Source organism: Lederbergia citrea, from assembly GCF_018343525.1.
Lineage (GTDB): Bacteria > Bacillota > Bacilli > Bacillales > Bacillaceae_C > Lederbergia > Lederbergia citrea.
The window spans coordinates 57,672-115,342 of the sequence record NZ_JAGYPH010000004.1 but is presented as its reverse complement, the minus strand read 5'-3'; the positions used below and the strand labels follow the sequence as shown (position 1 = coordinate 115,342).

At 37.0% G+C, this 57,671-nt stretch carries 53 protein-coding genes and 1 pseudogene (2 of these 54 cut by a window edge); 42 read left to right on the top strand and 12 right to left on the bottom strand.

Annotated elements, in window-relative coordinates:
* Positions 1-496, top strand: the 3' portion of a protein-coding gene (locus tag KHA88_RS17745; RefSeq protein ID WP_213099717.1) for a YihY/virulence factor BrkB family protein. The gene continues 365 nt to the left of window position 1, outside the view; only the last 496 of its 861 coding nucleotides appear in the window; its start codon lies off the left edge, out of view; the stop codon is at positions 494-496.
* 47 nt (positions 497-543) lie between these two features.
* Here the strand turns inward: KHA88_RS17745 and KHA88_RS17740 are convergent, their stop codons facing one another.
* A complete protein-coding gene (locus KHA88_RS17740; RefSeq protein ID WP_213099718.1) occupies positions 544-1,719 on the bottom strand; it encodes an MFS transporter in 1,176 nt (391 codons plus the stop codon).
* Between the two features lie 146 nt (positions 1,720-1,865).
* Between KHA88_RS17740 and KHA88_RS17735 the strand changes: the two genes are divergently transcribed.
* The 10 genes from KHA88_RS17735 (at position 1,866) to KHA88_RS17690 (ending at position 12,204) form a co-directional block, all read left to right on the top strand.
* Complete coding sequence (locus KHA88_RS17735; protein WP_213099719.1) at positions 1,866-2,258, top strand: OsmC family protein; 393 nt, start codon at positions 1,866-1,868, stop codon at positions 2,256-2,258.
* 26 nt (positions 2,259-2,284) lie between these two features.
* A complete protein-coding gene (cax, locus tag KHA88_RS17730; protein ID WP_249306216.1) occupies positions 2,285-3,343 on the top strand; it encodes a calcium/proton exchanger in 1,059 nt (352 codons plus the stop codon).
* An 81-nt stretch (positions 3,344-3,424) separates the two neighbouring features.
* Positions 3,425-4,234, top strand: a complete 810-nt coding sequence (locus KHA88_RS17725; protein WP_213099720.1) for a YfkD famly protein — start codon at positions 3,425-3,427, stop codon at positions 4,232-4,234.
* Positions 4,235-4,336: 102 nt separating this feature from the next.
* Complete coding sequence (gene pdaA, locus KHA88_RS17720) at positions 4,337-5,134, top strand: delta-lactam-biosynthetic de-N-acetylase (protein ID WP_213099721.1); 798 nt, start codon at positions 4,337-4,339, stop codon at positions 5,132-5,134.
* 110 nt (positions 5,135-5,244) lie between these two features.
* Positions 5,245-6,108, top strand: a complete 864-nt coding sequence (locus KHA88_RS17715; RefSeq protein ID WP_213099722.1) for a DNA-3-methyladenine glycosylase family protein — start codon at positions 5,245-5,247, stop codon at positions 6,106-6,108.
* A gap of 128 nt (positions 6,109-6,236) precedes the next feature.
* Entirely contained in the window at positions 6,237-6,770 is a 534-nt protein-coding gene (locus tag KHA88_RS17710) for an SRPBCC domain-containing protein (protein ID WP_213099723.1), read from the top strand.
* Positions 6,771-6,807: 37 nt separating this feature from the next.
* Positions 6,808-7,404: an AAA family ATPase gene (locus KHA88_RS17705; protein WP_249308748.1), complete on the top strand. Its 597-nt coding sequence runs from the start codon at positions 6,808-6,810 to the stop codon at positions 7,402-7,404.
* 16 nt (positions 7,405-7,420) lie between these two features.
* On the top strand, positions 7,421-8,812 hold the full coding sequence (gene rlmD, locus KHA88_RS17700) for a 23S rRNA (uracil(1939)-C(5))-methyltransferase RlmD (RefSeq protein ID WP_249313312.1): 1,392 nt from the start codon (positions 7,421-7,423) through the stop codon (positions 8,810-8,812).
* 619 nt (positions 8,813-9,431) lie between these two features.
* Positions 9,432-9,764 carry a hypothetical protein gene (locus KHA88_RS17695; RefSeq protein ID WP_213099725.1) on the top strand — a complete coding sequence of 111 codons (333 nt, stop codon included), beginning with the start codon at positions 9,432-9,434 and terminating at the stop codon, positions 9,762-9,764.
* A gap of 160 nt (positions 9,765-9,924) precedes the next feature.
* Positions 9,925-12,204: an ATP-binding cassette domain-containing protein gene (locus tag KHA88_RS17690; protein WP_213122617.1), complete on the top strand. Its 2,280-nt coding sequence runs from the start codon at positions 9,925-9,927 to the stop codon at positions 12,202-12,204.
* Between the two features lie 458 nt (positions 12,205-12,662).
* Here KHA88_RS17690 and KHA88_RS17685 read toward each other — a convergent pair whose 3' ends face one another.
* Positions 12,663-14,360: a M3 family oligoendopeptidase gene (locus tag KHA88_RS17685; protein ID WP_213099728.1), complete on the bottom strand. Its 1,698-nt coding sequence runs from the start codon at positions 14,358-14,360 to the stop codon at positions 12,663-12,665.
* A gap of 368 nt (positions 14,361-14,728) precedes the next feature.
* Here KHA88_RS17685 and KHA88_RS17680 point away from each other — a divergent pair, with 368 nt between their 5' ends.
* A complete protein-coding gene (locus tag KHA88_RS17680; RefSeq protein WP_213099729.1) occupies positions 14,729-15,496 on the top strand; it encodes a class I SAM-dependent methyltransferase in 768 nt (255 codons plus the stop codon).
* Positions 15,497-15,546: 50 nt separating this feature from the next.
* On the opposite strand, the gene KHA88_RS17675 is transcribed toward KHA88_RS17680, so the two are convergent.
* The gene (locus KHA88_RS17675; protein ID WP_213122616.1) at positions 15,547-15,765 is read right to left on the bottom strand and encodes a hypothetical protein; all 219 of its coding nucleotides are present in this window, start codon (positions 15,763-15,765) and stop codon (positions 15,547-15,549) included.
* Between the two features lie 89 nt (positions 15,766-15,854).
* Here KHA88_RS17675 and KHA88_RS17670 point away from each other — a divergent pair, with 89 nt between their 5' ends.
* The gene (locus KHA88_RS17670) at positions 15,855-16,310 is read left to right on the top strand and encodes a GNAT family N-acetyltransferase (protein WP_213099731.1); all 456 of its coding nucleotides are present in this window, start codon (positions 15,855-15,857) and stop codon (positions 16,308-16,310) included.
* Positions 16,311-16,998: 688 nt separating this feature from the next.
* On the opposite strand, the gene gerQ is transcribed toward KHA88_RS17670, so the two are convergent.
* Together gerQ and KHA88_RS17660 are read right to left on the bottom strand one after the other, a co-directional pair.
* The gene (gene gerQ, locus KHA88_RS17665; protein WP_430413677.1) at positions 16,999-17,397 is read right to left on the bottom strand and encodes a spore coat protein GerQ; all 399 of its coding nucleotides are present in this window, start codon (positions 17,395-17,397) and stop codon (positions 16,999-17,001) included.
* A 77-nt stretch (positions 17,398-17,474) separates the two neighbouring features.
* Complete coding sequence (locus KHA88_RS17660; protein WP_283247458.1) at positions 17,475-17,897, bottom strand: cell wall hydrolase; 423 nt, start codon at positions 17,895-17,897, stop codon at positions 17,475-17,477.
* Positions 17,898-18,223: 326 nt separating this feature from the next.
* On the opposite strand from KHA88_RS17660, the gene KHA88_RS17655 reads away from it, so the two are divergent.
* From KHA88_RS17655 to KHA88_RS17645, 3 genes are all read left to right on the top strand, one after another.
* A complete protein-coding gene (locus tag KHA88_RS17655) occupies positions 18,224-18,721 on the top strand; it encodes a YehS family protein (protein ID WP_213099734.1) in 498 nt (165 codons plus the stop codon).
* Between the two features lie 20 nt (positions 18,722-18,741).
* Positions 18,742-19,449, top strand: coding sequence for a M48 family metallopeptidase (locus KHA88_RS17650; protein WP_213099735.1), 708 nt, complete (start codon positions 18,742-18,744; stop codon positions 19,447-19,449).
* Positions 19,450-20,035: 586 nt separating this feature from the next.
* On the top strand, positions 20,036-20,482 hold the full coding sequence (locus KHA88_RS17645) for a GyrI-like domain-containing protein (protein WP_213099736.1): 447 nt from the start codon (positions 20,036-20,038) through the stop codon (positions 20,480-20,482).
* 309 nt (positions 20,483-20,791) lie between these two features.
* On the opposite strand, the gene KHA88_RS17640 is transcribed toward KHA88_RS17645, so the two are convergent.
* Positions 20,792-20,950 (bottom strand): hypothetical protein, encoded by a 159-nt coding sequence (locus KHA88_RS17640; protein ID WP_213099737.1) that lies wholly within the window; start codon positions 20,948-20,950, stop codon positions 20,792-20,794.
* Between the two features lie 150 nt (positions 20,951-21,100).
* Here KHA88_RS17640 and KHA88_RS17635 point away from each other — a divergent pair, with 150 nt between their 5' ends.
* The 14 genes from KHA88_RS17635 (at position 21,101) to KHA88_RS17570 (ending at position 38,231) form a co-directional block, all read left to right on the top strand.
* Positions 21,101-21,994 (top strand): SH3 domain-containing protein, encoded by an 894-nt coding sequence (locus KHA88_RS17635; protein WP_213099738.1) that lies wholly within the window; start codon positions 21,101-21,103, stop codon positions 21,992-21,994.
* A gap of 308 nt (positions 21,995-22,302) precedes the next feature.
* Complete coding sequence (locus KHA88_RS17630) at positions 22,303-22,572, top strand: LacI family DNA-binding transcriptional regulator (protein WP_213099739.1); 270 nt, start codon at positions 22,303-22,305, stop codon at positions 22,570-22,572.
* Positions 22,488-23,336, top strand: a complete 849-nt coding sequence (locus tag KHA88_RS17625) for a substrate-binding domain-containing protein (protein WP_213099837.1) — start codon at positions 22,488-22,490, stop codon at positions 23,334-23,336. Before KHA88_RS17630 ends, KHA88_RS17625 begins: the two co-directional genes overlap by 85 nt.
* A 525-nt stretch (positions 23,337-23,861) precedes the next feature.
* Positions 23,862-24,731 (top strand): ABC transporter permease, encoded by an 870-nt coding sequence (locus KHA88_RS17620; protein ID WP_430413680.1) that lies wholly within the window; start codon positions 23,862-23,864, stop codon positions 24,729-24,731.
* Positions 24,732-24,788: 57 nt separating this feature from the next.
* Positions 24,789-25,649 carry a carbohydrate ABC transporter permease gene (locus KHA88_RS17615; RefSeq protein ID WP_213099838.1) on the top strand — a complete coding sequence of 287 codons (861 nt, stop codon included), beginning with the start codon at positions 24,789-24,791 and terminating at the stop codon, positions 25,647-25,649.
* Positions 25,650-25,708: 59 nt separating this feature from the next.
* Entirely contained in the window at positions 25,709-27,289 is a 1,581-nt protein-coding gene (locus KHA88_RS17610; protein WP_213099741.1) for an ABC transporter substrate-binding protein, read from the top strand.
* 103 nt (positions 27,290-27,392) lie between these two features.
* A complete protein-coding gene (locus KHA88_RS17605; protein ID WP_249306206.1) occupies positions 27,393-29,762 on the top strand; it encodes a glycoside hydrolase family 2 TIM barrel-domain containing protein in 2,370 nt (789 codons plus the stop codon).
* A 404-nt stretch (positions 29,763-30,166) separates the two neighbouring features.
* Positions 30,167-31,120 carry a DMT family transporter gene (locus KHA88_RS17600; protein WP_213099742.1) on the top strand — a complete coding sequence of 318 codons (954 nt, stop codon included), beginning with the start codon at positions 30,167-30,169 and terminating at the stop codon, positions 31,118-31,120.
* 157 nt (positions 31,121-31,277) lie between these two features.
* Complete coding sequence (locus KHA88_RS17595) at positions 31,278-31,895, top strand: acetate uptake transporter (RefSeq protein ID WP_213099743.1); 618 nt, start codon at positions 31,278-31,280, stop codon at positions 31,893-31,895.
* A 298-nt stretch (positions 31,896-32,193) separates the two neighbouring features.
* Positions 32,194-34,359, top strand: coding sequence for a M28 family peptidase (locus tag KHA88_RS17590; RefSeq protein WP_213108542.1), 2,166 nt, complete (start codon positions 32,194-32,196; stop codon positions 34,357-34,359).
* Positions 34,360-34,969: 610 nt separating this feature from the next.
* Positions 34,970-35,752, top strand: a complete 783-nt coding sequence (locus tag KHA88_RS17585) for a hypothetical protein (RefSeq protein ID WP_213099745.1) — start codon at positions 34,970-34,972, stop codon at positions 35,750-35,752.
* Between the two features lie 239 nt (positions 35,753-35,991).
* Positions 35,992-36,774 carry a transporter substrate-binding domain-containing protein gene (locus KHA88_RS17580; protein WP_213099746.1) on the top strand — a complete coding sequence of 261 codons (783 nt, stop codon included), beginning with the start codon at positions 35,992-35,994 and terminating at the stop codon, positions 36,772-36,774.
* Between the two features lie 35 nt (positions 36,775-36,809).
* A complete protein-coding gene (locus KHA88_RS17575) occupies positions 36,810-37,475 on the top strand; it encodes an amino acid ABC transporter permease (RefSeq protein WP_213108541.1) in 666 nt (221 codons plus the stop codon).
* 12 nt (positions 37,476-37,487) lie between these two features.
* Positions 37,488-38,231, top strand: a complete 744-nt coding sequence (locus tag KHA88_RS17570; protein ID WP_346729006.1) for an amino acid ABC transporter ATP-binding protein — start codon at positions 37,488-37,490, stop codon at positions 38,229-38,231.
* 198 nt (positions 38,232-38,429) lie between these two features.
* Here KHA88_RS17570 and KHA88_RS21230 read toward each other — a convergent pair.
* Positions 38,430-38,525, bottom strand: a pseudogene (locus KHA88_RS21230) (YjcZ family sporulation protein); the annotation flags it as partial.
* Between the two features lie 283 nt (positions 38,526-38,808).
* Between KHA88_RS21230 and KHA88_RS17560 the strand changes: the two are divergent.
* The 5 genes from KHA88_RS17560 to KHA88_RS17540 all read left to right on the top strand — a co-directional run bounded on the left by KHA88_RS17560 (position 38,809) and on the right by KHA88_RS17540 (position 44,167).
* The gene (locus KHA88_RS17560) at positions 38,809-40,008 is read left to right on the top strand and encodes a sensor histidine kinase (RefSeq protein WP_213099749.1); all 1,200 of its coding nucleotides are present in this window, start codon (positions 38,809-38,811) and stop codon (positions 40,006-40,008) included.
* The gene (locus tag KHA88_RS17555; protein ID WP_213099750.1) at positions 40,008-40,664 is read left to right on the top strand and encodes a response regulator; all 657 of its coding nucleotides are present in this window, start codon (positions 40,008-40,010) and stop codon (positions 40,662-40,664) included. The genes KHA88_RS17560 and KHA88_RS17555 overlap by 1 nt, the downstream gene beginning before the upstream one ends.
* Positions 40,665-40,837: 173 nt before the next feature.
* Positions 40,838-41,770 carry an ABC transporter ATP-binding protein gene (locus tag KHA88_RS17550; RefSeq protein ID WP_213099751.1) on the top strand — a complete coding sequence of 311 codons (933 nt, stop codon included), beginning with the start codon at positions 40,838-40,840 and terminating at the stop codon, positions 41,768-41,770.
* 12 nt (positions 41,771-41,782) lie between these two features.
* On the top strand, positions 41,783-42,997 hold the full coding sequence (locus tag KHA88_RS17545; RefSeq protein ID WP_213099752.1) for an ABC transporter permease: 1,215 nt from the start codon (positions 41,783-41,785) through the stop codon (positions 42,995-42,997).
* A 12-nt stretch (positions 42,998-43,009) separates the two neighbouring features.
* Positions 43,010-44,167 (top strand): ABC transporter permease, encoded by a 1,158-nt coding sequence (locus KHA88_RS17540; RefSeq protein ID WP_213099753.1) that lies wholly within the window; start codon positions 43,010-43,012, stop codon positions 44,165-44,167.
* Positions 44,168-44,275: 108 nt separating this feature from the next.
* Here the strand turns inward: KHA88_RS17540 and KHA88_RS17535 are convergent, their stop codons facing one another.
* Positions 44,276-44,782: a DUF3189 family protein gene (locus tag KHA88_RS17535; RefSeq protein WP_213099754.1), complete on the bottom strand. Its 507-nt coding sequence runs from the start codon at positions 44,780-44,782 to the stop codon at positions 44,276-44,278.
* A 199-nt stretch (positions 44,783-44,981) separates the two neighbouring features.
* Between KHA88_RS17535 and KHA88_RS17530 the strand changes: the two genes are divergently transcribed.
* The 5 genes from KHA88_RS17530 (at position 44,982) to nagE (ending at position 48,970) form a co-directional block, all read left to right on the top strand.
* Positions 44,982-45,323, top strand: coding sequence for a zinc ribbon domain-containing protein YjdM (locus KHA88_RS17530; RefSeq protein ID WP_213099755.1), 342 nt, complete (start codon positions 44,982-44,984; stop codon positions 45,321-45,323).
* Between the two features lie 96 nt (positions 45,324-45,419).
* A complete protein-coding gene (locus tag KHA88_RS17525) occupies positions 45,420-45,626 on the top strand; it encodes a gamma-type small acid-soluble spore protein (RefSeq protein ID WP_213099756.1) in 207 nt (68 codons plus the stop codon).
* A gap of 365 nt (positions 45,627-45,991) precedes the next feature.
* The gene (locus KHA88_RS17520) at positions 45,992-47,005 is read left to right on the top strand and encodes a VanW family protein (protein WP_213099841.1); all 1,014 of its coding nucleotides are present in this window, start codon (positions 45,992-45,994) and stop codon (positions 47,003-47,005) included.
* 18 nt (positions 47,006-47,023) lie between these two features.
* A complete protein-coding gene (locus tag KHA88_RS17515; RefSeq protein WP_213099757.1) occupies positions 47,024-47,200 on the top strand; it encodes a hypothetical protein in 177 nt (58 codons plus the stop codon).
* Positions 47,201-47,527: 327 nt separating this feature from the next.
* Positions 47,528-48,970, top strand: a complete 1,443-nt coding sequence (nagE, locus tag KHA88_RS17510) for an N-acetylglucosamine-specific PTS transporter subunit IIBC (protein WP_213099758.1) — start codon at positions 47,528-47,530, stop codon at positions 48,968-48,970.
* A 100-nt stretch (positions 48,971-49,070) separates the two neighbouring features.
* Here nagE and KHA88_RS17505 read toward each other — a convergent pair whose 3' ends face one another.
* From KHA88_RS17505 to KHA88_RS17490, 4 genes are all read right to left on the bottom strand, one after another.
* Positions 49,071-50,342, bottom strand: a complete 1,272-nt coding sequence (locus tag KHA88_RS17505; protein ID WP_213099759.1) for a cation:dicarboxylate symporter family transporter — start codon at positions 50,340-50,342, stop codon at positions 49,071-49,073.
* Positions 50,343-50,822: 480 nt separating this feature from the next.
* Positions 50,823-51,716 carry a response regulator gene (locus KHA88_RS17500; RefSeq protein ID WP_213099842.1) on the bottom strand — a complete coding sequence of 298 codons (894 nt, stop codon included), beginning with the start codon at positions 51,714-51,716 and terminating at the stop codon, positions 50,823-50,825.
* 11 nt (positions 51,717-51,727) lie between these two features.
* Positions 51,728-52,999 (bottom strand): sensor histidine kinase, encoded by a 1,272-nt coding sequence (locus KHA88_RS17495; RefSeq protein ID WP_213122614.1) that lies wholly within the window; start codon positions 52,997-52,999, stop codon positions 51,728-51,730.
* Positions 53,000-53,184: 185 nt separating this feature from the next.
* Positions 53,185-54,450 carry an erythromycin esterase family protein gene (locus KHA88_RS17490; protein WP_213099761.1) on the bottom strand — a complete coding sequence of 422 codons (1,266 nt, stop codon included), beginning with the start codon at positions 54,448-54,450 and terminating at the stop codon, positions 53,185-53,187.
* 317 nt (positions 54,451-54,767) lie between these two features.
* Here KHA88_RS17490 and KHA88_RS17485 point away from each other — a divergent pair, with 317 nt between their 5' ends.
* Together KHA88_RS17485 and KHA88_RS17480 are read left to right on the top strand one after the other, a co-directional pair.
* Positions 54,768-57,275 carry an EAL domain-containing protein gene (locus KHA88_RS17485; protein WP_213099762.1) on the top strand — a complete coding sequence of 836 codons (2,508 nt, stop codon included), beginning with the start codon at positions 54,768-54,770 and terminating at the stop codon, positions 57,273-57,275.
* A gap of 104 nt (positions 57,276-57,379) precedes the next feature.
* Positions 57,380-57,671 carry the beginning of a sensor domain-containing diguanylate cyclase gene (locus KHA88_RS17480; protein ID WP_213099763.1) on the top strand. 758 nt of this gene lie beyond the right edge of the window, so only the first 292 of its 1,050 coding nucleotides appear in the window; it begins with the start codon at positions 57,380-57,382; its stop codon lies off the right edge, out of view.

Genomic DNA, 57,671 nt, shown 5'->3' with positions numbered 1-57,671 from the left:
CAGGGCGTACGATGTAACGGAGAGGCGTCCTTTTCTATTAGCGAGAGGATTGGCCATTTTGATGACCATCGCGATGATATTTGTGTTCTTAGTGGCATTACTGCTGCCTGTATTTGGGAAGCAGATTGGATTGTTTATTTTCTCCAACTTAGGGCTATCTCATGAGTTTATGAAAATTTGGGGAATCCTTCGTTGGGTACTCAGTCCGATTATCTTATTTTTAGTTTTTCTGGCAATCTATTATTTATCTCCAAGTCTAAAAATTAAATGTACAACCGCTATACCAGGAGCCATTTTTGCAAGTATCGGATGGGTGATTGTCTCACTTGGATTTTCATTTTATGTTTCTTATTTCGGCAATTACTCCTCGACCTACGGTAATATTGGAGGAATCATCATCTTAATGTTATGGTTTTATATTTCAGCGATCATCATCATTGTTGGCGGAGAAATCAATTCTCTAATTGGTGAGAATAAAGGGGAATGTAAGATCTAATAAGTCATAGCAAAAATCCCGGATTTGACGTCCGGGATTTTTAGCATTCAATGTCCAGTTCTATGCTGCTTTTCTTTAAAACTAAAAAGGAATAATGCAAAGAATATGGCTAGGAGTATCCCAGATATCATGTAGAAGAAACTTGTACCATTCGTTAATTGTAAATTTATACCACCTAAAAGCGGGCCGGCCATACTGCCCGCACTGAATAAAATTCCACACATGATATTACCTGCTGGAAGCAAGTTTTTTGGCAGCAAGTCAGCCATATAACTAATTCCAAGTGAAAAGGAGGAACCCACCGCCATGCCGGCTATGAAGAAACAAATAAACAGTCCCGAGGTAGAGTGTTCAATCATTCCTGCAACGGCAAATGAAGCAAATCCGACAAGCATTGTCCAGGATAAGACTTTATGTCTCCCGTAGTGATCGCTAAGCATTCCTAGAGGAAGCTGAAATACAATGCCGCCAATCGCAAAGGCTGGCAAAATAATAGATACAGCATCAATTGTTATTCCTAAACGCAAAGCATAAACGGGAAAATTCCCGTTTAATGATGCTTCTAGAAAGCCATAGGCAAATGGGGGGAGGAATGCGACCCATGCATATTTGAAAACTTGTCCAAACCGTTGAAAGGTGCCAAGAATTGAAGTTGTTTCAAGGTCTTGTTCAGGATGCTCGTTTTTTACATAAAATACAGTCAGCCAGCCGACCAATGCAATGGCAGATGAAATTTGAAAGGGCCATGCAGCATTTACTTCAACTAGTCTAGTCATAAATGGCCCTGCCGCGAATCCTAGTCCAAAAAACAATCCATATAATGCAATGTTCTTTCCTCTATTCTCGGATTGAGAAAAGGAAGTTATCCACGTTTGCGACGCAAAATGGAGCATATGATCGCCAATGCCTATAAAGAAACGCAGTGCGAACCAAAACCAGAAAGATTGCCAAAGTGGAAACAGAAATAAGGAAATGGCAACAATCAAGCCACCTATTAAAATCATGGGCTTATAACCCAATTTCCGGAGTGGAGCTTCCATCAATGGTGATGCAAGTAAAATACCGATATATAATGCAATCGCATTTAATCCATTCAAGGAAGAAGGCAGGCCAGCTTTTTCAAAAATAACAGCGATCAGCGGAAGTAGCATCCCCTGAGAAAACCCCGAAATAGCAACAATTCCGATTAAAATCCAGAATTGATATTTCTGTTGTTTATTCATCAATAATTCTCCCAATCTCATTTTTCTCTCTTTCAAGGGTAAGGGGTATGTTGCTTAATATCAAGATGAATCAAGCGATTAAAAATACTTTTACAGGGAAAAGTTGATATAATCAATCAAATTTATACATAAGGGAGTAGGTAGAAATGGAATTTAACATGAAAGATGGCGGATTTTATGCAGAGTTTGATTACGGAAGACTCGATATTTCAGGTGATGAAAAATACGGAATTAGGCCTTATCAATTGCTTGTTTCTTCATTGGCTGTATGCAGCGGAGGAGTATTACGCAATATATTAGAGAAAATGAGGATGGATGTGGATGATATCCATATCAGTGCAGAAGCAGAAAGAAATGAGGAGAAGGCCAATCGGATTGAAAAGGTGAATATCCATTTTAAAATAAAGGGAAGCGGGCTTGAGGAAGCACGCATTGAAAAAGCAATGAAATTGACTAAGAAAAACTGCTCGATGGTTCAATCGATTAGCGGAGCCATTACGGTAGAGGAATCATTCGAGATTATTAATGATGAACGTTGAAAATGGAATTGGAGGCATTGTAAAGGATGATGAATAAAATATTTTTAATTCTGATTGCCATTGGCTTTCCATTATCTGTGATTGGCTCGTTACTGCATTTTCCCAGTGTACTCATGTTCGGAGTATATTGCCTAACAATTATTGCCATTGCAAGTATCATGGGCAGAGCCACGGAAAGCCTCACGATTGTTGCTGGCCCTCGGATTGGCGGATTGTTGAACGCAACTTTTGGTAATGCCGTAGAACTAATTATTTCTATTTTTGCGTTAAAAGCTGGGTTAATCGGCGTGGTTCTTGCTTCTTTAACGGGCTCAGTAATTGGAAATTTGCTGCTTGTTGGAGGTCTGTCATTTTTTATCGGCGGCATAAAATTTAAACGTCAACGGTTTAATGTTTTCGATGCTAGGCACAATGTGGGTCTTCTCACCTTCTCGATCATCGTGGCATTTGTGATACCGGAAATATTTACACAAAGTATGAATGACACAAAAACAATTAGCTTAAGCGTGGGAATTTCGGTTATCATGATTATTCTCTATTTGGCCGCTCTCTTTTTTAAGCTTGTCACTCATCGAGGAGTATACCAAACGAAAGAATCTGAGGAAAATATTAAAGAGGAAGTACCTGAATGGAGTAAAGGTAAAGCCATTATTATTTTGGCACTGGCAACGTTAGCCGTCGCTTATACATCGGAACGGCTCGTCCATACATTTCAGGCAGTCGGAGAGAAATTCGGTTGGAGTGAGCTTTTTATCGGAGTTATTATAGTAGCTATTGTAGGAAATGCTGCGGAACATGCGTCAGCAATCTTAATGGCTTACAAAGATAAAATGGATGTTGCCGTGGAAATTGCTATTGGGTCTACGCTTCAAATTGCGATGTTTGTTGCTCCGATACTTGTGATTGTCTCATTGCTTTTTCCAGTTTCCATGCCTCTTGTCTTTTCCCTGCCGGAAATCATAGCAATGGTTACATCCGTTTTCTTGACGATCGTGATTGTAAATGATGGTGAATCAAACTGGTTTGAAGGTGCCACGCTGCTTGCGGCATATTTTATTATGGGAATCGGTTTTTATTTGCTTTAATGGGGATAAACGGTCGTAAATCTGAAAAACATAAAGGCAAAAGACGGTTTTCACCGTTATAGATGAAAGGAGTTTGCCTTTATGAATCGGCATCGTATCGTTCTAAATGTATGTATAATACTTGCTCTTGCACTCGGAGCCAGTTCTACTGCTCTTGCAGAAAAGCAAGGACAAGCGGTAAACACAAAAAAAATAACACTACCTTCATCGGTTGTGAATATTGAAAAAGAAAATACGTTCCCTCATTCAAATGTAAATTTGCCATCTTTACAGCCAAGTGAGTTTACAAAAGAATTGCTTGAAACTTCAAAAGTAAGAATTGATAACCCGAATCTAATCAAAATGTTAAACGAGTCAGCCATAAATAAATCACCATTATCAATCGGTGTAAGAGCGACAATTTATTTAGGGGAGTGGCCGTTAAATTATGAATCAGATCTAACCGAGCCTAATTGGCAGTATCAAAAGGTAAACAGCAATGTTTATGATAATCGCGGCGGAATCGCTAATTATCAAATTAATTATGTGCAAGAAATGCAAAAGACAGTAAAAGGCGGACTTACGGATAAAGTTCCACAAGCTGAAGATGTTCAAAAAATGTTGCTATTAAAAGCAATTGAAAAAACGAAGCTCCCACTCTCATTTGAATCAGTCATCGGTGCGGGGTCGAAGCATCATCATATATACAACGTACCACCAAAACGGCTTGGTTATTTACATGCATATGCACCGGCAATCCACGAAAAAGGGAAGGTCACATATGGTGAGGTGTATATTGTCATAAAAGGGACAAAGCGGAGAATCGTCGTAAAAAACGTTACTTCCCATCCGATTGGAGCGTGGATGCCGATTCGTAATCATCTTTCCTTTGGATTCCAAGGAAGTAACTAGTTCGGGTTCTTTCACCACAGAGACTGTTTGGGATATTCTGTCACACATGAAATGATCGTAATGGAAAAATCTAAAGGAAAAGAATGAAAGGCGGATAGGCCAATGCGCAAATGGCAAATCATTGTACCAATTCTTTTCCTTGTTTTTTTCAATGCAATAGATGTCCACGCTTTCTCTAATCAACCCGTTCATTGGGGGTTCACGAAAGGAAAAAATGAAAAACAGGCTGATGCTGGGGAAAAATACGATGCTCTTCTCGACAAATACGGTGCTTTCTACAAAGGAAGTGCAGATGAGAAGGTATTATATTTAACGTTCGATAATGGATATGAAAATGGGTATACGGGCAAAATTCTCGACGTTTTAAAGAAGGAAAAAGTGCCTGCAACTTTTTTTGTCACCGGACACTATTTGAAAAGTGCACCTGATCTCTCTAAACGGATGGTTAATGAAGGTCATATTATCGGAAATCACTCATGGACCCATCCTGATATGACTCAAATAAGTGATGAGAAAATCAAAATGGAACTGGCAAAGGTGAAAGAAGAGACGAAGAAACTAACAGGGCAAAAAAATATGCAATACTTACGACCACCGAGAGGCATCTTAAGTGAACGTACATTAAAAGTTGCCCGGGATGAAGGATATATTCATGTACTCTGGTCACTCGCATTCAGAGATTGGCAAACCAATCAGCAAAAAGGCTGGAAATATGCGTACGATAATATCATGGCACAAGTCCACCCTGGATCAATCATGCTGCTTCACACTGTCTCCAGTGATAATGCCGAAGCCTTAGAAAAAGTCATCAAAGACCTAAAAAAACGCGGCTACACATTCAAAAGCCTCGACGACTATATCATCAAAGAAAAAATCAAAAACCCAGCAATCGCACACTGAATACTAATCGACAAAAATCGGGGCGTGCCTGTCACTCCCCGAATTTATTTTTTTAGCAGATGCCCATATCAATGGTATAATGAGGTAAATTAGTATTAGGGGCGATGGTTGTGTGGCAGGAGAAGGTTGAAGTTGTGGGTCCTTATAATTTTGACTTGGCATTAAGTAGACTTGCCATGGACCCACTCAATATTGTGGATCAGAAAGAAAGAACGGTAAGAGTCCCTATTTATGATCACGAGCCAGAAGTGGCATTAGTTCAAGCAATCGGGACAACTGAGGATCCTTTATTTCTCGTAACCGGAGATAATCCCTCAACAAAAGTAAATGTCCTTAATAAAATTCATTTTATTTTACAATGGAATACGTCACTTGGTGACATTCACGAGCATTTTACCTTAACATCTTTAAAAGAAATTTTCACCAGTCATCGTGGCACTCCGATCATACTAGACTTCTCACCATACACTACATTAATAAAATCCATCATTCACCAACAAGTGAATATGAAATTCGCCATTACACTAACGGAGCAATTTGTAAAAACTTTTGGCTTTAACATGGATGGAGTACCTTTTTATCCATCGCCTGGTACTGTCGCAGGCTTACATCCCGACCAATTAAGACAACTTAAATTTAGCCAGCGCAAAGCGGAGTACATTATTGATTTATCAAAACAAATTTACAATGGTGAATTCAATCTGGAAGAATTGATGCATCTGCCTGATGAAGATGTCATAAAAAAACTAGTTAAAATTCGCGGAATTGGTCCTTGGACCGCTCAAAGCTTTCTCATGTTTGGACTTGGTAGATCCAATCTCTTCCCTATTGCGGATATCGGCATTCAAAACGCCATCAAAAAATTATACGGTCTTGATCGAAAGCCTACGTCAGAAGAGATGTTGCAATATAGTGCGGAATGGCATCCTTATTTGAGCTATGCCTCGCTTTATTTATGGAGAAGCATTGAATAGAAAAACGACTAAAATAAAAAAGCTAAAATAATATCTCGCTCATCTTCATTTTCAATTTTGTAGAAAAAAGTTGCTATATTACTAAAGTTTTAGATTTTGCAGACGATTTTATATTAAAATCGAAAGGGATGAACAAAATGAAACAGATGAGCCGAAAAAAGAAAATAATCTCTTCAATTTGTATTGCATTTATTGTTATACTAATTTGTCTTAGTTTTGGGAGTAAAAGGATTTATACTGAAATTGAAATTAATGCTTCTGAGGAACAGGTTTGGGCTATCATTTCGGATTTGGAATCTTATAAAGAGTGGAATCCATTTATGACAGAAGCACATGGAGAACTGAAGGTCGGAGAACAGCTGAATATGAAATTGCATAATGGTAGTCTTACATTAGATCCATTTAATCCTACATTACTTCAGGTTAGACAAGGCAAGGAAATTAATTGGATTGGCAGAGTGGCAAATATCCCTAGATTATTTGATGGAAATCATCATTTAGTCATCGAACCTATGTCAAATGGCAACGTCAAATTTATTCAATATGAGGATTTCCAAGGAATCATCGTGTCTTTGACAAACCTGTTTCAGAAGGGTCTGTTTGACGATACACAACAAGGATTTGAAAAAATGAATAATGCCTTAAAAATTCGGGCGGAATAAGCGAATGATCATAACGACTGCTAAAGGGTGAGTGTGAATGGCGATAGTATGTACATCATGTGGAGAATACATTGTTCCAACAGTAAATAAAGAAAAGAACACCGCAACTTGTCTAAATTGTAATCATGAATCGGCAATGAATATTTTTCCACTTTTTATCGTAACTGGCGCTAGTGGTGTTGGTAAAACTACCGTTGTTACTGAGTTAAGAAAGTACTTACCTGATTACGACATTTTTGAAACCGATATAATAGAGGATAATGATTGGCAAACACAAAGAAACAATTGGCTGCGAATCGCTCATAGTATTGCTCAAAATAACCGAAAAACGATTCTCTGTGGGACAATGATGCCTGAGGATGTTGCAAAATGTGATCATTTCGGTTTTTTTAGCCAGGTACATTATGCTATTCTACATTGTGATGATCAAACGAGGGAGGCTCGTTTACGTGCGCGGCCTGCTTGGAGAAATTGTGGATCCGATGAATTTATAGCAGATCATAAAAAATTTGCCCATTGGCTTGTAGAAAATGCAAATACTGCTTTTGTGCCGCCTGCGCCAATCATTGACACAACTTTCAATAATCCAAATGAAGTTGCTCGAGACATTTCTAATTGGGTGCAAAGCTGTTAATTTATTCGAAAAGAAAATGAGTGATCATATGAAACAGGAAAATGAACCCTTAATCAAACTTAAACAAAATTTTCCCCTTACAATAAAGCGACTTGGAATTAATGGTGAGGGAGTAGGCTATTTTAAAAGAAAGGTCGTCTTCGTGCCAGGAGCATTGCCAGGAGAAGAAGTAGTTGTTGAAGCTGTAAAAGTTCAACCGAAATTTACAGAAGCCATTGTAAAAAAAGTTCGCAAACGATCTCCGTACCGAGTAAAGGCCCCGTGTCCTGTTTACGAACAATGTGGTGGCTGCCAGCTTCAACATTTGCGCTATGACCAGCAGCTGAAGGAAAAACGCGACATCCTGATCCAGGCTTTGGAACGGCACACCCGCTTTCATATTTCGGAAATGGACATCCGGGAAACAATCGGAATGGACGACCCCTGGAAATACAGAAACAAAAGCCAATTCCAGCTACGAGAAATGAACGGAAAAGTAATCGCTGGTCTATATAGTATGGATTCCCACCGCCTAATTGACGTTCCTGAATGCATTGTACAGCATCCAGCTACGAATAAAGTGAATAATGCAATAAAGCGGATTTTCCAGGACTTTAAGGTTCCGATTTATAATGAAAAAACAAAAAAGGGTATCGTAAAAACGATCGTAACGCGAGTAGGCATCAAAACGGGACAAGTCCAAGTAGTCATCGTCACCGCTGGAACAAAGCTACCGCGCAAAGAAATGATTGCAGCTGAAATCCAAAAACGTCTACCTGAAGTCGTTTCTGTCATGCAAAATGTGAACCCGAAACAAACATCACTCATTTTTGGCGAGAAGTCATTCAACATTACTGGCAAGGAATTCATTGATGAGAAAATGAATGAATTCACATACGAATTGTCAGCCCGAGCTTTTTTTCAGTTAAATCCCGAGCAAACAGTGAAATTATATGACGAAGTAAAAAAAGCCGCTGCATTGACTGGAAAAGAAAAAATAGTAGACGCCTACTGCGGTTCCGGCACAATCGGCCTATGGGTAGCTGAGGGAGCGGCCGAAATCCGAGGAATGGACATCATCCCAGAATCTATCGAAGATGCAAAGAAAAATGCCCGCAAACACGGAATCAAAAACGCCACATACGTAACAGGAAAAGCGGAAGACATCCTGCCAGCATGGCATAAACAGGGCTGGCAACCTGATGTAATCATTGTTGACCCACCTCGTACAGGGTGCGATCAAAAGTTTTTACAAACATTGCTAAAAATAAAACCTAAGAAATTTATTTATGTTTCTTGCAATCCGTCTACGTTGGCGAAGGATTTGCAGACGATTAGCCATATGTATGAAGTGAAGTATATTCAGCCTGTGGATATGTTTCCGCAGACAAGCCATGTGGAGTGCTGTTCGCTACTCATATTAAAATAAATTGGATTCACCAGTGAGTAAAAAAAGCTAATAATTAGCCTAACTTATCGATTAATCTGATTTATAGCAATCGAAAAAAAGAGCACAAAACGGAATGAACCCAAAATTTTGCTGTGACTATCCTTTTGGGGTCAAATCAAAAAATGTGCTCTTTTTTAATTTATTATAGGTAATCGGAATATAGTGTGGAATTCTAAAATCAGAATTTTTAAGTTTCCCCTGTGAATTAAAATCACCCTTTAATGGAAGAAAAAGCTTCTTTTCATGCGATATAAACACCGAATGGCTATCAATTACTTTTTGACAAGTTTGCCATATTATGAAAATATTAAATAGACAATCTAGCATGCCTCTAGCTCTTTCACATTTTAAAAAATACCTTGTACAAATAAAATCCAAGAAGAATGAAAACAACTGATGGTTTAATGACACCACAGTTTTTGAACAACCTCTAAATTGAACTTCACGATATTCCACATTTACACCCTTTTTTTCTAGACTATTTCAACAAAAATTGTAAAAATACAAACCTGAAAGGAGTGGCAATCAAACTATTTTATTATCATTTTTTAGCTTTCTGAGGCTATGTATATTATTTAAATTTGAAGGGGGAAAATTAATGGGTCACGATATTTTGGGCTACAATAGAGCCGGAGAAGAAGTTGCCTATGCACGTTTTAGCAAGGGAAATTATAATTCTACCATACTTTACCGTCTGCTTGATGCATATGATTATTTTGCTGGAGTCAGCGGCTCAGGAGACAGCACCACTTTTTCTAAACAACAAATTGGAAACGCTTTAGATACCTTCAATCAATTATACAATAATGATGCTTCTTCTCATTCAAGTTGTGAGTCCTTACCAAGGGATCAAAAACAAATCCTGGATTTTATAAAAAACTGTTTAGCAACAGCACAAAAGGAAGGTAGTGTAAAAGTGTTTTTTGGCTAATGTTTTTTAGACTTTTTGCTGAATTCCTCAATTATTATTTATGATAAACACTGAAAAAAGCTTCAATAACAAACTTGAAAGGTATTCCTCCTATCAAGGGTGGCTAGACTTGTAGCGAACTGAAAGAAGCATATTAGTTAAAATCAGAAAGGATGACAAAATGTCAGAAATAAAAGATGAAATTATTTTAAGGGGGCTTAAAGAAAATAATTTAAAAAATGTAGACTTAAACATACCAAAAGAAAAAATCATCGTATTTACTGGTCTTTCAGGCTCGGGAAAAAGCTCAGTTGTTTTTGATACATTAGCAACAGAAAGTAGAAGACAAATGACTTTGAACTATCCTCTCTATGTCAGAAATCAAATGCCAAGGTACGAAAGACCCCAAGCCGATCTTATGCAAAACTTAAGCCCTGTTGTTGTAGTGGAACAAAGACCTATAGGGGGCAATCCCCGCTCAACAGTGGGCACCTATATGGATATAAATCCATTGATTAGACTTTTGTTCTCAAGAATAGGAAAGCCATCCATAGGTTCTGCCACCGATTTTTTGATTCAAAATTCCTTTGGCAGATGTCCAGAATGTGGTGGATTCGGGGAGGTAGTTACGCCCGATCTAAATAAGATGATCGATTACGAAAAGTCACTTCGAGATTATGCGGTGAAATTTAAGCCATTATCGCCTTCGGGTTGGCAAGGCAGATGGATGATGACCGGTGGTTTATTCGATCCAGATAAACCCATAAAGGACTACTCAGAAGAAAAACTCTACCTGCTATTATATGGTCCCCGAGAAGGTGAAAGAGTCTATGCGCCGTTTCACACAAAACACGGACCACAAAATCATGAGTGGGATGGGTTATTGCCCAGATTTACGCGACTCTATATAAATAGAGATATCTCAAAGCTAAAAGAAGTATCCCAAGATGACGTCTTAGCAGTATCAACTGAATTCTTATGCCCAACCTGCCAAGGTTCAGGCCTAAATCCAAAGGTATTAGAATGTAGAATAAATGGCTTAAATATCGTGGAATATGATGGATTAGAGCTCCCAGAAATACTTGAAGAACTAAATAACATAAAAGAGCCTATGGGAGAATCTATAGCACAACAAGCAATTCTACATGTAAAACAACTAGTTGACATGGGACTAGGATATTTGAGTCTATCTAGAAAAATAGGCACCCTGTCTGGTGGAGAAGCTCAAAGGGTAAAAATCGCTCGTCATTTAGGGAGCAGTCTAAACAATATTACATACATTTTCGACGAACCGAGTGCAGGACTCCATCCAGAAGAAGTTGATATGTTAATACAGATGCTAAGAAGGCTAAAAGACCAACATAATACTGTTATCGTAATCGAACATAATCTATCAGTAATAAAAGTAGCGGATGAAATAATAGAAATGGGACCAGGAGCAGGGGTAAATGGAGGAGAAGTTGTCTATCAAGGGAAATTAGAAGGACTAGATAACTCACCCACCGCAACAGCCCTAAACCACAAGCTAAAAATAAATAAAAATCCAAGGGCTATAAAAAGTTATTTTACAATAAATAGAGTAAGTAACAATAACTTAAAAAATATAAGCGTAAATATTCCAAAAAATGTCTTAGTCTCTATATGTGGGGTATCAGGTTCAGGTAAAAGCTCCTTAATGTTGGAAGTGTTCACCGAATTGTATCCAGAAACTATAATGGTAGGCCAAGGCGGCATAGGAATTTCCAACCGTTCGACCCTAGCTACATATATGGGAATTATGGACGATATTCGCGCAATATTTTCAAAAGAAACAGGACAACCTGCAGGTTTGTTCAGCTTTAACTCTGCGGGAGCATGTCCTATCTGCAAAGGAAAAGGAGTCCTAACGCCAGACGTAGCATTTGCAGATCCGGTGACAATCCCTTGTGAAGCATGTGGCGGTACGAGATACTCAGACGAAGTACTGTCATATCAATATCAAGAAAAAAATGTAATAGAGATTTTAGATTTAACAATAGACGAGGCTATCAAATATTTTAAAATGCCAAAGATCATAAAAAGAGTGCATACTCTAAAAGACGTAGGATTAGGGTATCTCACCTTAGGACAGACGACAAGTTCTCTTAGCGGAGGAGAAATCCAACGTTTAAAACTCGCAAGCCACTTGCAAAAAGAAGGACAAATCTATCTATTAGACGAGCCATCCTTAGGACTGCACACAGAAGATAATGAAAAACTCTTAGACGTATTTCAAAATCTCGTAAACAGAGGTAATTCTGTCATAATAATTGAACACAATCTAAACTTTATAGCTGCGAGCGATTGGGTAATAGAACTAGGTCCAGGAGGAGGAAAACAAGGCGGGCAAATTATATTAGTAGGTACACCAGAAAAAATGTTAAATGCAGAGACATTGACAGCGAAATGGTTAAAGGATCGAGTTAGAAAACATTTCACTTAAAGGGATAATCTATACCTAATGTTAATTTTCTTAAGGCGTAAGATTGTCATTATTTTTGATATGGTTTAATTATAAAAATGATAAACTAACTAATTGTCTTGGGTTGAATAATAGGGTGCAATACTTTAGATGAAAAGCTGCATTCTTTATTCAACGGGGAGGTTACTGGAAGAATAGCCCGAAATACAGGAATTCCTTTGATTATTACAGAATATTTTATTAGGAATGTAAATTTCTAATTAGCTGCGATAATTGAAGAAATTATTGAAAGGTGGGGTTATTATGGGGTCAAGAGTCATGCTAGGCTCAAGGCAGCAACTTCATTCTTCTCGGGCAATCGAAAATATTGTGGACAAATTTTTTGACTGTAAAGCAAAAGGTACAACTAGAAAATTTCTCTAGTTGTACCTTTTTGAGCGGAAAACTAAGCTAAGAATCGTCCCCGTGCTCCCACTTCGTCAATGAATGTCTTGAATGACTTTTTCTAGGAATTCACCCATTCGCTTAACGGCTGGCTCTGAAAAATCAAAACTGACCCCAGTTTCTTTATAAACAGCTGCGATGGATTGATTATAGTCTGCACTTGCACCTTTTTTAAAGGATTCAACAGCTTGCTCTGGGTTGTTCCGATAATTCTCAAGTAATTGTAGAGCACCAAGCATCGAGATGGAGTATTCAATATTATAGAAAGGAACTTCGAAATAATGAAGGGTTCCTACCCAACTCATCCCAATTTCTTGCTCCAGCCCAGAAGTATCGACAGGGTTTAAGCCATAGCGTTTTGAGATTTCAAAGTATTTTTCATCACGCTCTTTGGCAGTGTGTTTAGGATTTGTATACATCCAATGCTGGAAAAGATCCCCTGATAATGGGCCGTATAACATTGTAAATGCCCGTCTCAGCTCTTCACGCTGTGCGCTCTTAAAATCCGCTTCTTCTGGATAAAAACGATCCAGCTTATCCAATAAGAGCAATTCCATCCCATGAGAATACAGTTCAGCAATTTCCATTCTGTGCTGGTAGTCTTCAGTAGGACCGTGTTCTGAAAACTCGAGGTACCCATTCACTGCATGGCCCATTTCATGAATTAATGCGATCAGAGAGAAAAAGGATGGGCTAAAATTCGCAAAGACAAAGGTATCCCCTGAAACAGGTAAGGAGGTACAGAAACCACCTGGGCTTTTTCCTTTCCGATCCCCAAGATCTAGTAACCCATTCTCTCTCATATAATCGAAACGGTCTGCAAAATATGGGTCGGTCTTCCCTAAAATCTCAGAAACTCCATCCATAAGAGCAGACACCTCAGAGTATGGTGGGTTTTTCATCAATTTAGCCGTGTTATCCCAAGGGCGATATGTATCGACACCAAGCTTGGACTTAAAAACATCTGCGAGTCGATTCCAAGCTGGAATAATATGTTTTTCTACATTTTCATGAAAGTCATAACAATCTTGGACACTATACTCACGGTTTTTAGCAACAAATATATAATCACGATAATTTTCAAAGCCTGCATTTACAGCGATTTGATGGCGTAGTTGAACGAGTTCGTCCATGATAGCATCCATATCGGGCTTAATTTGACGAAAGGCAGAACCCATCTTGGTATAAGCTTTTTCTCTTACTGATCTGTCTAGATGATCAAGTTGGGATTGGATAAATGGAAAAGGCTTTTCCTCTCCCTCCCATTCAACTGTTAAGCCTCCCATAATTTCACTATACTTCGTATTGAGCTCTTGTTCTCTTACCATTAATGGAATGTTTTCTTCTCTGAACAGTTTAATTTCAGACTCGCGAACTCGTCGCATTAAGCCGTAGCGGTTTTCATCTAATTGATTTAAATAAGGAGACTTACAGCATTTCTCATTCAGTTTAGCTTTATATTTCATTAAAAGTGGTTGAATGACTTGCTGATCGTGAAGATAAGTCGCCTTGATGTCAGCATCCTCTGTGTTACGGTAGAAGTCCACTTGGTGACCTGTCATCGCTTCCGTGATTTTAATCATTAAATCCTTTTCATCTTTTAACCACTTTTCTAGGTCAGAAAGGGATTCAATCGGAACCTCAAGTAAACTTCGAATTTGAGCTTCGACCCCTTCTACATCTTGTAAATCAATTAATTCTTTATAATAATTATGACTTATATCTTGTGTCATGGATAACTCTCCTTCCCCTTTAAATTATTATAATCATCTCAATAATTATAATATAGTTTTCTAGATTATTAAATATAGCGTTTTCAAAAGGATCAACAATTAATTCTTTAAAGAAAGATGATTGCGGCCCCTTTTTCTTGTTCCACGAACGGTGCAGCTTAATTAACAAAGGATTAGTTTATTGAAAATTTCAGTTTTAACAATTGTCCAAATTTTCACCTTGTGTTAATGTTATTACAATAAATTAGAAAGTGAGTGATTTTTGTGATAGTCAGCTCAAAAGTAAATTCAAATAAAATTGAGGTACTGAAGGCTTAATCTAGTATTATTGCCCTTCAGGAAAAACAAAACACGGAGGGTAAACATTTATGTCTTTTAGTTATTACGGAGAGCTTTGCACGGAGGTTTATGATTTAACGAAAAAAATAGGACAATCATTTGGTGGAGATATAGAGTTTTATCAAGAAAAGCTTAAAAAATGTAAGGGACGCATTCTGGAAGCAATGGTTGGTTCCGGACGTGTAATCATTCCTCTTTTAGAAGCTGGTCTTAATGTGGACGGAGTTGACTATTCTGCTGAAATGTTAGCTTCTTGTCGTCAACGCTGTAAAGAACGTGAATTAAATCCAAACTTATATCAGTCAGATTTAAGGGAACTATCATTACCTTACAAATATGAAGCTATTATAATTCCCGCTGGTTCTCTCTTATTAATTGAAAATCGCGAGGATTCAATCCAAGTATTAAAGAAACTTTATGAGCATCTTGAAACTGGTGGAAAATTAATACTTGACCTTTTCTTACCAGACGATAGTCTTCAAGTTGGAGGTTTTGAAGGAACTTCCACTTTTAACCTTTCAAATGGTGATATTATCACTATGGAAGGTAAACTTGTGGAGGTTGATTTTCTTAACCAATACAAGGTTTCATATTTAAAATATGAAAAATGGCGTAAAGGTAAACTTATCCAGACCGAATTACAACGTTTTGCATTGCGTTGGTACGGTGTTGAGGAGTTCAAATTGGTTTTGGAGAAAATTGGTTTTTCAGAAATCGTTATCTCAGCTAATTTTATAGAAGGTAAACAACCAACAAATAGCAAACAACAAATCGTTTATGAAGCTGTTAAATCTTAAAAATATAATAACCCTTACAGGCAACAAAGTTTTTTTGTAGTGATTTTATTTTAAGGGGACATAGTAGGAGTGAAAAACGGGAAAAAGTCGAATCTTTTTCTCGTTTTTTTCATAAGAAAAGTCATTAAAAGTACAAACATATAGGCTCCTGTGCCACCTGCATGTCCCCAAACATTAAATAATTTTGGCGTGAGTAGTGGAACTGTTTTAAACTGCATTATGCCATAACCGTAATCAATTCCTACACCATACTTCGCTTTATCACCCATCATTTTCTGAAGTGTTTCTTGCTAAAGAAGGATAATATTTAATTCTTAAAGAATTAAGAAATAAAATACTTAATACAGGGGGGAAAATAATGAAATTTATTTTTTTAGACTTTGATGTTATTAAAGGAGAAGAAATTGATTTGCATCTGATGAAAACAGTACCAGGAAACAAGGATAAGAACTGGGTTCCAGCTTATCATTTCAATATTTCTTTAAGTGGTTTATCCAAACCTATCGGAAAAATAGATATTCGAATTGGATACAACGAAAACTTATATTATGGTGGTCATATTGGATATTCAGTTAATGAGCAATATAGAGGTAATCACTATGCTGCAAAAGCTGTATGGCTTTTGAGGAAAGTAGCACATGCTCATGAAATGGAGAAACTGTTCATTACTTGTAATCCAGATAACATCGCTTCAAGAAAAACATGTGAGTATGTCGGAGCTAATCTTTTAGAAATCGTTGATGTCCCCAAAGAAAACGAAATGTATCAGCGAGGAGAAAAGGAAAAATGTATATATGAATGGGTGTGCACTTAATTTAAGAGCAGCCCTTTTTGTGCTAACGGGTGCGTTTCGATAATTTGGTTGAGACGCTTTTTAACTGAAAAAACAGGTTATAAAACTGGTCACATCAGTAGGAAAACACTTCTTTACATCTATTGCTAAATTGAGTTTATATTGAAGGAGTTGATTCGCTTGATAATCTTCGCAGAAATTTTGCATGCAATTTCTATAGGAGTACTGGTTATTAGTTCTGCTTTTTATTTTCGGCATTTGGTAAAAACTAAGAAACAAAGAAAACTATCAACTTTTGAATTTGTCATGTACATAATAATTCAGATTGCGTATCTATTATTTACAATCAGTTTATTGATTTCTATATTTGTTGAGTGATTGTTGCGAGGGATTAAACTAACTAGGATGTTACGATTTGAACAAAACTTTAGCCACGCATTCCCCTTCCAAATCAATCATTTGGTGGGGGTGAGTGGTGAAAGGGACAATTAGAGTTAAAGTATAATCTTTATTTTAATGTACTAGAAATCGACGCCAGTAGGCACATCTTGTTTCTAGATATATACATCACCGAGTGATTTCCTGCAGCAACGTAAGAGGCGAAACGCTCGCTTCAATTTATTGCCGAAATTGCATTCTATATGTGGTCATAACTAAAAACCCGCTCATTTTCCAAAAAGAAGTAAGCGGGTTTAAGCGTTCAACGAACTCACTCCGTTGTTGTTAGGGACGCCTTGATATCCGGACTAATTGCCGATTGAGGATAGTTAATTCGTTCTCCGAATTCTACCCAGTCGAGATTTGCCATCATCAACAGATAGCGTTTACCGGAGGAAGGATCGCTGATGATAAGGTGATCACGACCAGCCGTTTCTATCCGTCCGTGGTAAACCATTGCATTCCATTTGCTGTTACCTTGATAAGTAAAGTAGAAAGTACCTAACTTACCTTTGTTGAAGCGTATGATATTTTCGATAAATGATTCTTCCACCGCGCCTCCCGCAAATTTCTGCCCAGTCCCGATAGGAACCACTGGGACACTATATGAAGGTCCAGATGGCATATTCGCTGGGAAGCCGCCAGGTTGTTGTGGGCGACTAACTCGCATCATGGAAGCTGGATAATGATTCATTAGATTATAACTAGAGTTTCCATAAGTCATGAGAAGATCAACTCCTTTTTAATTTATCTATAAAACTCAGGGCAATAGCCCGGTACTCCAACATAGAAGCAATGGTTCTTGTGCACAAAGTCAAACTTCGTCATTGGGGATCTTGGCATCGTTTCGGTACAAGGAGCTCGGTATCTTTTCCCGGGACTGGGATTAAAAAACCACAAACTCATTCTTGAACGAGGTTCTCTATGTCCATGTAACAAATTCCTAGCCCTCTGGAGGTCAGCTTCTGTGGGACGTTGTGTATATAGTGCTCCATTTAAGACAGGCTCGAAATGAGGAATATTAGTTCCGGGTATGGTTTGATAGATCGCATGTCTGATATTACGCAACCCTTTGAAGTCAGGAGCACAGTCAGCTTCGACTCGATTGGCCACAACTGTTCCCACCATGTTCATCCCTTGAACTCCTTCGCCGGTCGCTTCCGCCAGCATGAGCCTCGCTAACTCCTCCACGTCACGTGAAGTATGTTTTATTCGTCTACCCATTTTCTCACTCCTTTGGCTTATACAGATAACTTATTACCCGAAGCTGGTTTTGGTAACTTGCCTATGAGCCCAAATAATTCGTTTCCATCCGATGTCCAACTAGTTAGCGGAAAAAATGAATGTAGATTTGGAAGAGGAAGTATCTATACTGGGAGTTGCCTATTTACTTTTTTGATATCTGATTTGCGATGAGGTAGTATTAGATTAATCAATTGGTCAGTATCTTTGTTGGGACAGAGGATTGACAGTATTTTGTTTTATGGAGGTCTATTGTGGATAATAACGATATATTAATACGATTAAGATATGCGCTGGAAATTAAAAATAAGGAAATGGCAGAGATCTTTAAACTTGGGGGAGTGGATGTAACAGTACCAGAAGTAATAAAGATTCTCACAAAATCAGACGCGTATGATGCGGAAAGTGACGAGCAAATAAAATGTGATAACAGTATGTTTAATTCATTTTTAAATGGTTTTATTATTTATAAAAGAGGAAAACAAGAGCCGGAACTAGGGCAGCCTGATACGCCAGAACCATCTATAAAGAAAATTGGAAATGTTAATAATCTCCTGTTAAAGAAAGTGAAAATTGCATTAGCATTAACAACTGAGGATATGCTGGATATATTCGAAAATGCAGGAATCACGGTTACAAAAGGGGAGCTGGGCGCTTTATTAAGAAAAGAAGGGCATAAGAATTATAAAGAGTGCGGAGATAAATATGCCAGGAATTTCTTAAAAGGATTAGCGATCAAATACAGGGGATAAACCTTAATACGGGAGATAACATGATACATAATCACTTAGGTGAGACATTACGTTTTGATATCAAGTACAAAAATCGTACGTCTATAGGGATAACAATAGATAGTTTTGGAAGTGTTGAAGTTCAGGCTCCGAAAGGGACACCTGATGAAAGAGTGCATCAGTTAGTAGAAGAAAAATGGGATCTTATACAGCAAAAATTAAAAGAAATGAAGGATAGGCTGTTGGGACCGCAGAAAAAGGTCTATGAGTATGGTGAGAGTTTTCTTTATTTAGGAAACAATTATCCCATTGAGATCTTCCAAGATATAAATATAACGCAAGAACATGTAGTGTTTGAAGGTGGGAAGCTCCATATATATGTAAAGCAGCCTGACACTGAAAAAATAAAACAAGCTTTGAAACGATATTATTACCAGCAGTGTAAGGCATTGGTAGAAAAAAGCATTTCATACTATCAAAGCAACTTCAAAACAAAACCACGTTCTATTCGTATCTCGGATAGCAAAAGGACTTGGGGAACCTGTGATTCGAAGCTGCAGTTAACATTTAATTGGCGACTAGCGATGGCGCCACCTGAGGTCATTGACTATGTAGTAGTTCATGAAATGTGTCATATGGTTCATCTGAATCACGACCGATCCTTCTGGCGCCTTGTTGGAAAATTAATGCCTGATTATAAGGAAAAGGAAAACTGGCTGACTTTATCAAGTTGGAAAATGACTGTTTAGTAGTCCCGAAACCAGTTACGAAGCGCAAATTTAATAAAAAAGACGAAAAAGATACTTTTTTATTCAAAACAAATAAACATTGCGGAAGGAATAACACACTAGCACCCCATGTGTTGCCACATGGACTCTGTGCATGTTGAGTCAGTTTGCGTAATATATAGACCCGTTGCCTAAAATAAACATCTCTCATTCTGACCCCGATTTTGTGAAAATAAACATTTCCGATTTCGGGGTCTTTTTCTGTCCAAACCCTTGCTGCTCCTGTCTTCTTTCTGATTTCTTTTCTTTTTTTTCTCGGAAACAGATTGAACTGCCTCAAGCTCTTTAAGAACTTTGCGCTTTTTTACATTAGCTTGTTTGTTCGCGCATTCAAAAAGTTTACTTCCTTTAAATAGTTTAAAAGTGAACGTAAGTCCTATAAGATTACGTGAACAAGCTTGTTAAAGTTTAGAAGACATTATGAAGGATTGTACTTAATCTAACGGGTCAGATTAATTAAGTGAAAACAGATTGCATAAAAAGGAATTTAATCAGTTTGAAGAGAATTGGAATATGAGTGGTTATAAAAGTCTTTGGGGGGATAATGGTGGATTGTAAAAAGGTTAAAAAAATCTTTAGAGTTGTAGGCATAAAAGGAGGTGGAGCTTTTGCTAATTTTGGTACCGAAGTTCCAAAACTAGCCCAGCAATTTCTAACTCGTTTAGATGAAGTTGGAAATCATTCGGGTACTGAAATAGCTCTTTTCGAGCCTAAAAGGGATGCTAATCATCTGGATGGTAACTATTATGTAGGATTAATTGTTAATGATACTCTAAAAGAAGTTCCAGTTGGGATGGATTATATCGAAACTGCTCAAGCCTATGTCACGACTAGGGGGAAAATAATTAATATCGATTACCTACATAACCAATTATTAAAATGGGCAGATAATCAGGGGTATAAAAGGGATTTGGAATCTCATATTGTTGAGACCTATCATCCAATGGAAAATGGTGAGGAAGAAGTAGAAATTTATTTACCAATTCATATTTAAATTCCCGTTGCTTAAAACCCATTCTGTAAATTTATGGTGGATTTTATCTTATTCCACTAATGGAGGCTTTCCTTAAAAATCCGGCTACTACAAAAGCAACCTTTATTTTATTCGACCGGGGGAGTTTTGCACATTTGCTATATTTTATTAATTTTTCTTTAGCTAGATATTCACAGTCAAACGCTTGAGGTGGTTTTTCTAACAAACCGTACTTAATCATTAAATTTGCAGCATCTCCATCAAATCGAAATGAGAGGTGTAAGGTGTTAATTTTGAAACGGAAAAATAAAAAACCACCAGAGTGGTTTTTTAATCTCGCATTGCTCCTGCCTCTCGGGAAGTCATTGCACCTTGTCCTTCGCTTACATCTTTTTGAATTTCTTGTTTTACTTTTTGTGCATCAGTTCCGGCAAATTCTGGTTTTATAATAGAACCCAAATTTTTTTTTGCTTGTTGATCCTGTTGCATACAAGCCCTCCTCCAATTATAAATTTACAATTTTATTATTTACATCAATACTCGATATATCACAGATTTTAAGCAAATTCACTTAAACTTAGGAGTTATACTTAAGCTTGTAATTAATGAGCGGTTACAAGTTGAGGGGGAGATGAAATCATGAAAAAGTTAATAAATATATTTTTAACAACGTTATTGATATTTGTAAGTTTCTCTATGGTTAACGACCAAAAGGCGGAAGCTGCAAGTAAGACGATGTATGTCACGGCGACTTCACTAAATGTAAGAGCAAAGGCCACAATAAAATCCAAGATCATTGCAACTGTCAAAAAAAATACAGCTGTAACGGTGCAACAGAAAAAAGGCAGTTGGAGTAGAGTGACCGTAAATAAAAAAATAGGCTGGGTATCTACTAAATACTTGTCTTCCAAAAAACCAACTGTTCCTAAAGATAATAATCTTGCAACAGGCTTAAAAACGGTAGACAAGAACAAACAATTGATTCTGGTCACATCTAATGGATTCAACTCAAGATCTGCTGACATTCAAACGTTTGAAAAAAATTCAAAGGGAGAATGGATTCCTGTTCTGATAATAAAGGGCCATATTGGAAAATACGGCTTCACAAACAATATGCGTGAAGGTGGAGCGAGTTCTCCAGTCGGAAAATATACAATTGGAACAGCTTTTGGTCAAAAAACAAATCCAGGAACGAAATTGCCTTACCGAAAAATTACGAGTGATGATGTTTGGGTAGATGATCCTAAATCCCCTCTTTATAACACCTGGCAATCTAAAAAGAAGACAAAGGGCAAATGGAAAAGTGCTGAAAATATGACTCATCCACTGTATAAGTATGGATTTGTCATTAACTATAACACCAAGAGAACACCATACAAAGGAAGTGCTATTTTCTTCCATATCGGTGATAGCTATACGTTAGGATGTACAGCTACATCTGAGGCTAATGTTATTAAAATCTTAAAGTGGTTGGATCCAGCTAAAAAGCCTGTGATTATTCAAACGCCTATTGGTAACTTGAATAATTACTAAACGAAAAAGATAAGGGAATTCTTAAAGATTCCAAGACTAGACATTGGACAAAGAAGAAACTTCTTGAACAAAAATTTAAATACATTTTAAATTTAAAAGAGCCTTGAATAGGCTCTTTTTTAATGGCGATAAAAAGACTTGTTTTACCAATTCCTTTAAACTCATTTAAATTTTTATCAGAGTTCAGCGTTTTTTTATTTACGGAAAATTTGAAAATTATTTTATTGACTTAGGTTTAATATGGCAATACAATTAAATGAAACCGGTTTCAAAAATGTTTCTTGAATGTAATGAAATGGGGGAAAGTTATGAAAAAGGGAAATATAACAATATATGACATTGCTAAAGAAGCTAATGTATCGCCAGCAACCGTTTCCCGAGTCTTAACGGGAAATGCAAAAGTGCGTCCACAGACAATGCGGAAAATAGCTGATTTGATTGAAAAGTATCATTTTAGACCTAATAGTTTAGCAAGAAGCTTATTGCATAAGCAATCGAAAACGATTGGTTTTATCTTACCGGACATAAACCACCCTTTTTTTCAACACTGGTTCAAAGAAGTGAGGCCTGTGCATTAGATTTAGGGTATACAGTGTTTCTTGGCAATACAATGAACAACTCAGAGAATGAATCTAAATACTTACATAGTTTAGTGGAAAAACAGGTGGATGGGATTATTTATTTGGGCGGTAGAATTAATGATACTGAAACGGACCAGGAATATGCTCAAGAAATAAAGAAAGTGATGGAGAGAGTTCCAATTGTTTTTGTTAATGGTCAAATGGCCGGTGTAGATGCCCATGTAGTTAGGACAGATGAAGAGACTGGAATTGATAAGCTTGTCGAACTATTAATCAATCTAAACCATAAAAAGATTGGTTTTCTTGGTGGAAAGGAAGGAATAAGTTCAACTGACGTTAAAAAAGCCTCTTTTGTTCAAGCGATGAAAAGCAAAGGGCTAGGTGTTAGTGAAGATTGGGTTTTAGGTACCGGATTTAATATTGAATCTGGCGAAGAAGTTGCGTCACAATTGCTCTTTTTAAAAGAAAGGCCTACAGCGGTTATCTGTGCTAACGATCTAGTAGCGATCGGGGTAATAAAAGTTCTTACCAAATTTGGATTAAAGGTTCCAGATGATGTTTCAGTTGTTGGGTTTGATGATATATATTTGGCAAAGCATTTCCCTCCAGGAATTACGACCGTAAGTCAAAACTATGATAAGTTGGGTCAAACAGCTATCAATGTATTAGTAGATTTAATTAATGAGAAAGAAGCAGCGAAAGAAACAGTTGTTCCAACATCACTCGTATTAAGAGATTCCTGCAAATTATTTTCGGGGTGAAAATTTGTTTTTGACCTCTTTACAGAGGTTGGAGTTCAATAATATTAAAATGGGTTTCATTTTCCAAAATGGAATATTGGTTATAGTATCACAGATAATTTGTATCTCTTTATTTTTCAAGGGAATGAAACCGGTTTCATATTTGAATTGGAAATTAGGATTCGAATTTAATGAAGAGATATATTTTTCCCAAACAACTATATTGATTTATGTATATTCAATCAATAAGTGGATATTCGGAGTAAAATAACAACCCGAAGATTTTTCCGTTTATTCACATGTTAACTGTTTGCCATACATATTCCTGTCAACTTTCTATTAATAACATTGGAAAAATATTCCTAATACCCATTTCTAATTTATATAAAGTGTTCTTAAAGGCGTTTCCGCTTTTGAGTAAGAATCAAGTTGTTTAGGAGGATTTAAATGAAAACCGTAACTGTCCAATCGGATGCACCTATTATTCAAAAACAAGCAAAAGATTCTGTATTTAAAAGAATATGGAAGAATCGAACCCTTCTTATTATGTGTTCACCTGCTATTATTTTCTTTGCGATCTTTGCGTATCTGCCGATGCCGGGGCTATATCTCGCATTTGTAAACTTTGATTATTCTCTGGGAATTTTTAAAAGCGCTTTCATAGGGTTTGAAAATTTTCGCTTTCTAGTGATGACAGGAGATCTATGGAAGTTGACCTTTAATACCATTGCTTATAACCTGGCTTTCATCGTTTTTGGTAATATCCTTCAAATAGGTGTAGCTATTATGCTTAACGAACTGGCAAGCAAATGGTTTAAAAAAGTATCGCAAACCATTATGTTTCTACCGCATTTTATTTCCGCGGTCCTCGTTGGACTTTTAGCCTACAACATTCTTAGCTACGATTATGGGATGCTTAATTCATTTTTGAAAGCTGTTGGCTTGGATCCAGTCCAGACCTATTCGAATCCGGCGATTTGGCCATATATTATTGTCATCACTTTCCTTTGGCAGTCGACAGGATATGGATCGATCATCTATTTTGCGGCCATCATGGGTCTTGATAGGGGCATTCTAGAGGCAGCTGAAATTGACGGGGCCAATGCTTTCCAACGTATTCGATACATCATTATTCCCTGGCTTAAGCCAACCTTTATCATTTTACTATTATTCTCTTTAGGCGGCGTTTTAAAAGGGAACTTTGGTTTGTTTTATAACTTGGTTGGCGCTAATAATACGATGCTCTATCCAACGACAGATATTATTGAAACTTACGTGTTCCGAACATTGATGACGAATTTTAACTTTTCATTGGGAAGTGCCGTGAGTTTATATCAATCTATTCTTGGATTCTTTATTGTCATTACAGCAAACTGGATTGTCAGAAAAGTTTCGCCAGAAAATTCATTGTTTTAAAGGAGGGACGATTTTGTGGAAAAAACAGAAAGAAGAAATATAGATTTTTCTACTATCATGGTTCGTTTTATCGGATATGGTTTCATTGGTTTTTTTGCTTTATGTTGTCTTTTGCCATTTATCATGATCTTGTCTTCATCCTTCACAACAGAAAAGGCCATTATGGAAAGCGGATTTGTTTTATGGCCTAAAGAATTTACTACTTTTGCATATGAAATTGTTTTTCAAAATCCAAGACTGGTCATTGGATCATATGTCGTCACGTTGATTATTACAATTGCCGGAACTGCGATCGGTTTGTTTATTGTAGCGATGACGGGCTATGCCTTGCAACGCCAGGACTTCTTGTATCGTAATAAAATATCGTTCTATATCTACTTCACAACCCTTTTTTCAGGTGGGCTTGTCCCGTTTTACCTTTTAGTAACGCAGTATCTTCATCTTAAGGATAATTACCTCGCAGTACTACTGCCAGGATTGTTGAGTCCATTTCTAATCATTATGATGAAGGCATTCACAAAATCAATTCCGCATGAGATTACAGAATCTGCGAAGATGGATGGCGCGGGTGATTTCACGATATTTTTACGTTTAATCTTACCAATGTCAACCCCGGCCCTTGCGACAATTGGACTTTTCATTGCCCTAGGGTATTGGAATGAATGGTATCATTCAATGCTTTTCCTTTCATCAAATATGGAATATAGGCCACTGCAGTTATTCCTTTATAACGTTATTACGAGTGCTGATTATATAAGGAATTCAGCTGCTTCATCCAATGTGCCGCCACAAGATGTCCCGCTTGAATCGATGAAAATGGCAACGGCGATTGTCGCTACGGGACCCGTTATTCTGTTTTATCCGTTTGTGCAGCGGTACTTTATTAAAGGTATTACCATTGGTGCTGTTAAGGGGTAATTGAATATGATTGGGGAACTTCCTCATTTCATAGATATAAAAAAAGGGGAGGCAATAAAATGTTGAAGATGAGAAAATTCTTGGTTTTAGTGATTGTCATGCTGTTGACCTTCAGTCTTGCGGCCTGCAACGGATCTAAGAAAACGGGTTCGGAAAAAACGAATCCCGGTACAAAAGTAAACGAGGATGGGGAAGTTGATACGTCTAAATTCGTTACCATTACGTACATGATGTTAGGAGATAAACCGACAAATGGCCAGCTTGAGAAAGTAATGGAGCAAGTAAATGCTAAATTAAAGGAAAAAGTAAACGCTAATCTTGAGTTGAAATGGATTGAATGGGCGGATTATATGACAAAATATAATCTTACCCTAGCTTCTGGTGAACCTGTTGATTTAATTATCACAGCAACTGATTGGTTAGATGCATGGGGAAATGCTCAAAAGGGTGCTTTCTTAGATATTTCTGACCTTCTACCTATATATGCCCCTCAGACATGGCAAGAAGTTCCCGAAGAACACTGGGCGGAAACAAAATACGATGGGAAAATTGTGATGATTCCTGAAGACTCTTTTACACAATGGGTTAACCACGGATTTTTCTATCGTACGGATTGGGCAAAAGAATTTGGCATTAATGAACATATTAAAGATTTTGACATGCTAGGAAAGTATTTCCAGGGAATTATTGATAACAAACCAGGCGTCGTTCCTTGGGATGCACAAGGAACAAATGTTACGACAGCATGGGGGTACGTAAATTCTTATTCAGATGCTATTGAACTTCCTATTACTACAGGAGTATTCCCGATTTACTGGGGTAAATCATATGAAGATTTCACCACTGTTACAAGCCCAGTGTTTGATCAAATTTTTGTAGACTATGCGAGACTGATGAAGGATTGGGCAGATAAAGGCTATTGGCGTGCGGATGTATTGAATTACAAAGGTGACACTCGTGAGTTGTTCCAGGCTGGTAAAACGGGTGCAGACCAGCATCATACGCAAACATTCTCAGGTTTACGCCCGCAAATGGATAAAAAACAACCTGGTTCAGAAATCGATATGTTTGCTTGGTCTGATACACGTGACAACTTAATTTCAATGTCCATTACACATGGTGCTACAGCCGTAGGAGCTCATAGTAAAAATCCAGAGCGTGCCCTTATGGTATATGATTTAATCCGTAATGACGAGGAAATTTATAGATTATTCAACTACGGTATTGAAGGCGTTCAATACGAAATTGTAGACGGTAAACGTGTTCGTCCTGAAGGGTATGATGATACAAAAGATTCATTTAGTTCTAACTTCTGGGGTGGCCGTGTAGACAAATTCGAAATTCCATCCGAAGACCAATGGGATGGAATGGAGGGGATTTACGCAAAATACGATAATATTAAGAACCCATTCCCATATGGCCAATTTGTTTTTGATAGTAAGCCTGTAGATGCCGAAATTGCTGCACTTTCACAAGTGACAGCACAGCTTATACCAGCTATTGCGTTTGGTAAAGCGGGAGACCCAGATAAGGCTGTTCAAGACTTAAGGAAGAGATTAGAGGCAGCAGGTTATGAAAAAGTATTAAATGAAATTCAAAAACAGATGGATGAATATAAAAAGCTTGTAGAAAGTAATTAACTTTAGAATGACTTCAAGAGAACAAGGGGCTATCACATGCTTGATAGCCCTTTGTTAATTCGTCAGATTAAATTAGTTAAAAGATAAGAGGTGTGGGCTGAGTATGGTAAATGTAATGAAGCAAGAGTGGGATCTGTCAGTTAAGAGTAGGAAATTTAACTTTGATTGGAAGTTCCTAAAAGGTGATAATTCTAGTGCATTTAGAGTTGGGTTCGATGATTCAGATTGGCGTACATTAGATTTACCACATGATTGGAGCATCGAAGGCCCTTTTAAGCGGGAATATGCAAGTGCAACCGGCTATCTGCCTGGAGGTATTGGTTGGTATCGGAAGAATTTTATTGTCCCTGATAGCCTGAAGGAAAAGAAACTATTTATACAATTTGATGGAATATACAAAAATAGCGAAGTGTGGATCAATGAACATTATCTTGGTAAAAGGCCTTATGGATATAGCTCATTTCAATATGACTTGACCCCATATTTACATTTTGATAAGAAGGAAAATGTGATTGCTGTGAAGGTAGATCACTCAGACTTTGCTGATTCACGTTGGTATACGGGATCTGGTATTTATCGAAATGTATTTATTAATTTGACTGATAAAGTGTATATCAAGCCGTATGGAATATTCGTCACAACCCCGAAAATTTCAGCATCAGAAGCAGAGGTTGAAATTCAAACAGGTGTAAAAAATGAATATCGTAGTGTGGCTAATATCCAAATTGAACATCAAATTAAAGATGCTGACGGAAAAGCAGTGATTGCTAGTTCATACATGGAGACGATTCGAGCAAATGATGAACAAGACTTTTTGCATTCTATTTTCCTAGAAAAGCCAAATCTATGGTCACCGGATCATCCGTATTTATATAGTATTGAAACAAAAGTGATAAAAGATGGTGAATTAATAGATTTGGAGATTACTCAAATTGGTATTAGATATTTTCATTTTGACGCGGATTCAGGATTTCATCTTAACGGAAAGAGTATCAAAATGAAAGGTGTCTGTATCCACCATGACGCGGGGTGTCTTGGTGCGGCAGTTCCTGAAAAGGTGTGGCATAGACGATTACAACTTTTAAAAGAAGCTGGTGTAAATGCAATTAGAATGAGTCATAATCCACCTGCACCAGAGTTACTAGATATGTGTGATTCATTTGGTTTTTTAGTCCAAGACGAAGCATTTGATGAATGGGAATATCCAAAGAACAAATGGGTAGAGGGTTGGAATATAGGCGAACCATCACTAGATGGGTATGCTTCTGACTTTACAGAGTGGGCAGAGCTCGATTTGAGGGATATGGTTTTAAGAGATCGCAACCATCCGTCAATTGTTTTCTGGAGTATAGGGAATGAAATTGATTATCCTAATGATCCTTATTCACATCCGGTACTCGAAGGTCGTTACAAAGCAGGCAAGCCTGAAGCAAAGGGCATGGGTGATATTGCCAAGAGGCTTGCAAATGTTGTAAAACAATATGATCCAACAAGACCCGTTACAGCTGCATTAGCAAGTGCTATCATGTCAAATGAAACTGATTTTCCGGATGCTCTTGACGTGGTGGGTTATAACTATCAAGAGTTTCTTTATCATGAAGACCATGAAAAATACCCTAATAGAGTGATATATGGAAGTGAAAACGGAAGACATCACGATGCATGGTTGGCTGTAGAAAATAATGACTTTATATCAGGACAATTTATCTGGACAGGGATTGACCATTTGGGAGAAGCTCGTGGATGGCCTATTCGTCATGCTACTCCTGGAATGCTCGATCTAGCAGGGTTCAAAAAACCTTTATACTTTTTTAAACAGAGCCAATGGTCTGATAAAGATATGGTTCATATAGGATTGACCTCCATTAAGGAAGCTAATCCTGATCATATTAACTGGGACCATGAAGTTGTCTGCCAATGGAAAGGGACTGATGGAGAAACAGTAAGGGTTGCTTGTTGTACAAATTGTCCTGAAGTGGACTTACTGTTAAATGGTGAATCTGTTGGTGTCAAAAAACGTGAGGACTTCCCCTTTGGAACGATCTTTTGGGACATTCCATACGCAAAAGGTACATTAAAAGTGATAGGGAAAAGAGATGAAACAATTAGTTGTACACATGAATTAAAGACAGCCGGAGAGCCCGTTAAGTTACTGTCACATCCGGATACGCTCACTCTTAAAGCCGACAAACAAGATGTCGCCCATATAGAAGTCAATATCCTAGATCAAGATAATAACCTTGTCTATGACGCAGTTAATGAAATCCATTGTAACATCGAAGGACCTGGTGAAATAATCGGGATAGAATGTAGTAACCCTAAAAGCCATCAGGATTATAAGGCTAACTACAGAAAGGCCTATCACGGGAAATTATTAATCTATGTGAAAGCTACTGATCAACCAGGAACTATTATATTAGAGGCCTCATCTGTGGATTTGGCAAGTTCGTCTGTAGTAATTGAAGTAAAATAATAATCATAACAGAATGACAAAGACTTCGAATACATGATACTCGGGGTCCTTATAATGAGAAGCTGTCCAAAAAATATAAAAAATATCTCATGCAGACCAGGTTATCGTGAATTATATTTTCCGATTTCCTGGTCTTTTTCATGTTAACTCCTTTCTTTAGGAATAAACTCCATTCTTAACAGGCAAATTAAATATACAATACCAGCTGGCACGGAAAAGTTATAAGCAAAGGAATATATGTGTATGTATCAGTTCACATTTTCTGGTGGATGTTCATTCCTGTTCCTATCCTGACAGTTCAGAATCTACAATATCTGAAATTTGTATTGACAATTAAATTTGAATCAAATGATTAATTTGGCATGGTCCCGGTGAAATGATTTTGGGAAAAGAGGTAGAGTTTCATGAATGTAAAAGGTACTAAAGGAGCTAAAATTGGGATAGGCCTAGGAGCTACTTCGGCCATTGCTTGGGGAATTGATACTGTCATCATTGGCATTATAATAGCTAGTTCACCTTTTAAAGAGGCTGTCGTAATTGCTCCAATTATAGCCGCTTTCATGCATGACTTTTTCTCCTCCCTATGGATATCATTATTAATGATTGTAAAAGGTGAATTTATTCATGTGTTAAGGTTATTTAAAACAAAAAGTGGAGCGATTTTAGTTTTAGGAGCATTGGCCGGTGGGCCTTTGGCAATGACCTTTTATTTTCTTGGGATCCAGCATGCAGGAGCGACATATGCGGCAAGTATTGCTTCTATATTCCCTGGGATAGGTGCAATACTCGCTTTCACTTTCTTGAAGGAAAAAATGACCGGAAAAACTTGGCTGGGCGTTGCTTTAAGTATCATCGGAGTGATTATATTAGCCTATGTGCCAGCGAAGTTTACCGGCGGAAGTAATTTTTTCATTGGAATATTGTTTTCCTTAGGGGCTGCCATATTTTGGGGGATTGAAGGTGTGATCGGCGCTTGGGGAATGAAAGGAAAAGAGGTTGTTCCGCTATATGCCATTAATATAAGACAGATGACCTCTGCATTAAGTTATGCACTATTAATTGTACCATTTATTCATGGGTACCCTTTAGCATTTCAAGCAGCGTCATCTAATATCGTATGGATAATAGTCATAGCAGGTTTTTTAGGAACGGCTAATTATTCTCTATACTACACGTCAATTAATTTAATCGGTGCTGCAAGGGGGCAATCGCTTAATAACACATATGTTTTTTGGGCTATATTAACCGAAATTATAATTATAGGCACCCCTGTAAACTTGCAATTTATTATAGGTACGGCAATTGTGATTTTAGGTTCTATCCTCGTTTCTGGAAACATAAAGGTATCGAAGAGTTGAGACATGCACTCAAATAATATTTCACATACCAACCCCGCCCCTTCTATCAACTAGGGCGTGCCATACATCGAATGGAATCATCTTAACATGACCTTATTTGACAGTCCTTACCTTATCCTATAAAGTACATAGGTATATTTATTTTTAGGAGGAAGTAATGGATACTCAGAATCACACACAAGTAAAAATAACAACAGCAGATCCATCCGCAATAGGCTTGTTCGGTCTAGCAATGGTAACGTTGGTAGCATCATCACAAAAGTTGGGCATAACGGAGGGATTTTCTTATCTTTTGCCCTGGGTGTTTTTCTTAGGCGGTCTAGCTCAAGTTTATGCGTCGGTTTTAGATGCAAAGCTTAACAATATATTTGGGACAACAGCATTCGGCGCATATGGACTATTTTGGCTTGGTATCGGAACAACATGGTTAATCCAACTGGGGTTTTTTGGCGAAAAACTTGCCACAGACGGAGATATTAGACAACTTGGATTTGCATTTATCGGTTATTTGATTTTCAGTATTTTTATGACGATTGGGGCCATGGAAACAAATAAACTGTTGTTCATCATTTTTGTCTTTATTGACTTCCTATTCATTGGCTTATCATTAAGTTCTTTTAATATTTTGTACAATATTACCTCTATGCTGGCGGCAATAGCTGAATTGTGCATCGCGTTGCTATCTTTCTATGGTTCAGCGGCGAACGTGTTAAATACACACTTTGGACGAATTGTCCTACCAATAGGAAAACCGTTTGGGATTTTTAAAAAATAAGTCTCACTTTCATTTAACAGTGAACGGCGGAAAGCGGTTTTGATGGTGTTGTGACGGACTAGTTAAATAGGAGTGGGCTACGTATATAGCCCACTCCTATTTTCTTATTTATTTTTACTTTTACCGATTTTTATTCAAAGTTCATTTGCTAATTATGATTAAATTAAAGACCTCTTACTCTATGGATTATTCCCTCAAGGATATTTCAAATAGAAACAAAGCAATAGGAATGTCTTGATAAATGAAGGGAAATAATGTTTAATTATTCAGTAATTATACAATGAAAGGATTTAAATAAATGAAAAAGAATTTAAGCTTAATAGTATTGTCTCTTATGATAGTAATGGTGTTTTCTGCTTGCAGTAAAGATGATTCTAGCAATGAAACGAAAGATGAGTCTAAAAATAAAAGTGAAAAAACTGCTGCTATTGAATCTGCAAATAATAAATATTTATCAAAAGTTGATGTTGATTATTCTTTTAACTTTGCAAAAAGTCTAGAAGAATTTAAGTCGAATGAAAAACTAGGTTATCGACCTGCTGGCTCGGAAGCAGAGATTAAAACAGGTAATAAGATTTTTGAAGAAATGAAGAAAATTGGACTAACCGAAGTAACGAGAGATGAGTTTACAGTTGATACGTGGGAATTTGAAAAAGCGGATATGAAATATACAGATGAAAATGGAAAAGAACATCTTTTTGTTCTAGGAGGCTATCAAACGAACTTCGATACAAAAGGATTCAAAGAGTTTGAAGTTGTTTATGCAGGAAAAGGTACAAAAAATGATTTAGCTGGGCTTGATGTCAAAGGTAAGCTCGTGATAGTAGATATTAATCAGCGTGAGGAATGGTGGGTAAACTACCCCGCATATCAAGCACATGTAAAAGATGCCGCTGCAGTAATTGTTGTACAAGAAGGTGGCTATTCCGAGGTTGACTCTAATGCCTTAAATGCACAAGATATTTGTGGACCAGATGATGCGCCAGTATTTTCAATGTCCCAAAACGATGCGGAAGTATTAAAGAAATCAATTAGTGCCAGCAAAACAGGCTCTTATAAGGTCAATTTTGACGCAAAGTCAGTTGTCGAATTTGATGGAAAGACTTATAACTATTACGGTAAAATCATAGGGAAAGACCCAGAGTCATATATCATTTTATCAGCGCATTATGATTCCTATTTTGCAGGATTCCAAGACGATAATGCTGCTATCGCTCTTATGCTAGGAATCGCAAAGGGATTAGTCGATAGTGGTTACCAACCAGAAAAAACGATTATATTTAATGCACTTGCTGCTGAGGAATGGGGAGTTTCAAATACTCGTTATGATTGGTCAACGGGAGCATATAATCAAATTTTCAACATTCATCCAGAATGGGTAGGGAAGGCTGTTGCCAATATTAACTTCGAGCTACCAGCTTATGAACATACTACAATGGATGAAATTCGATCTGTATACGAACTTAAGAATTATCTTGAAAACTTTGCAAAGAATGTGCCAAGTGTAAATGGAGTATATGAAGAAGGAATATCCATTGTTTCACCACTTAGAACATGGTCAGATGACTTTTCATTCTCCCTTGCGGGTGTTCCAGCTCTTCGAAATGATTTTCAGGATAGTGATTTCATGAGATCTCATTATCACTCTCAGTTTGATAATGAAGAGACTTATAATGAAAAAGCATTTTTGTTCCATCATAATTTATATGGTTTATTGACGATGTATTATGATCAAACGGCAGTTGTTCCTCTCGATTTTACCGTTCGCTTAAATGCTTTAAAGAAATCAATCAACCAAGATATTTTTGATCAAATAGACGTATCGTCAGATAAGCTTGTTTCAGAGGTAGACAAGGTAATTGGTTATGCCAAAAAGGTAAATGATGAAGTTAACAAAATAAATGAAAGTTATCAGAAAGCATTAAATGACGGCGATGATCATGCAGCTAAGAAGTTATATGCTGAAAGTAGACAGTTAAACAAGGTGCTTTTAGAAACATTTAAAGTTGCGCAGGATCAATTAGTCAAACTTACATGGGAAGATGAACCGATTTTTCCTCACGAACACTCACAAAATAATATTGAAAACATATCGCTTTCTATTGAGTCTTTGAAAAAAGGTGACATCAATACGGCGCTTGATGAATATTTATGGAGAATTGATAATAACTGGTATGCTTATGATTTCGATAAGGAAGTTTTCAATTACTTTACGGACTATGTTCTAAATCAACCCGCTGACAGATTGATGTGGGGTGCTGGCAGAATTGTGGGCCATGAAGATTTATATGATCCAATCAATTCTCTTATCAAAAAACGCGGTCAAAAGAATGCTGAGGTTTCAAAAGAATTGAAGATATTAAATAAAGCGTTAGAGGACGAAAAACAAATTCTTAAATCATCAGTTGAACAAGAATATTCAAGTGTTAAAGCAATTGGGGAAATGCTAACTAAATTAAACTAATTTTAAAAGGCGAACGATACCTAGTATTGTTCGCTTTTGTTTTGGTCTTGAAAGTATTTGTGGGTATATTTCTATTGTAAATGATGAATGATGTATTCCTTACTCATCATCACAGTATTTCAACCAATGGCTTCAGACTGAAAAGTTTAAAGCTTGATTGACATCATGGACATGTTAAATTTTTCTCTAACAGCCGGAAAATGATAACGGACGCTTGGATTTCCAAATTTTTTTCAGCATTACTCCGTTAATCTATTATTTCGTATTCGCTCCCCATTTTTAACTACCTATTTTAAGGTAGCCTCTCGTGGTTTAACTAAAAAGTTCAACTTTACTCAACTAAACTACCTCTTCTAAAAAGATTAAAGTTATGTGATCACACTATATTGGTAATGTTGACCTCTTTTCCTCTGATTTGTTAATTATTGAAATGCTTTCGTTATCCTTCTGTGATATTTGTTATCTATTCTTTATCTGTTTGTTCTTTGTATAAAAAATTACTATGATATGATTAAAAAAATTCAACTTACATACTAAAATGACTCATTTTTTTAACAATATCATTTAGTAAAACTTTACATATTGTAATAAGAAGGAAAGAGGGAACATTGTGAACACTGATCAAGCATTTGACTTGTTAAAGGACGCAGGAATAAAAGAAAGTATTGGCATTCAAACTGTTAGACGTTGGCTGCGTGAAGGTAAGATTAAATACGAGGGAGGAAAGGGGAATAGAAAATCTGGATACATAATAGATGACATAGACCAAGCTATTGAGCTGTTAAAGGACGCGGGACTAACAGAAAGTATTAGTGTTCAAACTGTTAGACGTTGGCTGGGTGAAGGTAAGATTAAATACGAAGAAGCAAACGAGAAAAGGAAGACTGAATACATCATTAATGACACAACAACAAAGCTGTTAATCAATGATCGTATTGATCAAAACATGGACGAAATCATCCACCGCTTAAAATCAAAAATACAAGCACAAGATAAGTATATAGAAGGAATGGAAGAGCTTCATGAGAATGCAAAACAAAGTATAATCCAGCAGAGAGATAAGCTGAAAAAAGAATTGGTGATATTAAAGAATGAGGTAAGTATATTACAAAATGCATCAAATGATTTATTAAAGGAAAATATGGAATTACGTTATGAATTGAGAAATTTAAAAGAAAGCAAAAAAGAGAATTATCATTTCACCACTATCACTCAATCTAAAAATTATAGTAAAAAATTAGGGTTTTCAAAAATGGCTACTAATAAAGAAGTGTTATCAGAATATAAAGGGTTATTAAAAATAACTCATCCAGATCATGGAGGCAACGCAAAGTTATTTCATTATATTAAGACTGATTACGAAAACTTTAGAAATAGTATTAAAGGTAAATGAATTAAAGCAAATAAAAAAAAGCGACCTCATCCTTATTCCAAAGGCGGATTTAGGATTGAGGTTGCTTTTTTGATGAAAAGAAAAATTAAATACATTGATTATATTTTCCACTAATGAAAGGGGGTGAAACAAGGTATGCTGCTACTATTTTATACTTTACCTTTTTCCTCCGTGGTTAAAACTATTAAACGCTGGGTAAATAACTATCAAGCTTGAAAAGAGAGGAGAATAATCAGGCAATGAGGATAAGATTTATACATATGCTAGCGACCATACTTTTAATTGGTATGCTAACAGCCTGTGCCCAAAAGGAGCAATCTTCGGACGGCGCTAAGTTGATAGATAAGGATAAGTTTATTTTTGCAGCTTCAGGAGAATTTAAGCCATTTAGCTATGTTAAAAATGATGATCTTTCTATGACTGGTTTCGATGTCGAGGTTGGGAATGCTGTTGGAAAGGAACTGGGACTGGAACCAGTCCAGAAGAGAATGAAATTTAAAGGACTCATTGAGGGTATTAAGACAGGCAGGGCAGATGTAGCAGTCGCTAGCCACACAATCAATTCGGAACGGGCCAAACAAGTGGCTTTTTCCACGCCATATTACTACTCAGGACCCCAGATTTTCACCAGACCTGACAGCAAAATTAAAACAGTAGATGACTTAAAGGGAAAAGAAGTTGCTGTAGCAAAAGGCTCTACCTATGCTGAAACAGCAAATAAGTATACGAACAATATTAAAATGTACGATAGTGATATTACAGCTTTGAAAGCACTTAGCATTGGCAGGCATGACGCTGTTATTACCGATTTTGTTACTGGGAAAAGTGCAAAGCGAGAAGGATTTAAAATTACGGAAAGGCAGCTAATCGAGCGAAGCGAGCAGGCTATAGTTGTTCCGAAAGACAATCCTGAACTTCTTAAGCAGGTAAATGAATCACTTCAAAAGCTTCGTGACAATGGAACACTTGCAAAAATCAGTAAAAAGTATTTTGGTCAGGATATTACGAAAAAACCAGAATAATAAATCGGTAATCAGAAAGAAAGGATGACGTAGTTTTGCCAAGTTTTTCGCATTTTTTAAATACATTAACTAGCAGTAAGGGCCTATTCATCGAAGCAACACTATTGACTTTAAAGCTTACTGTTGTTTCCATTTTAATTGGAATTTTAATTGGATTATTTTTTGCGCTTCTAAAAATTTCCAAGATTAAAATGCTTGGTTATATTTCGGATGTTTATGTGTTCCTAGTACGAGGAACTCCACTTATTGTTCAGATTTTCATACTGTATTTTGGTTTCAGCGGAATTTTCCTTATCCCTGACTTTTGGGCAGCAGCACTGGCTCTTGCCTTTCATAACGGTGCTTATATTGCAGAAATTTTCCGCGGGACGATTCAGTCCATTGATAAAGGACAAATGGAAGCCGGACGTTCCCTAGGTATGACCAGAGGACTCGCAATGCGTAGAATTATTCTTCCACAAGCTTTCAAGAGGGCGCTGCCTCCCCTTGGGAACCAATTTATTATCGGACTAAAGGATTCATCACTGGCAGCCTTCATATCCATGAATGAACTATTCAATGTTGCGACCACGCTAGGATCCAATAATTTTGATGAAATGACCTACTTGTTAATCGTTGCTGTTTATTATCTAGTGCTTGTTGCATTGTTGACCCTTGCGGTTAGATTGTTTGAACAAAGACTGGCAGTTAGTGATCGATAGGAGGACAATTAAGTGAATGAGCGAGAAATGATTAAAATAGAAAACTTAAATAAATCATTTGGTAGTTTGCATGTGTTAAAGGATATTAATATTTCAGTATATGAAAGTGAAGTAGTATGCTTAGTCGGAGCTTCTGGCTCTGGTAAAAGTACACTCCTAAGAAGCCTTAACTTTTTAGAAAAAAAGGATAATGGAAGAATTTTCATCCATGGAAAAGAGATTACCCCTAAGACGCACAATATCAATGATGTACGTCAGACGGTTGGAATGGTTTTTCAGCATTTCAACCTGTTTCCGCATAAAACAGTTATTGAAAATATAATTGAAGCACCGACCATGGTGAAGAAAATTCCTAAGAATGAGGCCATTGCCGAAGCTAAGAAGTTGCTCCAAAAGGTTGACCTCGAGGATAAGGCGAATGTTTATCCAAGCAAGCTGTCCGGTGGGCAAAAGCAGCGCGTAGCGATTGCAAGGGCACTTGCCATGCAGCCTGATATTATGCTTTTTGATGAGCCTACATCAGCCCTTGACCCCGAACTTGTGGGTGAAGTTTTGGCTACAATGAAGGAGTTGGCTGATGAAGGTATGACGATGGTGGTAGTTACCCACGAGATGGGCTTCGCCAGTGAGGTTGCAGATTGGATTGTTTATATGGATGAAGGTAGAATCATCGAGAGAAACAAAGCAAGCGAATTCTTTGAGAATCCTAAAGAAAAACGCACAAAAGAATTCCTCCAAGCTACAATGCTAAAATAGTAAGTTAAAGTTCAATCCATGTCCCTATCTTATCTCAAGAAAACCTTCAGCAATGTCCTAAGAAATGTTAAGAAGAGGAAAAATAAACTAGGACAAGGCAACGCCCAATAGGAAGTTGCCTTGTTAAGATATGGCTTATCACCAAAAAAACGGGAAGAACGGAAAGAAACCAACGACTACTGGGTCACCAACCCCTGCACCTCCTACATATGAGGCACCGACTATGATTAATAAAATAAATAGCACTACAATTAAAGCAAACCCAAACCCACCATTTCCTTCCGTATTCTCCATTTTAACTCTCCTTTCACTTATTGCACATTTACACTACAAAGTATGTTTTCTAACTAATCATGATTGTCCATGTACCTCATGAAATGTAAAATTGTTTCAAAAACCTATAACCTTATTAATAGGCTTTAATGCAAGAAAAGGCTTCTTAATATTCAGTAAATAGACTTACCAAATATAAATAATACGATTATAATAATTGTAACCAGATATAAATGGGAGCCGCTGTATGTCAGCTCCCAATGATAAGAAGGTTTCTTTTATCTATTCATAAAGAGGTGATTTTTTGAAATTAACCCTTTTAAGCAGTATTCGATTGATTATGTTTGTCTTGCTCTCTTATATTTATTATATTTCCGTTGAAACTCATACAACCCAACAAATCGTGTTTGTAATTGTAGCTGCATTAGGGTTCTGTATCAATCACTTAATATTAGCTTCCCCTTTAGTAAATAGGTATTTCCTTTTAGCTCTTACACTTGATTCAGTCTTCATTCTTGGCTTTGTTTTTTTCTTTCCGGGACCGACCCTTTATTTGATTTTGTTTGGAGTTAATGCCGTCACTCTCTTTTTAATTGCCGAAAATAAAAGAGTGATTTGGGGATTTTCCCTTGCATTTTTCTTTATTTGGACGATATGTATGATCTATACGTATCAAGTAACAGGAATCATCGATGTTGCAGGCAATATCATCAACTTTACCTTTATTGTTTTTGAAGCCATTGTTGGCCGGCTCATACATAAGTTAATGCATGCACAAGAAAAAAATGAAAATCAATATGACGAGCTTCAAGAGACACATCTTGCTTTAAAAAATGCACATCAACAGTTACATCATTATTCTAAGCAGGTAGAAGAGTTAACACTTATTCGGGAGCGTAACCGTATTTCAGGAGACATTCATGACACTGTTGGTCATAAAATGACAGCATTACTCGTTCAGTTGCAAGTGGCGAAGGAACTCCAGGATATTCAACCCGAAAGGAGCAAGAAAACCATTCTCCTTTGTGAAGAACTAGCGAGAAATGCTCTGCAAGAATTGCGTTTATCTGTTCGTACCTTAAGAGAAAATGACCAAAATCATTCATTTATTACAATAGTAAGAAAAATCCTAGAAGATTACCAAAAGATGACGGGGTTGAAATCTGATTTTTATTTAAAGGGAGATGTTTCACAAATACCGATTTCGATTCAATTAGACTTAACCCGTATCATACAAGAGTCGATTACAAATGCCGTCAGACATGGCGAGGCAACGGAATGCAACGTATTCATTGATATATCCGATTCTATCATTGATATTTCTATTAAAGATAATGGAAAAGGATTAAGCAAGGTAAGTCCTGGATTCGGATTGAAAAATATGAGAGAAAGAGTAGTTGAGCACGGTGGCCAAATTGTGTTTGAAAGCAACCCATCAGAAGGGTTTATCGTGAAAGCAAGTTTTCCATTGAAAGAAATTCGATGGGAAATGGGGGGAGCATAGTGATAAGAATTTTAATCGTTGACGATCAAGAATTAATGAGGGATGGTCTAGCTACGATACTGAATCTAAAAGCAGAAATTGATGTAGTAGGTGTTGCATCAAATGGGAAGGAAGCATTTGAAAAGGCGACTCGTCTTCGTCCAGATATTGTGTTAATGGATATTCGTATGCCTATCGCAAATGGGGTTGAAGGCACAAAGTTAATAACTTCCTCTCTACCCGAAACCAAGGTGTTGATGCTTACAACATTCAATGATAGTGCATTCATTTTTGAAGCACTTGAAGAAGGAGCTAGTGGCTACTTATTAAAGGATATGCCTACTGATGCCATTGTCCAAGCAATTATGACCGTCCAATCTGGCGGAATGGTGTTACCAAGAGAATTAACCGCTGAAATTGTAAAAGAAATGAGAAAAAATCAAGTAACCGATCATGAAACTAAAGTTCCTAAGCTTATCAATGATTTGACGGAACGAGAGCTAGAAGTATTAAACAAGCTCGGTTTAGGCTTAAACAATAAAGAAATTGCAACAGAACTATTTATCACAGAGGGGACCGTTAAAAACCATGTCTCCAATTTAATTAGTAAGCTAGAGCTAAGAGATCGGACTCAAGCGGCGATTTTTGCTGTAAGGTATCATATTTCCACCTTCTGACAGATGACTTTTAGCATAGTGTCCCATGAAATACAGCTGAAAAAGCTGTATTTTTTTTTGAAATATCTATCTAGAGAGAGATTTCCATGTAAAGGATCCACGCTATAATTTGGTTAATGACTAACGATGAATAAAACCATACAACTAATACTTTTAAAAAAGGAAGTGGAAAGATGTTAAAGGTTATAGATATTAAGAAGCGCTATGGTAAAAAAGAAGTAGTGAAAAATGTTTCTTTTACAATCGAAAAGGGCGAATCGTTTGGACTTCTAGGTCCTAATGGAGCGGGAAAATCCACCACTATATCGATGATTTGCGGCCTTATTCCGTACGATCAAGGAGAAGTTTTGGTAAGTGATCTGTCAGTTAAGAAATCACCGATGCTTATTAAGGAAAAAATTGGTGTTGTTCCACAAGAGATTGCTCTCTATCCAACCATGTCGGCGAAGGATAATTTACTATTTTGGGGAGCGATGTACGGCTTATCACGGTCGAAAGCAAAGAAACGGGTGGAAGAAGTGCTGGAGTTTGTTGGTTTACAAGATCGAGCAAAAGATCGGATTGAAACGTTCTCTGGTGGGATGAAACGAAGAATCAATATCGGGGCAGCCTTAATGCATGAGCCCGAACTATTGATTATGGATGAACCGACAGTAGGGATTGATCCTCAATCGAGAAACCATATATTAGAAACGGTCAAAAAGTTAAATGAAAAAGGGATGACCATTATTTACACGAGCCATTACATGGAGGAAGTAGAGTTCTTATGTAATCGGGTGGGGATTATCGATCATGGGGAAGTCATTGCAATAGGTACACAAACTGAACTTTGTAGTCGATTAGTCGGAGGATCGTGCGTTCAGTTAACAGTAGAAAATGAATCATTTCAAGCGATCTCATCATTGAAGGAATTGGAGAATGTCAAAGAGGTTGTAAAGAAAGAATCGAATATGATTGAAGTTTTTGTACAACAACCACATGAGACATTAGGGGCAATTATGACAACGGCAGTGAACAATGGAATGAAAATTGGAGCGGTAGAAATCAAAGAGCCTAACCTTGAAACGCTTTTCTTACAATTAACAGGGCGGTCATTACGAGACTAGGAGGATATGAGGATGAGATCTTTTACGATAGCATTTAAAGATATGAAAATCCGTTTACGAGATCGAAAAGGTTTTATTACTATGTTAATTATGCCGATTGTATTAACCGCAATCCTTGGTTCCGCATTAGGCGGAGTGTTTGGAGAAGCTGGTTCGATTCCAGAAACATCCGTAGGGATTGTCGTATCGGAGGTCGATGATTTAACCGATCAGTTCATATATCAAGTTTTACAAGGTGACGAATTAAAAGAAAGTATCACACTCAAAGAGTTTAAAACGGAAGCTAGCTTAAAAACAGCCGTAGAACAGCAAAAAGTGGATGTTGGAATCATCCTCCCATCTGCTTGGGGAGACGGTTTAATGATGGGGAAAGGCAAGAAAGTAATGATTTATAGTAATCCGGAAAAAGAAATTCAGACGACGATTATAAACTCAATCACCACTTCTTTTATCGACCGGGTAACTTCTGTATCGATTGCCTCCCAAATAGTATCGAAAGAATTATTAACAGTTATGCCTGTATCTAATCAAGAGATCGATGTAGCCAATGTTACGTCTAGTCTCGCAAAGGACCTTTCTGAAATTGCTGGCTCTAAGTTGGACGTGGTAGCAGCAGAGAATGATGGCAAGGAACCCATTTCAGGAATGCAATACTATGCAGCTGCCATGTGCGCCATGTTCGTTTTATTTAATACAACCATTGGGGCGAAGTCGATAATACAAGAACGTAAAACTGAAACATTAGCCCGGTTAATGAGTAGCCCGATCGGACGTTCCTCGATCTTATTAGGTAAATTTTTAGGGATTTTGTATTTTTCCTTCCTCCAGTTTTTAGTATTTGTCATTGCTACCCACTACTTGTTTGGGGTTAGTTGGGGGAGTAATGTTCCACAAATCCTAGTTATCGGGTTGGCGTACTCGATTTCAGTTTCAGGCATTGCAATGATTATTGCAGGGGTCATAACCGAAGAAAAAACAGCTGATACCGTTGGTGGAATTGGTGTTCAAATTTTAGCGTTATTAGGAGGATCCATGATCCCGTTAGCTGCATTTCCAAACGGCTTGCAACAAGTTGCAAATATCGCACCAAACAAATGGGCACTGGAAAGTTTATTAGAGATTATGAACGGGACTGCATGGAACACACTTATTTTACCTATAACCATACTCATTTTGGGTGGAGTATTTGCATTATTGATCGGAATACTAAAATTAAAGCCTAGGTAAGGAGTGGAAAGCATGAGAAGAGCTAGTGCAATTGCTATTTTTGAATTGAAAAGAATGTTTCAGAAGCCACAATCATACATCCTTATGTTCGGTATGCCTATATTATTTACATTAATATTTGGAGGGCTTTTTTCTAGTGAGACGGAGGTGAAACCTAGTATTGCAGTAGTAGATCAAGATAATTCTAGAATCTCACAAATGTTAATCAATGATTTGAACAGTAAAAAAATCATGAACATGACATTTGAGAATGCAAAAAATGCTAGTGCCAAGTTCGCTGATCAAAAAATAACAGGATATATTCGAATTAATGAAAGTTTTGAAGAACAAGTACTTATGAAAGAGAATCCGGAAATTCTTTTTGTACACTCCCCTTCCTTTAATGGATCAAAGATGATTGAACAAGGCATCAATGACAGCATGATTAAACTGAAAATAGGGGCAACAGCTTCGAGCGTTTACGAGGATATAACAGGAGACAATTGGAATAGAGTTCAGGAGAAGATCTCTAAGGAGCTAGTAGTAAATTCCGCTGGTGTAGAAACCGTCACGGTAACGAAGAGTAAGGACCTTGCTACGATGAATAATATGACTGCTCGTTCTGCTGGATTTACGATTATGTTTGTGATGATCACGATGCTCATAAGTACCGGAGTATTATTAGAAGCAAGGCAAACAGGAGTATGGTACCGAATGATGTCCACCTCAACGTCAAAAAAGGAATTGCTAACTGGATATCTACTCGCATTTTTCCTAATGGGCTGGATTCAATTTGGTGTTTTAATGATCATATCAAAATTCGTGTTTCACGTTAACTGGGGCAATTTACTAGGCAGCATAGTCCTTGTGTCCAGTTTATTACTATGCACGATTGGGTTAGGTCTCTTTATCGCTGGATTCGTCAAAACTTCAGAGCAACAATCCGTATTTGGAAATCTAATTATTATTTCTACTTGTATGCTCGGTGGTGTTTATTGGCCACTTGAAATCATGCCAGGTTTTATGCAACAAATAGCCAAGTTTGTGCCACAATATTGGGGTTTAGAAGGCTTTACGGAATTATCTGTAAGAGGCGGGACGCTTGTAGATATATTTGTACCGAGCGGAGTGCTGCTAGCGTTTACTTTAGTCTTTCTAATAGTAGGAATGACAAGGATTCGCTTTGAATAGGACATAGAATCATCGTTGGTTTTTAAAAAGGAGTAATCATGCGACGGCCAATAAAGTGGCAGTGACTGCAAAAACAAAACTAAATATCATCATTGAGGGCTGCCATATTCATTTAAATTCTTTATTTTCCAACACAGTTATCTGATCATTGGTGGACCTTCCAATTCGTTTTGTGTTCTGAACTAACTGAATAATATCATTGCAACAAATCTTTGCTCCGGCAACTAATAGCGGCACACCTATAAAATCGATTTTTAGTCCTCTGGAAAAAAAACCTCCAATTGACATCGGGAAAGGAACGGTTGGTGAAGTGTTTGAAAAAATGATTTTTTCAGCCATTTCACCCCTTTCTTGGAATAACAGGGTGAGATTTTTCATAGCTGGGACTACCAGCTTTTGTGACTTTCTACCGATTGTATAGACGGGGTGGGCATCTTCATCAATTCCATGAAAGATTAATTTACCAAAATCAGAAGAAGTCAACTTATTAAAGTAATCAACATTTAAAATTTCTTCTTTAGTAAGCGTTCGATCTGTAGGCAACTTTTTCAAATGAAATGCCGCTGCCAAAGAAGTCGTATGTGTTCCACCATAATCATTATAAATATAAATCATTTTATCAATCCCTCAAAATTTCCTCGTTTATTTAATATTTCCCATTCTAGGTATTCCATTCAAAACCCCTAAAATTCCCATGACAGAAACACACACATTAATGTAAATAGTGGCGGAATGGTTGTCAATATGGAAAGAATGTGCCAGTATAAAAGGCATATAGGGACTCCTATATACATTAACAAATGGAGGAAATGAAATGTCACAAATGCCAAATTGCCCAAAATGTAATTCAGAATATACATATGAGGATAGAAGTCTTTTTATTTGCCCAGAATGTGGTCATGAGTGGACTGTAGAAACAGAAACTGAAAATAGTGAAGATAAAAAGGTATTTAAAGATGCAAATGGAAATATTTTAAACGATGGTGATACTGTATCGGTAATCAAAGATCTTAAAGTAAAGGGAAGTTCATCAGTCGTAAAAATAGGGACAAAAGTAAAAAATATCCGTTTGGTTGATGAAGATCATGATATTGATTGCAAAATTGAGGGTTTTGGGGCAATGAAGTTAAAATCTGAATTTGTAAAAAAAATCTGAAAGCGGAATGGTAGGTCACTTCCATTAAATAACTTAATCCTAGAGTAAAAACCCCTAGTTTGGAGAAAATATCAAAAACTAAAAGGGGTGTCCTTTATGAAGGAAAATAATAATGATACATTTACAGTTGCAGGGACGAATATTGACGCTGTTAAGCGACAAAATGAACGTTCTGGAATGTCTTATAATGAAGTAAAAGAATTGCTTGCTAAAACAACGGGCGGACATGGAACGGGAATTTATAGTGACACTAATGTTGAGGAAGTTAGAAAGAAAAATCAACAATCCATGGAAAACCATTAAATAATAACAAAAACAGACCCTGAAAAGTTGTACCCTCTTTTAAAATTAAGAGGGTTTTTTGTATGAGCAAAAACCTTTTTGGAGCATATCATGAAATTCTGGTGTATGTATGTTACCAGTCTCCCGCAGAAATTTACGCAAAAAATATTTTTTTAAAGGGAATTTAAAATATATATAGAATGATAATCTTAACTATGATACATTTTTTACCAGAAGTGATAATTTGTTCATAATGTGGTGATAAAAGTATATCTAATGGGCATATAGAAATACTGACCTGAATAGAATGAAAAATGTATAAAGACCTTTCAATTTGTAACCGACAAATGAAAGTAATATAAGGAAAAGTTGGGATTAAAATGGGGATGAATAAAGGGGTAATTTCGATTTTATTAATTGGAAGTTTACTAGGATTGGCTGGCTGTTCAGTAAAAGCGTCGCAAGAAAAAGAGTTGGAGGAAAAACTAGCTCAATCACAGAAGCAAATTGAAATGTATAAGAAAGAGCAGGAAAAATTGGAGGCAGAAAAGAAAAAGGAAGAAGAAAAACCGATCGTGGTCGATGTCGTAGATCCAAACACAAACGAGGTAATAAAAACCTTTTTACCAAAAGAAATGGGAGTTGGATCTAATGACGAAAAATACAAGGAAGAAATTGAAATATGGGTAAAGGAATTGGCTAGGGGATCGGATACAACGGATGGATACGATCAGAGGATGATACCGGATAAGGTGGGCGAAAATGGGGAAATAATCAAGGGAAGTCCCAGAGTGATACTAGAGGAATCGGAGTTACTGGATAAATTGTTCAGTGCTTTTGCAAATGGGGGAACAGTAGAGCTACCCCTTCATGTAAGCGAAAGCGGATATCAGGAGGAAGAAGTTGCTCAATTAGACGAAGTGGTGGTTGCTTCCTATACGACCAATTTTGGCAGCAGTGCGGATGGAAGAACGAAAAATATCGAGCTTTCAGCTGAGGCGATAAATAATGTGATCGTTGGAGTTGATGATATATTCTCTTTTAATACGACGGTTGGTCCGAGTGACGCGGAACACGGGTATCAAAAAGCAATGGAAGCCCTAAACGGAAAATTGGTTGAAGGGATCGGCGGAGGTATTTGTCAGACGTCATCGACTCTATTTAATGCGGTTGATAAGCTGGGGGTTTCCTATGTGGAGAAGCATCATCATTCGCTGAATGTCGGGTATGTACCAAAAGGAAGGGATGCAACAGTGTCATATGGTGGAAAGGATTTTAGATTTCAAAATACGGCAGGTGTACCATTGCTATTGAAGGCATATACAAATAATGGATCTTTAACGGTTGAAGTAAGAACGTCAAAAGCGAATCAAAGCCAAATCAATAACGGAAATAATTAAGGTGAAGATGAGTGAAAAATGAAGAAAAAAACTAAAAATGAGACTGCATCTTCATGTGGATGCAGTCTTTTTAATGCGGATATAAATAAAGATCAGATATCAAATGCAGCTAATGCTTTTTTGGATTATGTTGGAAAAATTCCAGGTAAAATGGTTGCGCCTACCTCAATAAAACTATCTGGACAATCATATTAATTAAATAATTAAAGAATTTTCAACAAATTTTGCGTTTCGCAATATCGAAAATAGAGGAGTAATTAAACATGCTATTGAATATCTATATAAAGCCTACCCTCTTTTGCTTTTGCACGTTCGAGATTTTTCTTTAGAGTCTAACAACCCTTGGTCAAAGCAAAAGTAAACAGTGGCGTGGGAAGAATTTCTACTTTCGAGCCTCAAGGGGGTGAATGAAGCGAAACAGATAGATAGCCTATCCAAAGATATTATTCATTATTTTTTTAAAGTTAACCTATAAGGCTATTGATCATTTTGGAAAAAAATTAAATGGGAGGGCTTTTTCAAATGATGAAATTTTTACAGAAACTTGGGCGGTCGTTGATGCTACCAGTTGCTGTATTGCCAGCCGCTGCTATATTAATGGGTATCGGTTATTGGATCGATCCAAACGGTTGGGGGGAAGGTAATGCAGCAGCTGCTTTCCTAATTAAAGCTGGTGGTTCCATTATTGATAATATTCCAATCCTATTTGCCGTTGGTGTAGCATTAGGAATGTCTAAAAATAGAGACGGGTCGGCTGCACTAAGTGGTTTGGTTGCATACTTAGTGGTGACCACATTACTATCAACGAACTCGGTTGCTTTGCTACAAGGAATTGACCCGGAAAATGTTAACGCTGCTTTTGGGAAAATCGAAAATGCCTTCATTGGGATCATTTCAGGAATTATCGCTTCGATGATGTACAATCGTTTTAGCCATGTACAATTACCAGATGCATTCGCCTTTTTTAGCGGTAAACGGCTCGTCCCAATTATGACTTCAATTGTCATGTTGGTAGCTTCAGCTGCATTGTTCTTTTTATGGCCTGTCGTCTTTTCTGGATTGGTTTCTTTTGGTACGGCAATCAGTAAACTAGGTGCTGTTGGTGCAGGATTATATGGATTCTTTAATCGCCTATTAATTCCAACAGGGTTGCACCATGCTTTAAATGCCGTATTCTGGTTTGATACGATCGGAATTAACGACATCGGTAAATTCCGGGACGGAACTGGGATAAAGGGAATTACAGGCATGTACCAAGCCGGGTTCTTCCCAATCATGATGTTCGGGTTGCCGGCTGCAGCGCTTGCCATGTATCATACCGCGAAAACAAAAAGGAAAAAACAAGCTGCATCATTGATGTTGGCGGCTGGCTTCGCATCATTTTTTACCGGTGTTACAGAACCTCTTGAATTTTCATTCATGTTCTTGGCACCAGCACTTTATGTAGTGCATGCTGCTCTAACTGGTTTATCCTTAACTATTGCCGCACTTTTCCATTGGACTGCTGGATTTGGATTTAGCGCCGGGTTTGTTGATTATTTCTTAAGTTTAAGAATCCCGCTTGCTAATCAACCATATATGTTAATCCTTCAAGGATTAGTATTCGCTGTTATTTACTATTTCTTATTCCGCTTCTTGATTACGAAGTTCAACTTAAAAACTCCGGGCAGAGAAGATGATGAAGTAGACGGAGAAGTAGGTTCAGTTACTGCAAAAGGAGATAGATTCGCTGTCATGGCAGCCAGAATTTATGAAGGATTAGGTGGAGATGACAACGTCACATCTGTCGACAATTGTGTAACACGCTTAAGAGTAGAAGTAAAAGATATGAATGCAGTAGATCAGAAGAAGATTAAAGATACGGGTGTGCCTGGAATTAATATAGTTGGCCCACAAAGCATTCAAGTGATTGTTGGAACACAAGTTCAATTTGTAGCGGATGAAATTGAAAAAATTCGTAAATAACTTTTTCCTAGATAATTAATGGCTAAATTAAAACAGGTAGTTTCATTATCCTAAAAGGATTGTGAAACTACCTGTTTTTTGAATATTTTTTAGAAAGATCTTAAGCTGCTTTTTCAAGTGAATTAAGGTATTCTTTCCCTTTAATTGTGTCGAATCTGCCTTCCCATTTAGACATAACAACTGCTGCTAAAGAGTTGCCAATTACATTCACAACTGTACGTGCCATATCTAGAATTCTATCGATTCCGGCGATGAAAGCAAGACCTTCAAGTGGGATACCAACAGATCCTAATGTTGCTAATAGAACAACAAATGATACTCCCGGTACACCAGCAATTCCTTTTGATGTAACCATAAGTACTAACATTAATGTAATTTGATCCATAATACTTAGTTGGATCCCATACATTTGGGCAATGAAGATCGCTGCAAGTGCTTGATAAAGAGTAGATCCGTCTAAGTTAAATGAATAACCGGTTGGAATTACAAAGGAAACAACGTCTTTTGGACAGCCGTATTTCTCCATCTTTTCCATTACTTTCGGCAAGACTGTTTCTGAACTTGCAGTAGAGTAAGCTAAGAGGAGCTCGTCCTTTAAAATCTTAATTAGATGAAGCACGCTTGTACCACAGATTTTAGCAATAACGCCAAGCACGGCGGCAATGAAGAAAAGCATGGTCGCATATACACAAATAAGTAATTTTCCAAGTGGAATCAATGATTCTACTCCAAATTTTGAAACAGTTACACCAATTAAAGCAAAAACGCCAAATGGAGCAAACTTCATAATTAAGTTTGTTACCCAAAACATGGCATCTGCCGTGCCTTGGAAGAAAGCTAGCACCGGTTTTCCTCTTTCACCGATTGCTGCAATTCCTAAACCAAATAAAACAGCAAAGAAGATGATTGCAAGCATATCTCCACTCGCTAAAGACTGAACAATATTACTTGGTACAATATTAACAAAAGTATCAGCTAAACTATGACTTGTTACTTCATTTGTCGTATCAACATATTTTTGAATATCGCCTTTTGCCAGTTTAGTCATATCTACACCGACACCAGGTTTGATCATGTTTGCTGCAAGCAATCCAACGATAATCGCAATCGTCGTCACAATTTCGAAATAAAGAATTGTTTTTCCACCGAGTTTGCCTAATTTTTTCATATCTCCCGTTCCAGCGACCCCGATAATAAGGGTAGAAATAACAATGGGAACAACAATCATTTTAATTAGTCGAATAAAGATATCTCCGATTGGTTGCAAATAAGTAGATACTGCGGGATTTCCGTAAAAAACTGCCCCGACAATAATCCCCAAAATCAATCCAACGAGAATTTGATAAGCTAAAGTAAACTTAAACTTTTTCATTTAATCACCTCTCCATATATTGAAAACGGTTGCTAGGTCGTTGAATCAAATAGCTAAATCATTATATCGGTAAATTATCCAAACCGACAAAATCCGACATTTTTATTAAATATTTTTCTTATAAGGAATTCTAGCTAAGAGCGTATTCTATTGGCCGTGATTGGAAAAAAATATTGCTCAAGGTAAATGGGGCGTGGTTCGATTACCCGTAGATGTTGAAAATTGCTGCTCAAGGTAAATGGAGTGTGGTTCGATTACCCATAGATATGGAAAATTGCTGCTCAAGGTAAATGGAGTGTGGTTCGATTGCCCGTAGATATGGAAAATTGTTGCTAAGGGTAAATGGAGTGTGGGTTCACAATATAGAAGTGTTGTTACCGAAAGAGGAAAAGTCATTATCAAAGATACAGCCATATCATGAAGGGACTGCCTAGAAAGTCAGTGAAAAATGACTATCTAGGCAGTCCCAATTTATTAATATTACAGTGTTTGATTAAATTTTTCCGTCGTTTCAAGATAAAGTACTTGTAGGAATTTTTTAATATTAATTTTCACCTTTTTCATTTCCTTATTATCTTGGTTAATCTCCTTCATTCGTAACCTTATTTCTTGAAAGTCAAAAAAACGAGGCGCATAATATTCAAACTTTGGATTCGTATAATCGATTGTCCCTAATGAAGCTAAGTTATTAATTGCAGCAATAATCGCTCTCCGAATGCGCTGTTCAATCGATTTACTTTCTTTTTTTATCTCCATGGGATCAGTTTTCTTATCATTGGCAACAGCTTCGTATAAATCTTTTAGAGGAGGCAAGGGAGCCGTGGAGTCTTTGCGGTTCATAAGAAATTCAATCAATAAAACGAGATCGCCGCTACCTGCTTCCCCGATAATGCCCAGATCATTTAATATCGATAACACGACCTCTTTTACACTTCGCCGCCTTTGAGTCATGTTGGCTGTTTCGATATGTGCTAACGATTCCCGAATGGCTAGTAATGAATCTTTTAACCGAAATTGTTCGACCGTTTTTTTCAGAATGCTATACACTTCGACACGATTGATTGGTTTATGTATAAAGAATTCAATCCCTTTTTCATATGCTTCTCCTACCATTTCTTTGTTCACGATTTGAGAGATCATAATGAATTGTCCTTGAAAACCTTGTGCCCTTAACTGTTCGATTGTTTCAATCCCATCTAATTCGGGCATTAAGAAATCAATCAAGACGAAATCAGGATGAGTTGAAAGGATGAGCGGGAGTGCCTCCACTCCATTTTCCGCTTCCCCGATTACAATGCCTAAGTCACCGTCAGTTATGATTTGCTCTAGCATTCTTCGACTTGCTGTATCATCATCTACAATAAAATAACGCAGTTCCATTCACCTCACTTTCTAATGTTTCTGGTAGGAATTTTGATCTGAAATATTGTTCCTTCGCCTAGGGAATTTACTTGAATATGTCCTTCAAATGTACAGATAATTTCTTGTACATGAGATAGGCCGATTCCGGTAGCGGCAACGCCGAAATCGTTAAATTTTGTTGTATAGCCGGGTTCAAAAATAATGGATATGTCTTCACTGTGAATTCCTTTGCCCGAATCTTTGATTACGAAGCACGTGTGTGCGGATTCCTCGAAAATTTCTAAATCGATTTCTCCATTATTTTCGATAGATTCGACTGAGTTAGCTGTAAGATTATTCAATAGAGCCAGCAATGGTATTTGTTGATCCGTTTCAAAATCAATAGACACCAATAAATGAAAGCTGATTTTTTTCCTTAGCATCTCACTGTATTTTTCATTCGCTGTAACGACTAATTTAAGCACATCAGAAAGTTTGATCACTTTATTTCTTTTTTGCATAGTTATCTTTGAAAGTCCCGAGAGAATCCGCTGTGCATCTTTTTTCACTTCGTGGATTTCTTGGGTAATCAGCAAAGCTTGAACACTTAATTCCCGATGCCTTTCCTTTTTTAATTTTCGATATAAATCATGACTAGATGCCGTAATTCTTTCAATATGATCCATCGATTTCTTTAAATAAAGCGATTCAGCATACAATTCCGATCCAACTTCAAGCATTTCTTGCATTCGTTTTTTTTGTTCCGATACAGTGATAGAGCTGTATAGCCCGATTACGAAGTAACTACGGAATAATGCCACCCCACTTAATAATGCCCATTCCCGAAAACCGAAATTCACATGGTTTACAAACCAATAGCGCATAAAGTGTTCAGCACTGTTTCCGATAAATTCTAATCCGGCTGCCACGACTCCGAGAAGAAATGGTAAGGTTTTATATTTTTCTAATTTAAGGATTCCAAACCCGAAAGCGAACAAAAAATAAAACAAAAAAGCGGGTAAATGATTCTTGAAGCTTGGCCAAAAAGGAGCGAGCTCGAAGATCATATCTCCAAATATGCGAAAAAAAACAACCGTTATGCCAGTGAAGATCCCAGTTTGTATATAGGAGGCAGGGGGGCGAATGAGGACGAGCAGAAAAAAAGTAATGCTTCCTAATCCGAAACGAAATGCCTCCCCATTAAAGGGAATCAATTTAAATTCACTGGCAACCGCAGTTAATAGGGCAGTAAATATCATTGAAACTATATTAGTTCTGTTTAAGTTTTTACTGAAAAATTGAGATACAGAAAACATTAATTCCTCCTATGGAAGGCAATGAAATGACGCTAATAATATCGACTAGCTCCAGCGGCCAGCAAAATTCAGGATACTTCCTGGAAGATGGTGCATTGCTAAACGGGGGCTTCTGCTTTTGTTCTTATCATATCTAATTCTGAAAAGAAGGGCTATTTTATTCATACAATTTCACGTAGTATTCGCTAACGTAAAGGCTCCGTTTCCTCAAGCGGCACCAGTGCTTTTGTTTGATCCATATAAATAAATGCATCGTAACGGTTTCCAATTTTTGATGGAACATAATTGCCGTACGCTTCATATTCAGGGTGGTAAACTACACCAATCGCCCTATGGCCAATCCAGTCATTAAATAAATGGCGGTTTTCATCTGTGAAGATAAATAACTTGTCAAACGCCCCTGTATTGTGCAAAACATCTTCCCAGGAATTTGTACGAGCAGGCGGTACATTCATAATTTTAAATGGCGTTCCCCATTCTTCAGCGGCAATGACCGTTCCACGATGGGTTCCGAATCCGACAGCATATACATCTATTTGATTATTTTGTTCGCGAAGAAGTTGTCCTACATTTATCATTCCTTCATTTTTCATATCAGTAACCGAGGCATCGCCAATATGGGTGTTATGTTCCCAAATGATGATTTTACCTTCCTTACCGTGGTAGTTTATCAACTCGTTAATTGCTTCAACCATATGTTGATCACGGATATTCCAGGAAAGAGTATCGCTTTGGACCAATGCCCGATAGTATTTTTCTGCATTTCGCGTAACTAATGCATTTATTTTCAGGTTTAAATCGGTTTCTTCATCTCCAGTGTAGTTATCTTCATGTGACCGAATAGCAGTTAATAACTTCGAAACTTCATCAATACATACATCAGAGAAATTCATTGTGGATATCGCATAGTTTTCCGGTCGGCGGTTGAAAGGTTCAAAACAGGAAAAAGCTTTTCTAGCCAGTTCAAGATCTACTCCTGCATGTTTTGAACGAGATAAATATACAAGTACTTCCTCCATTGATTCCCATAGACTATATACATCGAGTCCGTAGAAACCAACTTTTTGATTATTATCCCTTTTAATATTATACGACTTTAACCATTCTACAAAGTCTGCAATTTCTTCATTCGCCCACATCCAGGTTGGCCATCTATTAAAAGCTTTTAAAACGTGCTTAGCGTCATTTTTCTCTTCACCAAATCCCTTTATATACCGGTTAACTTGCTGGGATGATGGCCAATCTCCTTCAACAGCAATAATGGCAAATCCTTTTTCTTCTATAAGCATCTTCGACAATGCAGCCCGTACAGAGTAAAACTCAGAAGTCCCATGGCTTGCTTCACCTAAAAGAACGATTTTTGCATCCCCAATTGCATCGATGATCTGTGTCAAATCTGCATCTGTTTCTATAGGAATCGCATTGCTTTTTACTGCTTTGTCAAGATTCATTATGGACACTCTCCTTATGATTACATAAGTTGCCTCTTGTCTTCATTATGCGCAAAGTAAGGACTAAGTATATGATTTTAAGGAATCATAATTCTCCAAAAAAACCTATGAATAGATAAAATATCATAGTATTAGAAACCTGTTTCGTATAAAATGATAGTGTACGCTTCAGAAAAATAACCTATATACTAACAAATTCGTATGAGTGATAAAATATATACCAGCTTTTTTTGAGGAAATGTAAAACTCCACGAAAGGGCATGTTGAAATGATTAGAAATTTTCATAAACTGACTAAAGACGAGGGGATGAAATTCGATGGTCAGTGAGGAAGACTTTCACCCACTAATTAACGATCACCTAAACTCAGTGATTAAATTAGATATTGAAGGTAATCTTATTTCTTATAACAAGGCATTTATCAATCAATTTGGGTTTATGGAACAAGATTTTAAAAAGCCATTTTTAACTACTTTTTTTGATAATTATTCGAATGATCAGAAAAGGTTTTTTGACATAGCTCTTTTAGGAAATATGCAAACATTCAATACTGTGGGTTTGCACAGGGATGGAAAGCCAATAAATATCAATGTAAAATTTATTCCTGTTAAAACGAAAGAAAGCACAGACGTTTATGTCATATTGAAAAATATAGCGGATTTAAAAGAACAGGAAAGAGAATTGCTTCTATTTAAAGATAATTTAGATAAGATCGAAGTGCTTGGAAATATCGGTACTTTTCATTACGATATGATAAACGACACCACGTATTCTTCTAAACAACACCGTGTCATTTTGGGAATTAATGAAGATGAGGACTTTTCCCCAACCCTTAAACAATTATTACTATTCATTCATTCTGACGATCATCCTAGATTTGAAGAAAAATTTCAACAAGCTGTAAAAAATAATGAATCAGGCTTTCATATCGAATGTAGAATTGTTAGACAGGATCAAACAATTCGTCATACTTACGTGAGAGCAGAAGTTCTCGTAAACGAACAAGGTGTGCCTAATCGAGTAATCGGCTTTATTAAAGATATTACCGAGCAAAAAGTGCTATCGGAAAAAGTAAGGCATCTATCTTATCATGATTATTTAACTAATTTGCCAAATCGAAGAATGTTCGATGAGAAACTCCAGCAACTTACAGCGGAGTTTATGAGTAAAGATAATAAATTTGCTGTCATGATACTGGATATCGATCGTTTCAAATATATTAACGATACGTTGGGACATCCAATTGGGGATAAAGTATTAGTACAAGTTTCTGCTCGCCTCTCCAAATTTTTAGCAACAGATGATCTGCTAGCACGCCTCGGCGGTGATGAATTTGGCGTGTTAATCGTTAATCTAGAGTCGATCGAGTCAATGAAGAAAATCGCCAGTAGTATGCTTGATTGTTTAAAGGAACCATTCCTAATAAACGAATATAAATTATATGTCACTGCAAGCATCGGAATTAGTGTTTTTCCCCACGATGGTGTAAATAGCCATGAATTAATCCGAAATGCAGATATTGCTTTATATAGAGTAGAAGAGCGGGGGAGGAATAATTTTAAGGTCATTTCCCCATTGGGTAGTATCGAATCATTCAAATCATTCAGCTTAGGGCGAGATTTAATAAAAGCATTGGAAAATAACGAGATGGTCTTATATTATCAGCCTCGAGTGGATACTAATACCGGAAAAATAATGAGTGCTGAGGCTCTAATACGATGGGAGCATCCGGAATGGGGACTTGTTTCTCCGGCAGAGTTTCTTCCACTCGCAGAAGAAAACGGATTAATGATCCAAATCGATGATTGGGTTTTGAAAGAAGTATGTAATCAAATGAAGAAATGGAAAGAAGAAATATTATGGACTGTACCAATTTCCATTAATATTTCTGCTGCCCATTTTCTAAAACAAGACTGGCTTGATACAATTGAGGAAACAATTCAAGAAGCGGGTATTAGTCCATGTGATTTAGAATTCGAAATTACCGAAAGTTCTTTTTTGAATAATGAAGAAATTGTAAAAAACACTATTTATTCATTACGAGAAATGGGCATTAACATTTCTTTAGATGATTTTGGGAAAGGTTATTCATCTCTTTCTTCTTTAGCACAATTTCCTTTTGATGTGATAAAAATTGATAAATCATTCATTCAGAACATGCTAATAAGTAAACAAAACTTTTTTATTGCAAAATCCATTATTCATTTAGCAAAAGATTTGCACATCAAAGTTGTCGCAGAAGGTGTAGAAACATTAGAGCATTTAAAAGTACTTAGAAATGAAGAATGCTATCAAATTCAAGGCTATTTATTTAGCAGGCCTGTCCCGGTTAAAGAATTTGAACTACTTTTGCAAAAAAAGATATTGAAGCCTGACGACCCAAAAATGAAAGACAAGCAGAGCCAAAGAAAGTATTATCGGATTAATTTCCCCTATCCGGTTGCGGCTAATATGAGACTATTGGCCATAGCGGGTCAAGAAATGCAATTAGGAAAATCGAGTGTTTTGATTGAGGATATGAGCATTGGCGGTCTTCGTTATCTTTCAACGCTAAAATTACCTGTAAGAGATGACATCATACTTGAGTTTGAAACGCAAATCATGAATGAAACAATCCGATTAAAAGGACATATTATTTGGAAAGAAGAAGTAAACGATGAAATTTCAGAATATGGGATCGAGTTTATCATCGATGAAAACGAGCGAACTAATCTGGACAAGTTGCTTAATACCTTTACCATTTTAATGAAAAATCCGACCACCTTACCGCAATATAATATGGTGGTAGAAGACAAGTTTCAATATTTCCGGAAGATAAAGTATTAAAAATAACCAAACGAAAAGGACACCTCGAAAGGTAAGTCATTCGAGGTGTTTTTTCTATACTTGTCTAAGGTCCTGAAGGCCAAGAATCGAAGGGAGATTAATAATTGAATGTTTTCATATCAAGGAATAGATTAGTTTTAGCATTAATTGCATTAATATCTATTTTAGATATTCTTCATCGTAAAGTACTCCTATATGTTGGAATAACATCCAGTGGGATATGGGACCTTGCTTCAGATATAGGATGGTCAATAGCAGTAATTATTTTGGTTTTTTGGTATTTCCAAATTGGGAAGAAAATAATCCATCAAGCGAATGAAAATGAAAAACACTATCGACGTTTAGTTGAATTACTACCGGAAGCTATCATTGTTCATCGTGACGGACAGATCATAT

Bases quoted from the DNA above. Each gene is read 5' to 3' on its own strand.
- KHA88_RS17640 (WP_213099737.1), bottom strand. From the start codon at position 20,950: ATGCAACAGGATCAACAAGCAAAAAAAAATTTGGGTTCTATTATAAAA.
- nagE (WP_213099758.1), top strand. From the start codon at position 47,528: ATGATGAAATTTTTACAGAAACTTGGGCGGTCGTTGATGCTACCAGTT.
- KHA88_RS17690 (WP_213122617.1), top strand. From the start codon at position 9,925: ATGTCAGAAATAAAAGATGAAATTATTTTAAGGGGGCTTAAAGAAAAT.
- KHA88_RS17535 (WP_213099754.1), bottom strand. From the start codon at position 44,782: ATGATTTATATTTATAATGATTATGGTGGAACACATACGACTTCTTTG.
- KHA88_RS17650 (WP_213099735.1), top strand. From the start codon at position 18,742: ATGATACATAATCACTTAGGTGAGACATTACGTTTTGATATCAAGTAC.
- KHA88_RS17605 (WP_249306206.1), top strand. From the start codon at position 27,393: ATGGTAAATGTAATGAAGCAAGAGTGGGATCTGTCAGTTAAGAGTAGG.
- KHA88_RS17600 (WP_213099742.1), top strand. From the start codon at position 30,167: ATGAATGTAAAAGGTACTAAAGGAGCTAAAATTGGGATAGGCCTAGGA.
- KHA88_RS17740 (WP_213099718.1), bottom strand. From the start codon at position 1,719: ATGAATAAACAACAGAAATATCAATTCTGGATTTTAATCGGAATTGTT.
- cax (WP_249306216.1), top strand. From the start codon at position 2,285: ATGATGAATAAAATATTTTTAATTCTGATTGCCATTGGCTTTCCATTA.
- KHA88_RS17675 (WP_213122616.1), bottom strand. From the start codon at position 15,765: ATGGGTGATAAAGCGAAGTATGGTGTAGGAATTGATTACGGTTATGGC.
- KHA88_RS17615 (WP_213099838.1), top strand. From the start codon at position 24,789: ATGGTTCGTTTTATCGGATATGGTTTCATTGGTTTTTTTGCTTTATGT.
- KHA88_RS17695 (WP_213099725.1), top strand. From the start codon at position 9,432: ATGGGTCACGATATTTTGGGCTACAATAGAGCCGGAGAAGAAGTTGCC.
- KHA88_RS17530 (WP_213099755.1), top strand. From the start codon at position 44,982: ATGTCACAAATGCCAAATTGCCCAAAATGTAATTCAGAATATACATAT.
- KHA88_RS17515 (WP_213099757.1), top strand. From the start codon at position 47,024: ATGAAGAAAAAAACTAAAAATGAGACTGCATCTTCATGTGGATGCAGT.
- KHA88_RS17595 (WP_213099743.1), top strand. From the start codon at position 31,278: ATGGATACTCAGAATCACACACAAGTAAAAATAACAACAGCAGATCCA.
- KHA88_RS17505 (WP_213099759.1), bottom strand. From the start codon at position 50,342: ATGAAAAAGTTTAAGTTTACTTTAGCTTATCAAATTCTCGTTGGATTG.
- KHA88_RS17710 (WP_213099723.1), top strand. From the start codon at position 6,237: ATGAACAAAATGAAACAGATGAGCCGAAAAAAGAAAATAATCTCTTCA.
- KHA88_RS17685 (WP_213099728.1), bottom strand. From the start codon at position 14,360: ATGACACAAGATATAAGTCATAATTATTATAAAGAATTAATTGATTTA.
- KHA88_RS17525 (WP_213099756.1), top strand. From the start codon at position 45,420: ATGAAGGAAAATAATAATGATACATTTACAGTTGCAGGGACGAATATT.
- KHA88_RS17490 (WP_213099761.1), bottom strand. From the start codon at position 54,450: ATGAATCTTGACAAAGCAGTAAAAAGCAATGCGATTCCTATAGAAACA.
- KHA88_RS17630 (WP_213099739.1), top strand. From the start codon at position 22,303: ATGAAAAAGGGAAATATAACAATATATGACATTGCTAAAGAAGCTAAT.
- gerQ (WP_430413677.1), bottom strand. From the start codon at position 17,397: ATGCGAGTTAGTCGCCCACAACAACCTGGCGGCTTCCCAGCGAATATG.
- KHA88_RS17620 (WP_430413680.1), top strand. From the start codon at position 23,862: ATGTGTTCACCTGCTATTATTTTCTTTGCGATCTTTGCGTATCTGCCG.
- KHA88_RS17670 (WP_213099731.1), top strand. From the start codon at position 15,855: ATGAAATTTATTTTTTTAGACTTTGATGTTATTAAAGGAGAAGAAATT.
- KHA88_RS17735 (WP_213099719.1), top strand. From the start codon at position 1,866: ATGGAATTTAACATGAAAGATGGCGGATTTTATGCAGAGTTTGATTAC.
- KHA88_RS17660 (WP_283247458.1), bottom strand. From the start codon at position 17,897: ATGCTGGCGGAAGCGACCGGCGAAGGAGTTCAAGGGATGAACATGGTG.
- KHA88_RS17680 (WP_213099729.1), top strand. From the start codon at position 14,729: ATGTCTTTTAGTTATTACGGAGAGCTTTGCACGGAGGTTTATGATTTA.
- KHA88_RS17610 (WP_213099741.1), top strand. From the start codon at position 25,709: ATGTTGAAGATGAGAAAATTCTTGGTTTTAGTGATTGTCATGCTGTTG.
- KHA88_RS17635 (WP_213099738.1), top strand. From the start codon at position 21,101: ATGAAAAAGTTAATAAATATATTTTTAACAACGTTATTGATATTTGTA.
- KHA88_RS17725 (WP_213099720.1), top strand. From the start codon at position 3,425: ATGAATCGGCATCGTATCGTTCTAAATGTATGTATAATACTTGCTCTT.
- KHA88_RS17705 (WP_249308748.1), top strand. From the start codon at position 6,808: ATGGCGATAGTATGTACATCATGTGGAGAATACATTGTTCCAACAGTA.
- KHA88_RS17540 (WP_213099753.1), top strand. From the start codon at position 43,010: ATGAGAAGAGCTAGTGCAATTGCTATTTTTGAATTGAAAAGAATGTTT.
- rlmD (WP_249313312.1), top strand. From the start codon at position 7,421: ATGAGTGATCATATGAAACAGGAAAATGAACCCTTAATCAAACTTAAA.
- KHA88_RS17495 (WP_213122614.1), bottom strand. From the start codon at position 52,999: ATGTTTTCTGTATCTCAATTTTTCAGTAAAAACTTAAACAGAACTAAT.
- KHA88_RS17485 (WP_213099762.1), top strand. From the start codon at position 54,768: ATGGTCAGTGAGGAAGACTTTCACCCACTAATTAACGATCACCTAAAC.
- KHA88_RS17580 (WP_213099746.1), top strand. From the start codon at position 35,992: ATGAGGATAAGATTTATACATATGCTAGCGACCATACTTTTAATTGGT.
- KHA88_RS17545 (WP_213099752.1), top strand. From the start codon at position 41,783: ATGAGATCTTTTACGATAGCATTTAAAGATATGAAAATCCGTTTACGA.
- KHA88_RS17550 (WP_213099751.1), top strand. From the start codon at position 40,838: ATGTTAAAGGTTATAGATATTAAGAAGCGCTATGGTAAAAAAGAAGTA.
- KHA88_RS17520 (WP_213099841.1), top strand. From the start codon at position 45,992: ATGAATAAAGGGGTAATTTCGATTTTATTAATTGGAAGTTTACTAGGA.
- pdaA (WP_213099721.1), top strand. From the start codon at position 4,337: ATGCGCAAATGGCAAATCATTGTACCAATTCTTTTCCTTGTTTTTTTC.
- KHA88_RS17590 (WP_213108542.1), top strand. From the start codon at position 32,194: ATGAAAAAGAATTTAAGCTTAATAGTATTGTCTCTTATGATAGTAATG.